Source organism: Phytobacter massiliensis JC163 (genome assembly GCF_000321045.1).
Lineage (GTDB): Bacteria > Pseudomonadota > Gammaproteobacteria > Enterobacterales > Enterobacteriaceae > Phytobacter_A > Phytobacter_A massiliensis.
In genome coordinates this window covers 126,484-177,870 of the sequence record NZ_HE578947.1, presented here as the reverse complement: position 1 = coordinate 177,870, position 51,387 = coordinate 126,484, and the positions used below count along the sequence as shown (strand labels likewise).

The 51,387-nt window shown below is 55.1% G+C and carries 47 protein-coding genes, 2 tRNA genes and 1 pseudogene; 26 read left to right on the top strand and 24 right to left on the bottom strand.

Translation table 11 applies throughout. The annotated features are described in order from the left end of the window. Positions 1–42: 42 nt before the first annotated feature. Positions 43–118 (bottom strand) — tRNA-Gly (locus ENTHG_RS14950). Between the two features lie 169 nt (positions 119–287). Continuing rightward, on the bottom strand, positions 288–833 hold the full coding sequence (orn, locus tag ENTHG_RS14945; protein ID WP_044181247.1) for an oligoribonuclease: 546 nt from the start codon (positions 831–833) through the stop codon (positions 288–290). Positions 834–940: 107 nt separating this feature from the next. Between orn and rsgA the strand changes: the two genes are divergently transcribed. The 3 genes and pseudogenes from rsgA (at position 941) to mscM (ending at position 6,416) form a co-directional block, all read left to right on the top strand. Then, complete coding sequence (gene rsgA / locus ENTHG_RS14940; RefSeq protein WP_044181245.1) at positions 941–1,996, top strand: small ribosomal subunit biogenesis GTPase RsgA; 1,056 nt, start codon at positions 941–943, stop codon at positions 1,994–1,996. Positions 1,997–2,094: 98 nt separating this feature from the next. Then, a pseudogene (asd, locus tag ENTHG_RS14935) lies at positions 2,095–3,064 on the top strand (archaetidylserine decarboxylase). Positions 3,065–3,083: 19 nt separating this feature from the next. After that, on the top strand, positions 3,084–6,416 hold the full coding sequence (gene mscM / locus ENTHG_RS14930) for a miniconductance mechanosensitive channel MscM (protein WP_044181243.1): 3,333 nt from the start codon (positions 3,084–3,086) through the stop codon (positions 6,414–6,416). 159 nt (positions 6,417–6,575) lie between these two features. Here the strand turns inward: mscM and epmA are convergent, their stop codons facing one another. After that, a complete protein-coding gene (gene epmA / locus ENTHG_RS14925) occupies positions 6,576–7,553 on the bottom strand; it encodes an elongation factor P--(R)-beta-lysine ligase (protein ID WP_044181241.1) in 978 nt (325 codons plus the stop codon). A gap of 242 nt (positions 7,554–7,795) precedes the next feature. Between epmA and frdA the strand changes: the two genes are divergently transcribed. From frdA to frdD, 4 genes are read left to right on the top strand one after another with little or no spacing between them, the layout of a single operon-like run. Beyond that, positions 7,796–9,586, top strand: a complete 1,791-nt coding sequence (gene frdA / locus ENTHG_RS14920) for a fumarate reductase (quinol) flavoprotein subunit (RefSeq protein WP_044181239.1) — start codon at positions 7,796–7,798, stop codon at positions 9,584–9,586. Next, positions 9,579–10,313 (top strand): succinate dehydrogenase/fumarate reductase iron-sulfur subunit, encoded by a 735-nt coding sequence (locus ENTHG_RS14915; protein ID WP_044181237.1) that lies wholly within the window; start codon positions 9,579–9,581, stop codon positions 10,311–10,313. The genes frdA and ENTHG_RS14915 overlap by 8 nt, the downstream gene beginning before the upstream one ends. 10 nt (positions 10,314–10,323) lie before the next feature. Then, positions 10,324–10,719, top strand: coding sequence for a fumarate reductase subunit FrdC (frdC, locus tag ENTHG_RS14910; RefSeq protein WP_044181235.1), 396 nt, complete (start codon positions 10,324–10,326; stop codon positions 10,717–10,719). Positions 10,720–10,729: 10 nt separating this feature from the next. Beyond that, the gene (frdD, locus tag ENTHG_RS14905; RefSeq protein WP_044181232.1) at positions 10,730–11,089 is read left to right on the top strand and encodes a fumarate reductase subunit FrdD; all 360 of its coding nucleotides are present in this window, start codon (positions 10,730–10,732) and stop codon (positions 11,087–11,089) included. Positions 11,090–11,121: 32 nt separating this feature from the next. On the opposite strand, the gene ENTHG_RS24795 is transcribed toward frdD, so the two are convergent. The 6 genes from ENTHG_RS24795 to ENTHG_RS14875 are packed head-to-tail and all read right to left on the bottom strand — an operon-like array spanning position 11,122 to position 16,875. Beyond that, positions 11,122–11,376, bottom strand: coding sequence for a DUF202 domain-containing protein (locus ENTHG_RS24795; RefSeq protein WP_044181230.1), 255 nt, complete (start codon positions 11,374–11,376; stop codon positions 11,122–11,124). Continuing rightward, the gene (locus ENTHG_RS14895) at positions 11,373–11,756 is read right to left on the bottom strand and encodes a YidH family protein (RefSeq protein ID WP_044181227.1); all 384 of its coding nucleotides are present in this window, start codon (positions 11,754–11,756) and stop codon (positions 11,373–11,375) included. Before ENTHG_RS14895 ends, ENTHG_RS24795 begins: the two co-directional genes overlap by 4 nt. Further along, positions 11,743–12,696, bottom strand: a complete 954-nt coding sequence (locus ENTHG_RS14890; RefSeq protein WP_237567492.1) for a MurR/RpiR family transcriptional regulator — start codon at positions 12,694–12,696, stop codon at positions 11,743–11,745. Before ENTHG_RS14890 ends, ENTHG_RS14895 begins: the two co-directional genes overlap by 14 nt. After that, positions 12,689–13,567 carry an aldose epimerase family protein gene (locus ENTHG_RS14885; protein WP_044181225.1) on the bottom strand — a complete coding sequence of 293 codons (879 nt, stop codon included), beginning with the start codon at positions 13,565–13,567 and terminating at the stop codon, positions 12,689–12,691. The genes ENTHG_RS14890 and ENTHG_RS14885 overlap by 8 nt, the downstream gene beginning before the upstream one ends. Continuing rightward, complete coding sequence (locus tag ENTHG_RS14880) at positions 13,568–15,328, bottom strand: sulfatase (RefSeq protein WP_044181222.1); 1,761 nt, start codon at positions 15,326–15,328, stop codon at positions 13,568–13,570. 14 nt (positions 15,329–15,342) lie between these two features. Next, on the bottom strand, positions 15,343–16,875 hold the full coding sequence (locus ENTHG_RS14875; protein ID WP_044181219.1) for a PTS transporter subunit EIIC: 1,533 nt from the start codon (positions 16,873–16,875) through the stop codon (positions 15,343–15,345). 254 nt (positions 16,876–17,129) lie between these two features. On the opposite strand from ENTHG_RS14875, the gene blc reads away from it, so the two are divergent. Continuing rightward, positions 17,130–17,684 carry an outer membrane lipoprotein Blc gene (gene blc, locus ENTHG_RS14870; RefSeq protein WP_044181216.1) on the top strand — a complete coding sequence of 185 codons (555 nt, stop codon included), beginning with the start codon at positions 17,130–17,132 and terminating at the stop codon, positions 17,682–17,684. On the opposite strand, the gene sugE is transcribed toward blc, so the two are convergent. Continuing rightward, positions 17,656–17,973 carry a quaternary ammonium compound efflux SMR transporter SugE gene (gene sugE, locus ENTHG_RS14865; RefSeq protein ID WP_044181212.1) on the bottom strand — a complete coding sequence of 106 codons (318 nt, stop codon included), beginning with the start codon at positions 17,971–17,973 and terminating at the stop codon, positions 17,656–17,658. The genes blc and sugE overlap by 29 nt on opposite strands. 264 nt (positions 17,974–18,237) lie before the next feature. On the opposite strand from sugE, the gene ENTHG_RS14860 reads away from it, so the two are divergent. Then, positions 18,238–18,840 carry a helix-turn-helix transcriptional regulator gene (locus tag ENTHG_RS14860; protein ID WP_044181208.1) on the top strand — a complete coding sequence of 201 codons (603 nt, stop codon included), beginning with the start codon at positions 18,238–18,240 and terminating at the stop codon, positions 18,838–18,840. A 28-nt stretch (positions 18,841–18,868) separates the two neighbouring features. On the opposite strand, the gene ecnB is transcribed toward ENTHG_RS14860, so the two are convergent. Together ecnB and efp are read right to left on the bottom strand one after the other, a co-directional pair. Continuing rightward, positions 18,869–19,015, bottom strand: a complete 147-nt coding sequence (gene ecnB, locus ENTHG_RS14855) for a lipoprotein toxin entericidin B (protein ID WP_044181205.1) — start codon at positions 19,013–19,015, stop codon at positions 18,869–18,871. 152 nt (positions 19,016–19,167) lie between these two features. Further along, positions 19,168–19,734, bottom strand: coding sequence for an elongation factor P (gene efp, locus ENTHG_RS14850; protein ID WP_044181203.1), 567 nt, complete (start codon positions 19,732–19,734; stop codon positions 19,168–19,170). A 40-nt stretch (positions 19,735–19,774) separates the two neighbouring features. On the opposite strand from efp, the gene epmB reads away from it, so the two are divergent. Both epmB and yjeJ read left to right on the top strand, forming a co-directional pair. Continuing rightward, a complete protein-coding gene (epmB, locus tag ENTHG_RS14845) occupies positions 19,775–20,803 on the top strand; it encodes an EF-P beta-lysylation protein EpmB (RefSeq protein WP_044181200.1) in 1,029 nt (342 codons plus the stop codon). Positions 20,804–20,931: 128 nt separating this feature from the next. After that, positions 20,932–21,795, top strand: coding sequence for a YjeJ family protein (gene yjeJ, locus ENTHG_RS14840; protein WP_044181198.1), 864 nt, complete (start codon positions 20,932–20,934; stop codon positions 21,793–21,795). Between the two features lie 43 nt (positions 21,796–21,838). On the opposite strand, the gene ENTHG_RS14835 is transcribed toward yjeJ, so the two are convergent. The 5 genes from ENTHG_RS14835 to tkt all read right to left on the bottom strand — a co-directional run bounded on the left by ENTHG_RS14835 (position 21,839) and on the right by tkt (position 26,791). Continuing rightward, positions 21,839–22,192, bottom strand: coding sequence for a DUF4156 domain-containing protein (locus ENTHG_RS14835; protein ID WP_044181195.1), 354 nt, complete (start codon positions 22,190–22,192; stop codon positions 21,839–21,841). A 380-nt stretch (positions 22,193–22,572) separates the two neighbouring features. After that, entirely contained in the window at positions 22,573–23,940 is a 1,368-nt protein-coding gene (gene ulaA, locus ENTHG_RS14830; protein ID WP_044181192.1) for a PTS ascorbate transporter subunit IIC, read from the bottom strand. Between the two features lie 40 nt (positions 23,941–23,980). Further along, the gene (locus ENTHG_RS14825; RefSeq protein ID WP_044181189.1) at positions 23,981–24,253 is read right to left on the bottom strand and encodes a PTS sugar transporter subunit IIB; all 273 of its coding nucleotides are present in this window, start codon (positions 24,251–24,253) and stop codon (positions 23,981–23,983) included. A 37-nt stretch (positions 24,254–24,290) separates the two neighbouring features. Further along, a complete protein-coding gene (locus tag ENTHG_RS14820) occupies positions 24,291–24,755 on the bottom strand; it encodes a PTS sugar transporter subunit IIA (RefSeq protein ID WP_044181186.1) in 465 nt (154 codons plus the stop codon). Between the two features lie 26 nt (positions 24,756–24,781). Then, a complete protein-coding gene (tkt, locus tag ENTHG_RS14815) occupies positions 24,782–26,791 on the bottom strand; it encodes a transketolase (protein WP_044182488.1) in 2,010 nt (669 codons plus the stop codon). A gap of 479 nt (positions 26,792–27,270) precedes the next feature. Between tkt and ENTHG_RS14810 the strand changes: the two genes are divergently transcribed. Continuing rightward, entirely contained in the window at positions 27,271–28,005 is a 735-nt protein-coding gene (locus tag ENTHG_RS14810) for a GntR family transcriptional regulator (RefSeq protein WP_044181183.1), read from the top strand. Between the two features lie 354 nt (positions 28,006–28,359). On the opposite strand, the gene groL is transcribed toward ENTHG_RS14810, so the two are convergent. Then, on the bottom strand, positions 28,360–30,006 hold the full coding sequence (gene groL, locus ENTHG_RS14805; RefSeq protein ID WP_044181180.1) for a chaperonin GroEL: 1,647 nt from the start codon (positions 30,004–30,006) through the stop codon (positions 28,360–28,362). 45 nt (positions 30,007–30,051) lie between these two features. Further along, on the bottom strand, positions 30,052–30,345 hold the full coding sequence (locus tag ENTHG_RS14800) for a co-chaperone GroES (RefSeq protein ID WP_013367964.1): 294 nt from the start codon (positions 30,343–30,345) through the stop codon (positions 30,052–30,054). A gap of 251 nt (positions 30,346–30,596) precedes the next feature. Here ENTHG_RS14800 and yjeH point away from each other — a divergent pair, with 251 nt between their 5' ends. Further along, on the top strand, positions 30,597–31,835 hold the full coding sequence (yjeH, locus tag ENTHG_RS14795) for an L-methionine/branched-chain amino acid transporter (RefSeq protein ID WP_044181175.1): 1,239 nt from the start codon (positions 30,597–30,599) through the stop codon (positions 31,833–31,835). A gap of 18 nt (positions 31,836–31,853) precedes the next feature. Here the strand turns inward: yjeH and ENTHG_RS14790 are convergent, their stop codons facing one another. Beyond that, positions 31,854–32,324: an FxsA family protein gene (locus tag ENTHG_RS14790; protein WP_044181172.1), complete on the bottom strand. Its 471-nt coding sequence runs from the start codon at positions 32,322–32,324 to the stop codon at positions 31,854–31,856. Between the two features lie 336 nt (positions 32,325–32,660). Between ENTHG_RS14790 and aspA the strand changes: the two genes are divergently transcribed. From aspA to ENTHG_RS14765, 5 genes are all read left to right on the top strand, one after another. Beyond that, positions 32,661–34,097: an aspartate ammonia-lyase gene (aspA, locus tag ENTHG_RS14785; protein ID WP_044181169.1), complete on the top strand. Its 1,437-nt coding sequence runs from the start codon at positions 32,661–32,663 to the stop codon at positions 34,095–34,097. A 96-nt stretch (positions 34,098–34,193) separates the two neighbouring features. Beyond that, positions 34,194–35,495 (top strand): anaerobic C4-dicarboxylate transporter, encoded by a 1,302-nt coding sequence (locus tag ENTHG_RS14780; RefSeq protein WP_044181166.1) that lies wholly within the window; start codon positions 34,194–34,196, stop codon positions 35,493–35,495. 82 nt (positions 35,496–35,577) lie between these two features. Then, positions 35,578–35,901, top strand: a complete 324-nt coding sequence (gene cutA, locus ENTHG_RS14775; protein WP_044181163.1) for a divalent cation tolerance protein CutA — start codon at positions 35,578–35,580, stop codon at positions 35,899–35,901. After that, positions 35,877–37,634, top strand: a complete 1,758-nt coding sequence (locus ENTHG_RS14770) for a protein-disulfide reductase DsbD (protein ID WP_044181160.1) — start codon at positions 35,877–35,879, stop codon at positions 37,632–37,634. The genes cutA and ENTHG_RS14770 overlap by 25 nt, the downstream gene beginning before the upstream one ends. Positions 37,635–37,682: 48 nt before the next feature. Continuing rightward, a complete protein-coding gene (locus ENTHG_RS14765; RefSeq protein ID WP_044182485.1) occupies positions 37,683–38,258 on the top strand; it encodes a transcriptional regulator in 576 nt (191 codons plus the stop codon). On the opposite strand, the gene ENTHG_RS14760 is transcribed toward ENTHG_RS14765, so the two are convergent. Next, positions 38,255–38,845: a LysE family translocator gene (locus tag ENTHG_RS14760; RefSeq protein WP_044181157.1), complete on the bottom strand. Its 591-nt coding sequence runs from the start codon at positions 38,843–38,845 to the stop codon at positions 38,255–38,257. The genes ENTHG_RS14765 and ENTHG_RS14760 overlap by 4 nt on opposite strands. 38 nt (positions 38,846–38,883) lie before the next feature. Continuing rightward, positions 38,884–39,729 (bottom strand): AraC family transcriptional regulator, encoded by an 846-nt coding sequence (locus tag ENTHG_RS14755; RefSeq protein WP_044181155.1) that lies wholly within the window; start codon positions 39,727–39,729, stop codon positions 38,884–38,886. A 168-nt stretch (positions 39,730–39,897) separates the two neighbouring features. On the opposite strand from ENTHG_RS14755, the gene ENTHG_RS14750 reads away from it, so the two are divergent. From ENTHG_RS14750 to ENTHG_RS14730, 5 genes are all read left to right on the top strand, one after another. After that, positions 39,898–39,973, top strand: a tRNA-Phe gene (locus ENTHG_RS14750). 299 nt (positions 39,974–40,272) lie between these two features. Beyond that, positions 40,273–40,848 carry a DarT ssDNA thymidine ADP-ribosyltransferase family protein gene (locus tag ENTHG_RS14745; RefSeq protein ID WP_044181152.1) on the top strand — a complete coding sequence of 192 codons (576 nt, stop codon included), beginning with the start codon at positions 40,273–40,275 and terminating at the stop codon, positions 40,846–40,848. A 2-nt stretch (positions 40,849–40,850) separates the two neighbouring features. After that, positions 40,851–41,507, top strand: coding sequence for a type II toxin-antitoxin system toxin DNA ADP-ribosyl transferase DarT (darT, locus tag ENTHG_RS14740; protein WP_044181149.1), 657 nt, complete (start codon positions 40,851–40,853; stop codon positions 41,505–41,507). Continuing rightward, positions 41,504–42,571 carry a type II toxin-antitoxin system antitoxin DNA ADP-ribosyl glycohydrolase DarG gene (darG, locus tag ENTHG_RS14735; protein WP_044181146.1) on the top strand — a complete coding sequence of 356 codons (1,068 nt, stop codon included), beginning with the start codon at positions 41,504–41,506 and terminating at the stop codon, positions 42,569–42,571. The genes darT and darG overlap by 4 nt, the downstream gene beginning before the upstream one ends. 151 nt (positions 42,572–42,722) lie before the next feature. Beyond that, positions 42,723–43,088: a 5-carboxymethyl-2-hydroxymuconate Delta-isomerase gene (locus ENTHG_RS14730; protein ID WP_044181142.1), complete on the top strand. Its 366-nt coding sequence runs from the start codon at positions 42,723–42,725 to the stop codon at positions 43,086–43,088. Here ENTHG_RS14730 and ENTHG_RS14725 read toward each other — a convergent pair. Further along, positions 43,082–43,726 carry an alpha/beta fold hydrolase family protein gene (locus ENTHG_RS14725; RefSeq protein WP_106403305.1) on the bottom strand — a complete coding sequence of 215 codons (645 nt, stop codon included), beginning with the start codon at positions 43,724–43,726 and terminating at the stop codon, positions 43,082–43,084. The two genes, ENTHG_RS14730 and ENTHG_RS14725, sit on opposite strands and share 7 nt — an antisense overlap. 388 nt (positions 43,727–44,114) lie before the next feature. On the opposite strand from ENTHG_RS14725, the gene ENTHG_RS14720 reads away from it, so the two are divergent. Continuing rightward, positions 44,115–47,012, top strand: coding sequence for an autotransporter family protein (locus ENTHG_RS14720; RefSeq protein WP_044181136.1), 2,898 nt, complete (start codon positions 44,115–44,117; stop codon positions 47,010–47,012). Positions 47,013–47,106: 94 nt separating this feature from the next. After that, positions 47,107–48,060 (top strand): nickel/cobalt transporter, encoded by a 954-nt coding sequence (locus ENTHG_RS14715; RefSeq protein ID WP_044181133.1) that lies wholly within the window; start codon positions 47,107–47,109, stop codon positions 48,058–48,060. Between the two features lie 36 nt (positions 48,061–48,096). Here ENTHG_RS14715 and proP read toward each other — a convergent pair whose 3' ends face one another. Beyond that, positions 48,097–49,599 (bottom strand): glycine betaine/L-proline transporter ProP, encoded by a 1,503-nt coding sequence (gene proP, locus ENTHG_RS14710; RefSeq protein ID WP_044181130.1) that lies wholly within the window; start codon positions 49,597–49,599, stop codon positions 48,097–48,099. 699 nt (positions 49,600–50,298) lie between these two features. On the opposite strand from proP, the gene kdgT reads away from it, so the two are divergent. Further along, positions 50,299–51,297, top strand: a complete 999-nt coding sequence (kdgT, locus tag ENTHG_RS14705; protein WP_044181127.1) for a 2-keto-3-deoxygluconate transporter — start codon at positions 50,299–50,301, stop codon at positions 51,295–51,297. The last annotated feature ends 90 nt before the right edge of the window (positions 51,298–51,387 follow it).

The following is a 51,387-nucleotide window of genomic DNA, read 5'->3' as shown; positions in this document are numbered from 1 at the left end:
GCGCAACATGAAACGTCCGATTAGGATGGTGCATTCAAATTTTGGAGCGGGAAACGAGACTCGAACTCGCGACCCCGACCTTGGCAAGGTCGTGCTCTACCAACTGAGCTATTCCCGCAAACATCAATTTTCTTGCTGTCGTGCTCACACATTTCTGTGTCGTCACGGGAGGCGCATTATACGAGAATTCCTTTTAGCTGCAACCCCCCGCAAAGCGAATTTTGCGTTTTTTTATCTGAATGATGGATTATTCAGCATGTTGCGCAATTTTACACCGAAAGCAGGCCCTAAAGCTGGATAAAATGCTCACGGTAGTAAGCAAGCTCCGCCACCGACTCGCGGATGTCATCCATGGCCTGGTGCGTGCCCTGCTTTTTAAAGCCGTCGAGGATTTCCGGCTTCCAGCGGCGCGCCAGCTCTTTCAGGGTGCTCACATCCAGATAACGATAGTGGAAATAAGCCTCCAGCTCCGGCATATATTTAAACAGAAAACGGCGATCCTGACCGATACTGTTGCCGCAAATTGGCGATTTGCCTGCCGGAACCCACTGTTTGAGGAATTCGAGGGTCGCCAGTTCCGCCGCGCGGTCGTCCATCTGGCTTGCTTTCACGCGCTCCACCAGCCCGCTGCCGGTATGCGTGCGCACGTTCCACTCGTCCATCAGCGCCAGCTGCGCGTCGGACTGATGCACGGCGATAGTCGGCCCCTCCGCCAGAATGTTGAGATGCGCATCGGTCACCAGCGTGGCGATCTCAATAATGCGATCGCGCTCGGGATCGAGCCCGGTCATCTCAAGATCGATCCAAATGAGGTTGTTTTCATCTGCACTCATGCTATTTTCCACCCTTCTCGCATAACCAGCCGTAGCAAGTTAACTAGTATTAATTAGTGTGTATCATAGAGGTTTTGCCCGACAGGGGCGACCAGGAGCCAGCACGATTGAGTAAAAATAAACTCTCCAAAGGGCAGCAGCGCCGCGTCAAAGCCAACCATCAGCGCCGCCTTACAACCACTGCGGAGAAAGTCGATTATGACGATAACCTCTTCGGCGAAACGGCGGAAGGCACCGTAATCAGCCGTTTCGGCATGCATGCCGACGTGGAGTCCGCCGATGGCGTGGTACACCGCTGCAACATTCGCCGCACTATTCGTTCGCTGGTGACCGGCGATCGCGTTGTCTGGCGGCCCGGTAAAGAGGCGGCAGAAGGTGTTGCGGTAAAAGGCATCGTCGAAGCGGTGCATGAGCGCACCTCGGTGCTGACGCGCCCGGACTTCTACGACGGGGTGAAACCCATCGCCGCCAATATTGATCAGATAGTGATTGTCTCGGCTATTTTGCCGGAGCTGTCGCTCAATATTATCGACCGCTATCTGGTGGCCTGCGAAGCGCTGCATGTCGAACCGCTTATCGTGCTGAATAAAATCGACCTGCTGGACGAAGAGAGCCTGACGTTCGTCAATGAACAGATGGATATCTACCGCGGTATCGGCTACCGGGTGCTGATGGTCTCCAGCCACACCCAGGACGGCCTGAAACCGCTGGAAGAGGCGCTGACCAACCGCATCAGCATCTTTGCCGGGCAGTCAGGGGTGGGGAAATCCAGCCTGCTGAACGCGCTGCTGGGCCTGCAGGAGCAGCAAATCCTCACGAACGACGTGTCGGATGTTTCTGGCCTCGGCCAGCACACCACCACCGCCGCGCGCCTTTATCACTTCCCCCACGGCGGCGATGTAATCGACTCGCCAGGCGTGCGCGAATTCGGCCTCTGGCACCTCGAACCGGAACAAATTACCCACGGCTTTGTCGAATTCCATGACTATCTCGGCCACTGTAAATACCGCGATTGCAAACATGCCAACGATCCTGGCTGCGCTATCCGCGAAGCGGTAAACAACGGTGAAATCGCGGAAAGCCGTTTCGAAAATTATCATCGGATTCTGGAAAGTATGGCGCAGGTAAAAACGCGTAAAAGCTTTTCTGAAAGCGATGACTGACAACTAAGCTAAGCGTCGTTAGAATCGTCCCCTTTTTGGTAAAGACCCGCCCCCTATGGGCGGATCAGGAACGACAAAACAATGGCCTGGAGGCTACCTTGTTAAACTCATTTAAACTTTCGCTTCAATACATTCTGCCGAAACTGTGGCTCACTCGCCTGGCGGGCTGGGGCGCAAGCAAACGCGCGGGTTGGCTGACAAAACTAGTCATCGATCTGTTCGTTAAGTATTACAAGGTCGATATGAAAGAGGCGCAGAAGCCGGATACCGCCAGCTACCGCACCTTCAATGACTTTTTTCGTGCGCGCGCTGCGTGACGATGTCCGCCCGCTCAATACCGACCCCAACGTGCTGGTCATGCCTGCCGACGGCGTCATCAGCCAGCTCGGGGCGATTGAACAGGACAAGATTCTGCAAGCCAAAGGCCACGACTACAGCCTGGAAGCGCTGCTGGCAGGCAACTACCTGATGGCGGAGCTGTTCCGCAACGGCACCTTTGTCACTACTTACCTCTCTCCGCGCGACTACCACCGGGTGCACATGCCGTGCAACGGTATCCTGCGCGAGATGATCTACGTGCCGGGCGATCTCTTCTCAGTTAACCACCTTACCGCGCAGAACGTGCCAAACCTGTTTGCCCGCAACGAGCGCGTTATCTGCCTGTTCGATACTGAATTTGGCCCGATGGCGCAGATTCTGGTTGGCGCGACCATTGTCGGCAGCATTGAAACCGTCTGGGCAGGCACCGTCACCCCGCCGCGCGAAGGCATCATTAAACGCTGGACGTGGCCCGCGGGCGAAAGCGACAACGCCGTCGCCCTGCTGAAAGGCCAGGAGATGGGGCGCTTCAAACTCGGCTCGACGGTCATTAACCTCTTCGCCCCTGGCAAAGTGGCGCTTGTGGAGCAGCTTCGCAGCCTGTCGGTGACCAAAATCGGCGAGCCGCTGGCGGTATCGACAGAAACGCTGGTGACCCCGGATGTGGAACCCACTCCACTACCGGCGGAAGAGATTGCCGCCGAACACGAAGCCAGCCCGCTGGTTGACGATAACAAAGACCTGACTTAATCCAAAAAGGACCGCTGTTGTGCGCCCGATTATCGTTTTTCTGATGGCCTGGTGCCTCAGCCTGGGGGCGTACGCAGCGACGGCCCCCGATGCCAAACAGGTAGCCCAGGAGCTGGAGCAGGCTAAAGGGGCGAAAGCCACCCCTGAGCAGGCCGAAACCGTAGAGGTATTGCAGGCGGCGCTGAACGCGCTGGAGGAGCGTAAAGGCTCACTCGAGCGCGCGCAGCAGTACCAGGAAATTATCGACAACTTCCCGAAACTCTCCCGCAACCTGCGCGCGCAGCTCGATAACCTGCGCGATGAACCGAAGCAGGTGCCCGCGGGCCTTAGCACCGACGCGCTCAATCAGGAGATTCTGCAGGTCAGCAGCCAGCTGCTGGAGAAGACCCGTGAAGCCCAGCAGGAGCAGGAGCGCGCCCGCGAAATCAACGACTCCCTCAGCCAGCTGCCGCAGCAGCAGACCGACGCCCGCCGCCAGCTCAATGAGGTCGAACGCCGCATTGGCGCGCAGACCACCAATACCCCCCTCGCTCAGGCCCAAAACCTGAGCGCGCAGGCCGAGTCGGCCAAACTGAAAGCGCAGGTAGACGAACTGGAACTGGCGCAGCTGTCGGCCAACAACCGCCAGGAGCTGTCGCGCATGCGTTCGGAGCTGGCGCAGAAGCAGTCGCAGCAGCTCGATGCGTACCTACAGGCATTGCGCAACCAGCTCAACAGCCAGCGCCAGCGTGAAGCGGAGCAGGCGCTGGAAAGCACTGAACTGCTGGCGGAAAACAGCGCCAACCTGCCCTCGGATATTGTCGAGCAGTTTAAGATCAACCGGGAGCTTTCCCAGGCGCTCAATCAGCAGGCCCAGCGCATGGATCTGGTGGCGTCCCAGCAGCGGCAGGCCACTAACCAGACGCTGCAGGTACGCCAGGCGCTGAACACCCTGCGCGAGCAGTCACAGTGGCTGGGCGCGTCGAATATGCTGGGCGAAGCGCTGCGGGCGCAGGTGGCGCGGCTGCCGGAAATGCCGAAACCTCAGCAGTTAGATACCGAGATGGCGCAGCTACGCGTGCACCGCATGCGCTATGAAGACCTGCTTAACAAGCAGCCGCAGGTGCGTCAGATTCGCCAGGCGGACGGGCAGCCGCTCACCGCCGAACAGAACCGCATTCTGGATGCCCAGCTGCGCACCCAGCGCGAACTGCTCTCTTCGCTCTTGCAGGGGGGCGATACGCTTATTCTTGAGCTGACCAAGCTCAAGGTCTCTAACAGCCAGTTGGAAGACGCGCTTAATGAGGTAAACGAAGCCACCCACCGTTACCTGTTCTGGACGGCGGACGTTAGCCCGATGACCCTTACCTGGCCGGTGGAGATCATTTCCGACCTGCGCCGTTTAATCTCTCTGGATACCTTCAGCCAGCTTGGTAAAGCGACCGCCATGATGCTGACCAGCAAAGAGACGCTGTTCCCGCTGTTTGGCGCGCTGGTGCTGGTAGGGTTTAGCCTTTACTCCCGCAAGCATTTTAACCGCTTCCTGGAGCGTTCAAGCGCCAAAGTCGGCAAGGTGACGCAGGACCATTTCTGGCTGACGCTACGTACCGTTTTCTGGTCAATTCTGGTGGCGCTGCCGCTACCGGTGCTGTGGGCGACGCTGGGCTACGGCTTACAGCAGGCATGGCCCTGGCCGCTGGCGGTCGCCATCGGCGACGGCGTGACCGCCACCGTGCCGCTGCTGTGGGTGGTGATGATTTGCGCCACCTTTGCGCGCCCGACCGGCCTGTTTATCGTCCACTTTGGCTGGCCGCGCAGCCGTGTGGCGCGGGGTATGCGCAACTACCTGATGAGCATCGGCTTTATTGTGCCGCTTATTATGGCGCTGATCATGTTTGATAATCTCAACGACCGGGAGTTTTCCGGCTCGCTGGGGCGGCTGTGCTTTATCCTGATTTGCGGCGCGCTGGCGATCGTGACGCTCAGTCTTAAACGCGCCGGAATTCCGCTTTATGTGGATAAATCGGGCAGCGGCGACAATATGGCTAACCGCCTGCTGTGGAACCTGCTGCTGAGCGCGCCGCTGGCGGCGATTCTGGCGGCGGCGGTGGGCTATCTCGCCACCTCGCAGGCGCTGCTGGCGCGGCTGGAAACCTCCGTCGCCATCTGGTTCCTGCTGCTGGTTATCTATCACATCATTCGCCGCTGGATGCTGATCCAGCGCCGCCGTCTGGCCTTCGATCGCGCCCGGCACCGCCGCGCGGAGATCCTTGCCCAGCGCGCGAAAGGCGAAGAAGATGCCCCGCACGCCACCAGTACGGAAGGCGTGGTTGAGATTGATGAAAAAGAGCTGGATCTCGACGCCATCAGCGTACAGTCGCTGCGGCTGGTGCGCTCGATTCTGATGCTCATCGCCCTGCTGTCGGTGATTGTGCTGTGGTCTGAGATACACTCCGCTTTCGGCTTCCTGGAGAATATTTCGCTGTGGGACGTCACCTCCACCGTTCAGGGCGTCGAGAGCCTGGAGCCGATCACCCTCGGCGCGGTGCTGATTGCCATCCTGGTGTTTATCATCACCACCCAGCTGGTGCGCAACTTCCCGGCCCTGCTTGAGCTGGCGCTGCTGCAGCATCTGGATCTCACCCCCGGCACCGGCTATGCCATTACCACCATCACCAAATATCTGCTGATGCTGTTTGGCGGGCTGGTGGGCTTCTCGATGATCGGCATTGAGTGGTCGAAGCTGCAATGGCTGGTCGCCGCGCTCGGCGTCGGGTTAGGGTTTGGCCTGCAGGAGATCTTCGCCAACTTTATCTCCGGTTTGATCATCCTGTTTGAAAAGCCGATCCGCATTGGCGACACGGTGACGATCCGCGATCTGACCGGCAGCATCACTAAGATCAATACCCGCGCCACCACTATCAGCGACTGGGATCGCAAAGAGATCATCGTGCCGAACAAGGCGTTTATTACCGAGCAGTTTATTAACTGGTCGCTGTCGGATTCGGTCACGCGCGTGGTGCTAACGGTGCCCGCGCCTGCGGATGCTAACAGTGAAGAGGTAACGCAGCTTCTCTACACCGCTGCCGAACGCTGTACGCTGGTGATCGACAACCCGCCGCCGGAAGTTTTCCTGGTCGATCTGCAACAGGGGATCCAGCTTTTCGAGCTGCGTATTTACGCTGCGGAAATGGGGCACCGTATGCCGCTGCGCCACGAGATCCACCAGCTGATTCTGGCGGGCTTCCGCGAACACGGTATTGACCTGCCCTTCCCGCCGTTCCAGATGCGCCTGGAAAGCCTGGACGGCAAGCGAACCGCACGCACGCTTACCTCAGCAGGTAAAAACAGCCGCCCGGCGGGAAGTATGTGATATTCCCCGGGCTACGCAGGCCGTAGCCCGGATAAGGCATAGCCGCATCCGGTAAAATCCCGGGCGCGCTGACGCTTACCCGGGCTACAAATCGTGCAGTGATGGGGGTTTTGTAGCCCGGATAAGGCGTAGCCGCATCCGGGATGAGAGAGGCAAGAATCAGGCGCGATCGACGGTAAACGCCATCACTTCCGCCAGGCTCTCCGCCCCGAGAGCCAGCATTACCAAGCGGTCCACCCCCAGCGCCACGCCGGAGCAGTCCGGCATACCCGCTTTCAACGCTTCCAGCAGATTGTTATCCACCGGCTGCTGCACCAGCCCGCGGGCGGCGCGTTTGCGGTTATCCTGCTCAAAGCGCTGCTGCTGTTCACGGGCGTCGGTCAGCTCATGGAAGCCGTTCGCCAGTTCGATGCCTTTGAAATAGACCTCAAAACGTTCGGCCACCCGATGGTCTTCGGTACTGATCTGCGCCAGCGCCGCCTGGCTTGCCGGGAAGTGGTAGACAAACGCCGGGCGCTCTTTGCCGATATGCGGCTCCACGCCCATGGTAAACAACAGCTGCAGCAGCGTGTCGCGATCTTCTTCCGTATCGGCGATATTGCTCAGGTCGAGCTTCGCCGCCGCTTCACGCAGCTGCGTCTTGTCCGCCGACAGCGGGTCCACTTCCAGATAACGCTGGAAAGCCTGCTGGTAGGAGAGTGATTCCGCCGCCTGGCACTCCAGCACCTGCTGCAGCAGATCGTCCACTTCGTTCATCAGGCGGTACATGTCGTAATGCGGGCGATACCACTCCAGCATGGTGAACTCAGGGTTGTGATGCCGCCCCATCTCCTCATTGCGAAAACTGCGGCAGAGCTGATAAACCGGGCCGCAACCCGCCGCCAGCAGGCGTTTCATATGATATTCCGGGCTGGTCATCAGATAGAGATTAATGCCCTGAGAGTGCCCTGGCCCCACGAAACGCGTCTCAAACGGGAACAGATGAATATCCGTTACCGTTGCCTGGCTCATGCAGGGCGTCTCCACCTCCAGCACGCCGCGATCGGCGAAGAAGCGCCGAATTTCCGCCATAATAGCCGCGCGTTTTAATAAGTTAGGGATGGATGCGCTCGGCTGCCAGGTTGCCGTCTCGCTCATTGTGCTCTCTCCGAATTCAAACAAGGGCACGAAGTCTACCCGCATCGGTCAGGAGAGACAAATTTTGTGCAACGGCCAGGAAGTCAGCGCGGTGAAACACGACGAAGATCGGTAAAAAAATCGAACACATCAAATTTCCCTCTTTACCCTGCGGTTATACTGCATCCCCATAAAGGCGTCGTGAACGTTTTCGCCACTGGCCTCTTCGCCGCATGACGAATAACCCTATCTGGAGGAATAACGTGCAGACCTTTCAAGCCGATCTTGCCGTCATTGGCGCGGGTGGCGCTGGGCTTCGCGCTGCCATAGCCGCCGCTCAAGCGAATCCTGCCGCTAAAATTGCCCTCATTTCAAAAGTTTACCCTATGCGTAGCCACACCGTGGCGGCAGAGGGCGGTTCTGCTGCCGTTGCGCAGGATCATGACAGCTTTGAGTACCATTTCCACGATACGGTAGCCGGGGGAGACTGGCTCTGCGAGCAGGATGTGGTCGACTATTTTGTCCGCCACTGCCCAACCGAGATGACCCAGCTTGAGCTGTGGGGTTGCCCCTGGAGCCGTCGCCCTGACGGCTCGGTCAACGTGCGTCGTTTCGGCGGCATGAAGATCGAACGCACCTGGTTTGCCGCCGATAAAACCGGCTTCCACATGCTGCACACCCTCTTTCAGACTTCGCTGCAGTTCCCGCAAATCCAGCGTTTCGACGAACATTTCGTCCTCGATATTCTGGTGGATGACGGCCAGGCGCGCGGGCTGGTGGCGATGAACATGATGGAAGGCACGCTGGTGCAAATTCGCGCCAACGCAGTGATTATGGCGACCGGCGGCGCGGGCCGCGTCTACCGCTATAACACCAACGGCGGCATCGTCACCGGCGACGGGATGGGCATGGCGCTGGCCCACGGCGTGCCGCTGCGCGATATGGAATTTGTCCAGTATCATCCCACCGGCCTGCCGGGCTCCGGCATTCTGATGACGGAAGGGTGCCGCGGCGAAGGCGGTATCCTGGTGAATAAAAACGGCTACCGCTATCTGCAGGATTACGGCATGGGGCCGGAGACGCCGCTGGGCGAGCCGAAAAACAAATATATGGAGCTGGGGCCGCGCGACCGGGTCTCCCAGGCCTTCTGGCACGAGTGGCGTAAAGGCAACACCATCTCCACGCCGCGCGGGGATGTTGTTCACCTCGACATGCGCCATCTGGGGGAGAAAAAAATCCTCGAACGCCTGCCCTTTATTTGCGAGCTGGCGAAAGCCTATGTCGGCGTCGATCCGGTCAAAGAGCCGATTCCAGTACGCCCCACCGCCCACTACACCATGGGCGGCATTGAAACCAATAGCCACTGTGAAACCCGTATCCACGGCCTGTTCGCCGTCGGCGAATGTTCCTCCGTCGGCCTGCACGGGGCCAACCGGCTTGGCTCGAACTCGCTGGCGGAACTGGTGGTCTTTGGTCGGCTGGCAGGGGAACAGGCGATGGCGCGCGCCGCCTCGGCGAGTGCCGCCAACGATGCGGCGCTCGATGCGCAGGCTCACGATATCGCCCAGCGTCTGGCCAGCCTCGTCAACCAGCAGGGCAACGAGAGCTGGGCGAAAATTCGTGACGAAATGGGTGAGTCGATGGAAGAGGGCTGCGGCATTTACCGTACCCCGGAACTGATGCAGAAAACGGTGGATAAGCTGGCTGAGCTGCAGGAGCGGTTTAAGCGGGTGCGGATCACCGACACCTCCAGCGTCTTCAACACCGATATTCTCTACACCCTGGAACTGGGGCACGGCCTGAACGTGGCCGAATGTATGGCCCACTCCGCGCTGGCGCGTAAAGAGTCACGCGGCGCGCACCAGCGGCTGGATGAAGGCTCTACCGAGCGCGACGACGTTAATTTCCTCAAGCATACGCTCGCCTGGCGCGACGCCGACGGCACCACGCGTCTTGAATACAGCGATGTGAATATCACCACCCTGCCGCCCGCAAAACGCGTCTATGGCGCAGAGGCGGATGCCGCCGACAGAAAGGAGCCGACCCATGGCTGAGATGCAAACCCTGAACGTTGAGGTGGTGCGCTACAACCCGGAAACGGACGCCGAGCCGCACAGCGTTTTCTATGATGTTCCCTGGGACGAGCAAACGTCGCTGCTGGACGCGCTGGGCTATATCAAAGATAACCTGGCGGCCGACCTCAGCTATCGCTGGTCATGCCGGATGGCGATTTGCGGCTCCTGCGGGATGATGGTCAACGGCGTGCCGAAGCTGGCCTGTAAGGTCTTTCTGCGCGACTACCCGAAAGGGGTAAAAGTGGAGGCGCTGGCCAACTTCCCCATTGAGCGCGATCTGGTGGTGGACATGACCCACTTTATCGAAAGCCTGGAGGCGATTAAGCCGTACATCATCGGCAACTCGCGCACGCCGCAGCAGGGGCCGAACAGCCAGACGCCCGCGCAGATGGCGAAGTACCATCAGTTCTCCGGCTGCATTAACTGCGGTCTCTGTTACGCCGCCTGCCCGCAATTCGGCCTCAACCCGGAATTTATCGGCCCGGCAGCGATTACCCTGGCGCATCGCTACAACCTCGATAGCCGCGACCACGGTCAGAAAGAACGCATGGCGCAGTTGAACGGTCAGAATGGCGTCTGGAGCTGCACCTTTGTCGGCTACTGCTCGGAGGTCTGCCCGAAACATGTCGATCCGGCCGCGGCTATTCAGCTGGGCAAGGTCGAGAGTTCGAAAGACTTTTTAATCGCCACGCTGAAACCTCGCTAAGGAGCGCATGATGACGACTAAACGTAAACCCTATGTCCGGCCCATGCCGTCGACCTGGTGGAAAACGCTGCCGTTTTACCGCTTCTATATGCTGCGCGAAGGAACGGCGATAGCGGCGGTCTGGTTCTCTGTCGAGCTGATTTACGGCCTGTTCGCCCTGAAACATGGCCCGGAGTCCTGGGCCGGGTTTGTCAGCTTTCTGCAAAACCCGATCGTGGTGATCCTCAACCTGATTGCGCTGGCGGCGGCACTGCTGCACAGCAAAACCTGGTTTGAACTGGCGCCCAAAGCGACCATCATCATTGTCAAAGATGAGAAACTCAGCCCCGGGCCGATTATCAAAGGGCTGTGGGCCGTTACGGCGCTGGCAACGCTGGTTATCCTGTTTGTAGCACTGTTCTGGTAAGGAGAAACCGATGATCAATCCAAAACCAAAACGTTCCGATGAGCCTGTTTTCTGGGGGCTGTTCGGCGCGGGGGGAATGTGGAGCGCGATTGTCGCCCCGGTGATGGTGCTGTTGGTGGGCATCCTGCTGCCGCTGGGACTCTACCCCGGCGAGGCGCTCGGCTATGAGCGGGTGCTGGCCTTTGCCCAAAGCCTTATTGGCCGCGCGTTTATCTTTCTGATGATTGTGCTGCCGCTGTGGTGCGGCATGCACCGTCTGCACCATATGATGCACGACATCAAGGTGCATATACCGAACGGTAAATGGGTCTTTTACGGTCTGGCGGCCATTCTCAGCGTCGTGACGCTGGTCGGCGTCGCCTTTATCTGACCGCTTCTGCCCGTCGGCTCCCGGCGGGCGTTTTACATCAGCCGCAGGAAATGGACCGCAAGGCATACTCCCGTCAGCACCAGCGGGATGGCGACCGCACGTTTACGCTGCGCCACCACTGCCGCAGTCGCTATCAACACCAGCAAAAAGGCCGCGCCATAGCCAGCGTTTTGTTGATAGATCCATCCCCGCAGACACAGGCAACCAACGATGGCCGCCGAAAAGGCGGTCCGGTTCCAGGCGAGCTGCGTTCTTTCCGGCTGTAAACCGGGATCGCGCTCCGTCATGGCTGACCCTGCCAGAGCAACGCCGCCAGCAGCACGGCGATGACGATCACCAGTCCGGCAATCAACAGTAAAAAACGGGTATAGGGGAGAGCGCTATCGAGCCGCATCGCCAGCTCGTTGCCCCGCCAGCGATACCAGGCGACCGCCGCCAGCGTTGAGCCGGACACCACCAGCAGCAGCGCCAGCGTCAGGCGTAAGGAGGGTGAGCTAAGCTGCGGAGAGAATTGATCGATACCGACAGCCCCCGCCAGCAGCGCCAGCGCGGTGCGTATCCAGGCCAGAAAGGTGCGTTCATTGGCCAGCGTAAAGCGGTAATCCGGTTTTTTGCCTGCCAGCCACCACTTTTCACGCAGGCGGGGAGAAGAATTATGAAGACTCACGTTTTATCCGTTCCTTAATCAATAGCTCTTTGATGGATAGCCCCGGCGACGCGCTCTCTTTAAAGTTGTGGCGAGTTATCTCAGTACAAAGAAATTCAATCATAAACAATTGCGATACGCGGGTGGCGATAGAGTCGCCCTGCAAGGGGCCAGCCGCGCCGCAGGTCAGCAGGAAGTTATCCGCCATTTCGGCCAGCGGCGACTGGGTGTTATGGGTAATGGCCAGCCGCCCCGCCCCGGCTTTTTGCGCCAGCCGGAACGCGTTGACCACTTCCGGCGTCTCCCCTGAATGGGAAAAGGCCACCACCAGATCGTTGCTTTTCAGGTTTGCCAGCTTGAGCGTCATGGTGAAACGATCGGTATAGGCCTCGGACTCAATACCGATACGGTTCATCTTGTCGCGCGCCTCCATGGCGGCCAGCCCCGATGCGCCAAAGCCGACAAACATCACCCTTGGAGCCTGGATAAACTGCTCAACAATGTTTTTCACTTTTTGCATGTCGAGCAGATCGATAGTCTCTTTAACGGTGGTATCAAGCGTCAGGGCGATTTTATGCGCGACATCATTACGCGTATCGCCCATAAAAATATCCGGCGAAGAGGGCAGCGTAAGGTCGCTCTCCTCCAGCAGCTCGCGCTTAAGCTGCGCTTTCAGGCTCAGCAGGCCGCCGTAGCCGATTTTTTTGCAAAAGCGCACGATGGTGGCTTCACTGACGCTGATCTGCGAGGCGATCTTCTTCACCGGCAGCTGCACAACCTGTGCCGGATGGTGCAGGATAAACTCCGCGACCTTGCGGTCGGTCTCCGCCAGACCGGCCATAATATTGGCGATATAGACGCGCACCTTCTCTTTGTTAACGCTCATGGCTGACTCTCCCGGCTCATCCCTTTTCACGGACTGCACGCTGTGTAAAAGCTCATTGCCGGGTATTTTAGCCATCAATCTCCTCCGCGTCTTGCGCGAGAATAACGCTAACTGCTTGTTGATAAAGCTCGCCGGGGGCCAGCCAGCGCATGCCACGTTTAAAGGCGACCTCACCGTCAAAGTCGGGGTCGTCCGTGGTGCTGGTGAGCGGTTCAATGCACAATAAATCCGCGCCCGGAACGCCCCACAGCGCCAGCCATTCAGTATCGGGCGAATGTAAACGCAGGGCGACGCGCCCGGTCGGCGACCGCACGTTCACCTCAACCCCGCCCGGCGTGGCGAAATAGACCGCGCCCGCGGCAAACGCGTTGTTATCAAGGGGAAAGACCGTGCTTTGCGCAGGCAAAGGCGGTAGCCTCAGCGTGCGCTCTTCGGTCGGAAACGGCCCGTCTACCGGGGCGGAAAAACGGACCTGCCAGCCGGGTTCGCTGGCGACAGGCAGCGCGAAACCGGGATGCCAGCCCAGCGCGAACGGCAGCCTGCGCGCATCCAGGTTTTCTACCTGCCAGCTTACCTCCAGCCCGCGCTCTGCCAGCGTCCAGCATAGCGTAACCCGCCAGCGAAACGGCCAAATCTGGCGCGTGTCGTCGCTATCCTCGCAGGCCAGCCGCAGCGACACGCTGCTCTGCTCCACAAGGTGAAAGCGCTGGTGGCGTAAAAAGCCATGAGCGGGCAGCGACCAGAACGCGCCCTGGTGGCGCAGGCCGTTGTGCACCAGCCGCCCAACCACCGGGAAAAGCTGCGTCGCGCTGCTGTTCCACACGCCCGCCTGCGGCTGCCAGAGCCGGTTTGAACGGCGGGTTTTATCCCACCATTCACACAGCTCCGCCCCCTGCGCCGCCACACGAACCCGCCAGCGGCTGTTTTCCAGCGTCCAGCCGTCCATTTAATCCACCCGCAACAGCAGACGCGCCTGGTAGGCAAGCGCCCGCTGACGATCGCCGGTGAAGTGGCGTTCCACAAGCTGCAAAATATCGCTTCCCTGTAGCGGCGCGTCGGCTGCGCACGCCGCCAACAACGTCGGGAGGTCAATGCCTGCCTGTTCAGCCGCCTTGCTGATAAACATCAGCGCTTCGTAAACGCCGCGGTCGGCGCAGCGCCAGGGCGTATTCGCCAGCGCGTCATCCTGCTGCCAGCGTTCGGCGTAAGCCTGCTCACGCTCAGGGGTAAGCGCCTCCAGGCCGAAACGTACATACAGCTCCGGCGGCGCGTCGTGTTCACGCAGTAAAGGAAGCATCGCCTGCGCCATCGCAAAGGCTTTTGGCGGGGCGTCGAGCGGCTGCGCCTGCTGCGGATCGTTTTTGACGTTGAAGAGCTTATCGCCAAAACGCCACGGATTGAGGTAGCCGAAGCTCGCCGGTATCTGCATCACCTGCGCCCCCTGGGTGAAATCAAAGCCCGGATGAATACGGATGTCGGTGAGTTCGCTCACTTTAAACGGGCTGTCGATGCGGGTGGGCATCAGGGTGTATTCAAACAGGTTCTCTTTGCCTTTCTCTCGCGGGCAACGCATATAGACGGATTCGCCGTCGGTGATATTCAGATGCCCGCCAAAGTAGCCGAACAGGCCGTAATCACGCACCGGCGTGTCGTTTTCCACCGCAGGCAGCAGCGGACGCCCGGTCATCGAAGCGGGGCGCTCCACGTTAAAGTAGTCGAGCAGCGTTGCCGGAATATCGATAGTCTGCGCCAGCGCCTCGCGCTGCTCGCCTGGTTTCAGGCAGCGCGGATCGCGAATAAAGAACGGCGTTCTGGCGATTTCGTTATAGACCGGCATGATGTTTTTGCCCCACCACTGGTGCTCCCCTAACAGGAAACCGTGGTCGGTACAGACGATGAACAGCGTATCTTCCCACAGGCCGAGGGCTTTCATTTTGTCCATCACCTGGCCCAGGTAGTCGTCACACATGGTCATCAGCGCCTGGTAAAATTTCCGCGCTTTGCCATCGTCCTTGCCGCCCGGGCTGTCGCAGTAATAGGGCACCCAGCCGTCGAACTCATCGGGCGTGCAGCCATATTGCGCCAGGTACTTCTCCGGGACAAAGAACGGCTCGTGGGGGTCGAAACACTCAATCTGCAAAAACCAGTTATCCTGGCGGCAGTTGGTCTGCATAAACTCCATCCCGGCGCTGATGGTGCGATGGGTGAAGTGCTCTTGCTGGGTCGGCATCGCCGCGCGGTTGATCAGATCCTGGGTCATGCGCCCGGCGCGACGACGACGCGTTTCCTCATCCTCCATACCCTGCCAGCGAATCTGCGGCTTCTCTACCTGCCCTATCCAGCAGTCCCCTTCCTGACCACGGATAAAATCGAAGGTGGAGTAGCGGGTGTGATAGGTGGCGCCGCCGTCGCGCCAGTAGTGTTTATGGTCCGTCACCATATGGGTGTGGACGCCGTTTTGCCGCAGCGCCTGCATGGCGGAAAAATCAAACGGCTCCAGCGGCCCCCAGCTACGGTGCAGGAAGTTATACCGCCCGGTGTGCAGTTCACGACGCGCTGGCATGCAGGGCATGCTGCCGACATAGAAGTTATTAAACTGCACCGACTCCTGCGCCAGGCGGGTAAAATTGGGCGTAATCGCGTCGCCGCCGTAGGGGGCAAGGTGGTTACGCGTCAGCGTATCGAACATCAACATAACTGCTTTCATAATGCTATCTCTGCTCAGGCACCGATAAATTCTTCAACTTCGTTCTTGATAATGGTGACGTGTGGGCCGTAGACCACCTGCACGCCCTGCCCGCGTATAAACGCGCCGCGGCTGCCCAGTGATTTAAACGCGTCCACCTGTACCAGCGCCGGATCGTTGACCGTGATGCGCAGGCGGGTCGCACAGCAATCCACATCCACAATGTTTGCCCGGCCGCCAAGCGCTTCAACAATCTGCGCCGGGCGCGCGCTGCCCTGCACGGTCTCTTCGCTCTGCGTTTCATCTTCGCGCCCCGGCGTTTTCAGCTGACGCCACCGGATCAGGAAGCGGAAAGAGAAGTAGTAGAGACAGAACATCACCGCGCCGAGAGGCAGCATCAGCATCCAGTTGGTTTTGGCATTGCCCTGCAGCACGCCGAACAGCAGGAAATCAATCAGCCCGCCCGAGAAGGTCTGCCCGACGGTGATCTCCAGGATATGGGTCAGCATGAACGCCACGCCCGTCAGCACGATATGCACGCCGTACAGCAGCGGGGCGCAGAACATGAAGGCAAACTCCAGCGGTTCGGTAATCCCCGTGACGAAAGCGGTGAGCGCAGCGGAGAGCATCAGGCTGGCGACTTTTTTGCGGTTTTCCGGCTTCGCGGAGTGGTAAATCGCCAGCGCCGCGCCCGGCAGGCCAAACATAAAGTCGGCAAAGCGTCCGGCCATAAAGCGCGACACGCCGATGTAATACTGCTGCACGCTGGGGTCAGCGAGCTGGGCGAAGAAGATCTTCTGCGTCCCCTGGACTACGTGGCCGTTAACGGTCATCTCGCCGCCGACGCTGGTCAGCCAGAAAGGAAGGTAAAACAGATGGTGCAGACCAAGCGGGATCAGGCATTTCAGGATCATGCCGTAGAACAGCGTGCCGATATAGCCGGTCTTCTCCACCAGCCCGCCGAGGTGGGTAATGCCGGCCTGAATCGGCGGCCAGACCCAGAACAGCGCCACGCCCAGGAAAATAGCGAAAAACGAAGTGACGATCGGAACGAACCGCGAGCCGCTAAAAAAGGCCAGCAGATCGGGCAGCTCGGTCTTGTTGTAGCGATTATGCACCCAGGCAGTGAGCAGCCCGCTGATAATGCCGCCCATTACCCCTGTTTGCAGGGTAACAATGCCTAACACGTTCGCCTGGCCCGCGGCGGCAAGGTTATCAACCGCCAGCTTGCCGGTGAGCATCAGCATGGCGTTAATCGCCTTGTTCATCACCACAAAGCAGAGTACCGACGCCAGCCCGGCGGTGCCCTTGTCGCTGCGCGCCAGGCCAACGGCGATGCCGACGGCGAATAGCAGCGAAAGGTTATCGAACACCACGCTGCCGCACAGCTTCATTAAAGTGAAAATGGCCTGTAAAACCTGATTATCGAGTACGGGGTACGTGGCGATAGTCACCGGGTTGGAGAAGACGCCGCCAATGCCCAGCAGAAGCCCGGCCGCCGGTAGAACGGCGATTGGCAGCATAAACGACTTACCCAGATTCTGTGCGCCTGCAAAGAGTTTGCTCATAAGAGTGCCCTGATGTTGACGTTTGAATTTTAAATTTCATTATTTATACTAATTAGTGAAATTATTATTTCCTGGGCTTTTGTACCCTGTCAATCCAGCATGGTTCGAAAGGGTGACTCGGGTCACTTTTTATTGTGATGGCGATAACACATCCTTGCGAAACTGGCCCGATAAGGGGCAAAGCGTGGCGCGAAGCACACGCGTTTTTTCCGGCGGATTCTACACTTAGCAAAAAATCCCGGAAGGAAGATGCCATGCGTTCGCTGCTCATCATCGTGACTGTTGCCGCTGCGTTTTTGGTTACCGCCTGTAGTTCTCCCACTCCCCCGCCTGGCGTAACGGTGGTGGAGAATTTCAATACGCAACGCTATCTGGGCCGCTGGTATGAGATTGCCCGTATGGACCACCGTTTCGAGCGCGGCCTGGATCATGTGACGACCACCTATACGCTTCGCCAGGATGGCGGCCTGAATGTGGTCAATAAGGGCTATAACCCGGCCCGCGGCATGTGGCAGACGCGGCAAGGCGACGCCATGTTTACCGGCAGCCCTCAGCGCGCCGCGCTGAAAATCTCCTTTATTGGCCCGAACGACGGCAGCTATAACATCATCGCGCTGGATAACGCGTATCGCTACGCGCTGGTGTGCGGGCCGGATCGCGGTTATCTGTGGATTTTGTCCCGCACCCCTGAGCTGCCAGAGGGGGTAAAAAAACAGCTCCTCGACACCGCGGCCCGCCAGGGCTTTGCTGTGGAGAAGCTGATTTGGGTGAATCAGTCGTTTAATGGGCGCTTAGCTTCAGCCCAATAATCCCGGCGACAATCAAGCCAAGGCTCAGCAAACGTGCCGGGCTGGCGGATTCGCCGAGCAGCAGGATGCCCGCAATCGCGGCCCCCACCGCGCCGATGCCGGTCCAGACGGCGTAAGCCGTGCCGACCGGCAGGCTTTTCATCGCCCATGAGAGCAGCGCCATGCTAAGTACCATCGCCGCGATGGTCGCCACGCTGGGTACGAGGCGGGTAAAACCGTGGGTATATTTCAGGCCTACCGCCCAGACCACTTCCAGAAGACCGGCGATAAAGAGAACTATCCAGGACATTTTTGGCTCCAGTGTGGGGCCGTCCCCAATGAGATTGACCCTGCCGGGTCGTCCCGACAGGCTGGTGAAGAGGGGTAAATTTTGGCCTGATAACAAAACGAATGCAATTTTTTCACCGTTGCGTCAGGTTTAGTGACTTAAAGCAAGAAATAGCCCCAGATCGCAATGCAGTTCAGGCATTTATTCGCCTGATGGACGCCCTATGATGAAGCGCTTGCCCCGAAAAGTAAGCCGTGCGCCTTCCCTCTTATTGCGAAGAAAAATATGTATAAAATTCTCCTGGTTGACCGTTGTTATTTCACCCGCACGGGGCTTGAAAGCTGGCTCAACCAAACCGATTTTTTTCCCGCCGCCTTTCTGGTGACAGCCCTGAATAACTTGATGCTGGCGAAAGAGCATATCATCCAGTGGCAGCCGGATCTGATCGTCGCCGATCTCTTCGGCTTTAAGCATGATCTTCACCATATTGAGCAGTTTTCTTCGCTGCTTGCCGCCTGCGGCAAAGAGAACCGGCTTATTCTTTTACAGTCGGGCGAGGATGCGGCGCTTGCCGACTATTGCGCGCAGTATCCGCTGCAGGCCAGCCTGCTGAAAACCGCGCCGCTGGAGACGCTGGCAAGGGTGATTGATGCCGCAGTGCTGGAAAGACCGGCGCGCGAAATGCCGCAAATCGCCGCCCCGCTGCTGACGCGTCAGGAAGAGAAGGTGCTGTCGCTGTGGATGGAAGGGCGCAGTAACCAGTCGATTGCCAGTAAAATGTGTATCAACGGCAAGACGGTTTACACCTACAAGCGCAATATCAGGATGAAGCTGGGAATGGACAACCGCTTTACGCCGTTCCTTTCACTGCCGGAAAGCGTAAATTAACGGTACGGCCTGAGCCGTACCGTAGAGATTACTGCTGCGCTCGGGTCGCGGCGCCAGAGATCGCGCTGCCGCCATCGGAGATGTCTTCGCCTACGCCACGCGTGGTGTTACAGGCGGTCAATACCGAAGAAAGGACCAGTACAGAAAAGATCGCAGCAATTGTCTTCTTAATCATAACGTCTTCCTTTTGTAGTCAATATTTTTTGTCACGAGCAACTTAAGCATAGCCTGAATCAAAAAATATGAAGGGGAAGGAGTGATTTTTAAGAAGATTTGACATTCAGCAGCGCGAAAACCGCCGCGCTGCTGAAAAGAGGGTGACGTGAATTATTTCACGCGGGATACGTATTCGCCGGAGCGGGTATCCACTTTGATAACTTCGCCAATCTGTACGAACAGCGGAACTTTAACCACAGCGCCGGTGCTCAGGGTAGCCGGCTTGCCGCCAGTACCTGCGGTATCGCCTTTCAGACCCGGATCGGTTTCAACGATTTCCAGCTCAACAAAGTTCGGCGGCGTAACAGAGATAGGCTGGCCGTTCCACAGGGTCACGATGCATTCAGCCTGGTCCAGCAGCCATTTTTCGCTGTCGCCGATAGCTTTTGCGTCAGCAGAAAGCTGTTCGAAGGTTTCGTTGTTCATGAAGTGCCAGAACTCACCGTCGTTGTACAGGTAAGTCAGGTTCATATCGACAACATCTGCGCCTTCGGCAGAGTCGGTAGACTTGAAGGTTTTCTCAACGCGGGTGCCGGTCAGCAGGCGACGCAGTTTAACGCGCGCAAATGCCTGGCCTTTGCCTGGTTTAACGAATTCGCTGGATTCGACCGCGTAAGGTTCGCCGTCCAACATGATTTTAAGACCAGCACGAAAATCGTTGCTATAGTACGTTGCCATAAGGCCCTCTGAAATTGTTAACTGGTAGCTAAGCCACAAAATGGCGCATATTGTAACCCTAAATACCCCATCCAGAGAAGATTGGTTATTGCAACTTGCCGATGTAATAACCGATCCCGATGAACTTCTGCGTGTTTTACACCTTGATAACGACGAAAACTTAATCGCCGGACGGGAAGCGAAACGCCTGTTTGCGCTGCGCGTCCCCCGCGCTTTCGTCGCAAGAATGCGTAAAGGCGATCCGCACGATCCGCTGCTGCGCCAGGTGTTAACTTCGCACGATGAATTTATTGCGGCGCCCGGTTTCAGCACCGATCCGCTCGATGAACAGCATAGCGTGGTGCCGGGACTGCTGCATAAGTACCGTAATCGCGCGCTGCTGCTGGTCAAGGGCGGCTGTGCGGTAAACTGCCGTTACTGCTTCCGTCGCCACTTCCCTTATGCCGATAATCAGGGCAACAAGCGAAACTGGCAGACGGCGCTGGACTATATTGCCGCGCATCCTGAGCTGGACGAGATAATCTTTTCCGGCGGCGATCCGCTGATGGCGAAAGACCACGAACTCGCCTGGCTCGTCGGTCAGCTCGAAGCGATTCCGCATATTAAACGGCTGCGTATTCACAGCCGCCTGCCCATTGTTATCCCGGCTCGGGTCACCGATGCGCTGACGGCTCTGTTCGCCCGCTCCAGCCTGCAAATTTTGCTGGTCAACCATATCAACCACGCCCGTGAAATCGACGATGCGTTCCGCGACGCTATGCAGCGGCTACGCCAGGCGGGCGTCACGCTGCTTAACCAGAGCGTGCTGCTGCGCGGCGTGAATGACAATGCCCAGACGCTGGCCGATCTCAGCAATGCCCTGTTTGACGCGGCCGTCATGCCCTATTACCTGCACGTGCTGGATAAGGTGCAGGGGGCGGCGCATTTTATGGTGAGTGATGAGGAGGCGCGGGCGATTATGCGTGAATTGCTGACGCTGATTTCCGGTTATATGGTGCCGAAGCTGGCGCGCGAAATTGGCGGTGAGCCCAGTAAAACGCCGCTGGATTTACAACTCCGCCAGAATTGAGCCACATCAAATATTGCCTGCAAATATGTTCCCTGCTTATCCAGGGAACACCTTTTTATTTTTTTGTTATGATGGTGCCCTGTATTACTGAACGTTTATAAAAAACAAACATGGTTAAGGAGAACCAGATGGCATTGGCTATTTCAGGTGTTAACACCGGAATCATTCGTCACGAAAATAATTTCGCCGCCCTGGCGCTGAAAATCAAACATCCTAAAAATAAGCAATCACTGCTTTTTTTTCCGCTTGTTCCCTTGAAAGACTTTCTGCTGGCGCTTGAGCACCGGCTTGCGCTACAGGGCCGCTCCGCGGGCGAGGCCAAAGAGCAGCAGCGCAAGGCTATTGAAGCCGCATCTAAAAAGATGCACAAACACATTCCGCCGTTCGAAGAGAGCGAGATGCAACCGGCGGACGTAGGGCTGCGCGTCGATAAGGTTACGCTGCTGGAAAATAAAGGCACCGACCTTATTTTCGCTTTTCAGCAGCATAATGGCAGTACGGTAGAGGTCGCGGTTAACGAACATCAAATTGAATTATTAGTGACCGCAATGATTCATGCGATAAATAATGCTGGCCTGCGCGATATTGCGCTTAGTCTCTCTTCTCTGCTCGATTTCCTGCCGTTATTTGATGTCGAATTCAAAGAGGGCGGTAATATTGAGTACGATAGCTACCAGCAAGAGGTGTGGAAGCAGACGCTGTTTTCTCAGCATCAGGCGCTGGTGTATTGCTATACCGACGAAAACGGCGAGAAGCAGTACAGCGGTACGGTGATTAAAACCCGCAACCCTGCCAACAGTGAAGAAATGGCCTCGATTTCCCGCCGTGTGCTGGATTACAGCCATCGTCTGAATAAGCTGAAAGGCAAACCGTGCCAGGTGTCCGTAAGAACGCTGGCGTCCGGTGTGCGGGGCGCGCTTACGCTTGAGCAATCCATGCGCGGCTTGCACCTTGTGCAGCAGCATATGCAGCAGGAGAGCGCCAAACAGTAAGCGGCATGCCCCTGGCGCAGGCCGGGGGCACCGATCGCTTACATCAGTTCGGGCATTTGAAGACCTGGCCGGTCATTTCACTTGCCGTCGGTACGAAGCTGGAGATAAAGCCTTGGGTTGGGCTGCTAACGTTATAAAGCACGTTACCGCCCATTTGCGCCGCCTGGTTACGCAAAGCGTTGGCCGCGCCGCGCAGGGAGCCGCCCTCTTCACCATGCTGCCCGGATAGCCAGTTGCTCTGCTTACCGGTCGCTGTGCCAAGATACTGGCAATCCGCGCCTGGCTTATCTTCTACAAAGCGAACGCTCTGCCCACCGGCGGATAATTCGTTACCGGTGCTGCAACCGGCCAGCAATAAGGCTGCGCCAACAATCCCTGCTAAATATTTCACGTGCATGTAATTCCCCATTATCAATGAGCTGGACACATTCGTCCGTGTGTAAACCTTATACTAAAAAGATGAACAAAAGAAAAACCCCCGGCCATTTCTGCCCGGGGGTTTTTCGTGCGTAGTTTTGAATTGAGATCTACTCAGCACTCTTGGGCTGCACCGGCTGGTTAGATGTACAGTACATTTTTCATACAAACTACGACTTCAAATGGAATGGTTTGATAAAACCGCCACCACTTCATCGTTAAAATGTCTCATCTTTTTGTACATCAGTAAGCTAGCCCGATTATGGTAGGTACAGGGGCTCTTAGAATGACTAGACCGGCCATACATCCGTGGATGAAGTTCCCCTGTACCATAACTTTTTAAAAGTGCTTAATGACGAATTATTCATCCTCAACTAACACTGGCTTTTTCGCTACGAAGTTATAGATAACCAACAGTGCAAAGATACCCGTCATAACAACAGTAATGATACCCGGAGTCATATAGCGAGCCATATTTCCGAGAACAATACCTGCCACACCAAAATCGGTGTCAGAAAATGTTGTATTGGTTAATCCCAGAGCACCTAACACAGGGATCAACGCAACTGGCAAGAAAGTAATTAATAAGCCATGAGCAAAAGCACCGATCATTGCTCCTCGCTTACCCCCCGTAGCATTACCGAAAACGCCAGCAGTAGCGCCACAGAAAAAGTGAGGGACAACCCCAGGAAGAATGAGCACCCATTTGAGTTGTCCCAGGATAAATAGACCAACTAACCCGCCAATAAAACTGGAAATAAAACCAACAAGTACCGCATTTGGCGCATAGGGGAAGACTATAGGGCAATCAAGTGCAGGTCTTGCATTTGGTACCAATTTTTCTGAAAAACCTGTAAACGCAGGTACTATTTCTGCCAGAATTAAGCGTACACCTTGTAAAATAATGAATACGCCAGCAGCAAAGGTAATAGCCTGAATAAATGAATAAACCAGATAATTCTGACCACTACTAAAATGACTTTCTACATACTCTTTGCCTGCGGAAATAGACAAGACTAAATAGATTACCATCATTGTTAAAGAAATTGAGATCGTGCTGTCACGAAGGAAACTCAAATTCTTAGGCATGTTCATTTCTTCGGTAGATTTTGAACCCTTGCCAACAAGTGAGCCTATCCATCCAGACAACACATACCCGACAGTTCCCGTATGAGCCAGCGCTACCTGATCATTTCCCACGATTTTACGCATGTAAGGCTGCGCAATCGCCGGAAATAATGCCATTAACATTCCCAGGGTAAGTGAACCTGTATAAATAAGCTGTAACCCTTCGAAGCCAGCAACAGAAAGGATAATTGCAACCATACAAGCCATGTAAAAGGTCACATGCCCCGAAAGATAGATATATTTCAGGCGAGTAAATCTGGCAACGACGATATTGGCAACCATACCAAAAGCCATGATAAGCGTAGTCGGCGCCCCATATTTAGCCAGTGCTATGGATACCATCGCTTCATTATTAGGGATGATCCCCTGAACATCAAAAGCCTGCTTAAAAATATCGCCCAGCGGTGTTAACGAAGCGACTAGCACTGATGCCCCGCCGGATAATACTAAAAAGCCCAGGATAGTTTTAATGGTCCCCTTAATGACATCAGGAAACGATTTTTTTTGCGCGATAAGCCCAAACAGGGCCACCAACCCCACAAGAATTGATGGCACCTTCATAACATCGACAACAAACTGTAAAAGGTTTTGAAGAATCATAATAACCTCTAAAGCATAGTAATTTCATACCGATGCCAAACTATTGCTGATTAAAAAATTCTTTTATTTTTTCTTCAACTTCATTGAGGTCAATAAGATTGTTTATAACAATTACTTTTGACTCTGGAAGATTCGCGCTATATGCAATATCTTTCCCCATTACAAAAACATCTGCAAGATCGGGAGTTACCGATCCCAAATCAGAATGTTCAACTTCTGCCGTAATGTTTAATTTTTTGAGGACTTTTTTGATATTCATTTCCATCATGAAACTGCTACCAAGCCCTGCACCGCACACCGCCATGATTTTCATATTTTACCTCATACTATTCTGATTAAAGTTTGTTAACTTACTGAGCAACCGCACTAGTGCCAATTAGAATATCTTGCATTTCTTGAGCACTAGCCGCTTTATAAATTTTAGCCATCTCTTCATCTTCAGAAAGGACTTCTGCTAACTGCGAAATCATCTCTATATGGCTATTACTATCGGGAGCAGAGAACATAAAAATTATGTCCACTGGATCATTTTCTTCTGAACCAAATGTTACCGCCTCACCGATTTTTAATACGGACAACCCCAAAGAGAGAGCGCCTTGTTCTGGCCGGGCATGGGGCATCGCGATCCGAGGCGCAATCACAAAATAGGGACCTACTTCTTCTTTTTGTTTGATAATTGCTTCAACATAATTATGTGAAATAGCACCTTCAGCTAAAAGAGGGCGTGCCGCGAAGCAAATGGCCTCTTTCCAGTCAGATACTGATTCAACGTATTGTACTTTGTGACTATTAAGCCAGCGTGATAAAACGGCCATGTATATCCCTTAAAAACACATAAATATTAATGTAACGGTGTTTGCTGAACCAACATGCGAGCAACACTGGTGACATTCTCTTCAGTAAAACCAAAATGTTGGAACAGGACATTTGCGGGCGCTGATTCACCAAAGGATTTCATTCCTATTACTTTGCCATCAAGGCCAACATAGCGCTCCCAGAACCCTTCAATACTGGCTTCAACAGCAAGACGAGCGCGTACATTCTTAGGAAGCACTGACTCTTTATATAAATCATCCTGTTTGTCAAAGCGCTCCGTACAAGGAATGGAAACGACACGGATTTGATACCCCTCCTGAGTCAGAGTGGTTGCTGCTGAAACGACAAGTTCAATTTCAGAGCCAGCAGAAATAAGTATTAAATCGGGTTGGCTGTCGCAGTCGACCAGAACATAGCCGCCACGAGAAATATTCGCTAACTGCGTTGTGTTGCGAGGCTGCTGCTTTAGAGGCTGTCTGGTAAGGATAAGGGCTGCGGGTCCATCCTTACGCTCAATAGCCTGCTGCCAGGCAACGGCAACTTCAACCTGATCGCAACCGCGCCAGGTTTCCATATTTGGCGTGAGTCGCAGCGAGGCTAACTGTTCAACGGGCTGATGTGTAGGTCCATCTTCACCCAGTCCAATAGTGTCATGGGTATAAACGAAAATGGAGCGAATTTTCATCAACGCGGCCATTCGAACTGCGTTACACGCATATTCCATAAACATCAGGAATGTGCCGCCATATGGAATGAATCCTCCATGTAACGCCAGACCATTCATAATGGCGGACATGCCGAATTCGCGCACGCCATAAGAGATATAATTACCTTCTGGATGTGAATCGCTAAAATCGACAGAACCGTTATGCCGCGTCAGATTTGACGGTGATAAATCTGCCGACCCGCCCATCAATTCCGGTAACATATCGCCATAACAATTGAGCCAATTTTGACTCACTTGTCGTGTGGCAAGGTTTGCCGGATTAGCCTGCAATTTTTGAATGTAAGCATTAATCTCTTCTGACCATTGCTTCGGCAATTCTCCGCTCATGCGACGAAGAAATTCGCGCGCCAGCTGCGGCCATTCTTGTTCATAAGCGGAAAATAATACATTCCACTCGTGCTCAATTTTCCGCCCATTTTCAGTTGCATCCCAGGCTTTATAAATATGCTCAGGGATTTCAAAAGGCGCATAAGGCCAGCCAAGATTTTCACGTACTAACGCGACCTCGGCAGTCCCCAAAGCTGAGCCATGACAGTCATGACTATTTGCTTTATTAGGTGAGCCAAAGCCAATAATAGTTTTGCAGCATAACAAACTTGGCTTATCGGTCACTGATTTAGCTTGCAGAACAGCAGCATCCACCGCGCTGGGATCGTGGCCATCCACATTCTCAATAACATGCCAGCCATAAGCCCGGAAACGTTCCGCTGTGTTTTCTGCGAACCACCCATCGACATGCCCATCAATGGAGATACCATTGTCATCCCAAACGGCAATGAGCTTTCCTAACTGTAATGTCCCAGCTAAACCGCATGCTTCGTGGGAAATACCTTCCATTAAACAACCATCGCCCATGAACAACCAGGTGTAGTGATCAACGATTTCAAAACCGGGTTTATTGAACTGGGCCGCTAATGCTTTTTCCGCAATAGCCATACCCACGGCATTAGCAACGCCCTGCCCAAGCGGACCTGTTGTCGTTTCTACACCAGGGGTATATCCGTATTCAGGGTGACCAGGCGTACGCGAATGAAGCTGACGAAATGCCTGGATATCATCGATGGTGATATCGTAACCAGTAAGATGCAGGAGCGAATATAACAGCATTGAGCCATGCCCATTAGATTGCACATAGCGATCACGATTAGCCCATTGAGGGTTTTTCGGGTTATGCCGCATATGGCGACGCCACACGACTTCTGCAATATCTGCCATACCCATCGGGGCCCCGGGATGACCTGAATTCGCTTTTTGAATCGCATCAATACTTAGAAATCTGATGGCGTTAGCTAACTCTCTGTTTTCCATGCTCAGCGTTCTCTTTTTTTCCTGTTCATAAAGTTGGCATAAGAAAAAGATACCGTTATAGCGCAGATAAATATGTACAGACATATCACTGTGTAAAAAGTAACTTTTGCTTTACTCCTTTGTACCAGGCTGGGTGGCAAAGCGTCAAACGTTCATTCCCATGAACAGACTCTTGACGACATTTCTTTATAAAACAGTAAGTTAAAAAAATATCCTGATTTATCTAACATTCGCGCTTCTCTCAAAAGAAGTATAGACATGTTCAATTTGTCTAGTCATCTTGATGATGCACATAGACGTGTACAGATACAATATGCAAAAATGGATTTTGGTGAGATAACGGGCTCGTGAATTCAAATTTGTTAACTTGATCACAATCCGGAGTAAACAGTCTGGTAGGAAGAAATCAAAGTCAGGCATACATGTCCCACCAAAGCGCGTTGTGTGCCAAACTTTGCATTTATCAGGAAATTACGTTGATGGTCGATAGCATTACAGAGAAACAAAAAGAGGTTGTCGATTACATCCTCCAAAAAATAAAGAATGATGGGCTTCTTCCCGGCGACAAACTGGATACAGAGATTGCTATCGCTAAAAATATCGGTATTACGCGCGCGACGGTGCGGGAAGCTACAAGGATATTGATTGAACAGCAGAGAATTTATCGCGTTAAAGGGTCAGGTCTTTTTGTAGGCTCAATCGGTAAAAGCAATCATTCAGGTCGTTTTCATGCTCTTTCACCATTTGATTTTCAAGCGCAAAAAAATGGTCATAAAGGCATCAGGAAAGTCATTAATGTAAGCATTATGAAAGTGCCTTCTGCTGAAATGGCGCAAGCACTACGTATTAAGAATAGCGATCAAGTCTATAAAATACTTCGTCTCATGTGTTTTGATGATATTCCGGTAGCACTTGAACATATTCACTTACCTGTCAGCATGTTTACTAGCATGGAATTCAGCCAACTTGAAACGTCTAAATATACGTATATAGAGACATTAACCGGGAAAAAAGTACAGCGTAGGGATCAAAATCTTGCGTCGATAAACCTGTCAGATCCGTACATCGCTAACCTTCTGAACTTAAAAGAAAATGATGCTGTGATGGAGATAAACGAAACGGTCTACCTCGATGACGGGACGCCCTGCGAAGTAAATATTGCAATTATCAATACACGACTTTTTCCGCTAAGGCAGAACACGGAACGCTCATAGTTCTAATCTACTGGATGGGGAATTTAAGCAACGTTATTACATAAAACCTGTACTAATCATCAGCAGGTATTATTTATTGCATGGTATTGCACTGAGAAATTCATTCTGCATTGCGGAATATATAATCGAATACGAATTATTTGAGTAGCGAAATGACGTCAGCAAGCTTTTTCCGCCAGGAGAGCGTCTCGGTATTTATTTCAAATGAACGGTAGTAGGTAGAGAAGCAATACGAGCGTGATTAAGTAGCATACAAGAGCGGGGACTAGCCCCGCTCTTAATACAGACGTTAGCTGAATTTAAATGAAAAATCACTTTCATTCAGCTTCGCAGAGTAATTCGACTTGCGTCAAATTACATCATGCCGCCCATACCACCCATGCCACCCATACCACCAGCAGCACCTAAGTCAGGCGCGTCGCTTTTCGGCAGGTCGGTCACCATGCATTCGGTGGTGATCATCAGGCCAGCAACAGATGCCGCGTACTGCAGCGCGGAACGGGTTACCTTGGTCGGATCCAGGATACCCATGTCGATCATGTTGCCGTACTCTTCGGTCGCCGCGTTGTAACCGTAGTTACCGTCGCCCGCTTTAACGGTGTTCGCCACAACAGACGGCTCTTCACCGCAGTTCAGCACGATCTGACGCAGCGGAGCTTCCATTGCGCGCAGCGCAACTTTGATACCCACGTTCTGGTCTTCGTTCTGGCCTTTCAGCTCAGCGATTTTGCTCGCAACGCGAATCAGCGCCACGCCGCCACCGGCAACCACGCCTTCTTCCACCGCAGCACGGGTCGCGTGCAGGGCGTCTTCAACGCGTGCTTTTTTCTCTTTCATTTCAACTTCGGTCGCAGCACCCACTTTGATAACCGCAACGCCGCCTGCCAGTTTCGCTACGCGCTCCTGCAGTTTTTCACGGTCGTAATCGGAAGTGGCTTCTTCGATCTGCTGACGAATCTGACCAACACGGCCCTGAATTGCCGCTTCGTCGCCCACGCCATCGATGATGGTGGTGGTGTCTTTGTTGATCACAACGCGTTTTGCCTGGCCCAGGTCTTCCAGGGTGGCTTTTTCCAGCTCCATACCGATCTCTTCGGAGATAACGGTACCGCCGGTCAGGATTGCGATATCCTGCAGCATCGCTTTACGACGGTCGCCAAAGCCCGGCGCTTTCACCGCAGCCACTTTCACGATACCGCGCATGGTGTTAACCACCAGGGTCGCCAGCGCTTCGCCTTCAACGTCTTCGGCAATGATAACCAGCGGTTTGCCAGCTTTAGCAACAGCTTCCAGAACCGGCAGCATTTCGCGGATGTTGGAGATTTTCTTATCAGCCAGCAGGATGAACGGGCTTTCCAGTTCTACTGCGCCAGTTTCCGGCTTGTTAATGAAGTAAGGGGACAGGTAACCGCGGTCGAACTGCATACCTTCAACCACGTCCAGTTCGTCCTGCAGACCGGTACCGTCTTCAACGGTGATCACGCCTTCTTTACCGACTTTGTCCATCGCTTCAGCGATCAGTTTACCTACGGTTTCGTCGGAGTTAGCGGAGATAGTACCTACCTGCGCGATAGCTTTGGAGTCAGAGCACGGTACGGACAGCGCTTTCAGCTCTTCAACAGCGGCCAGCACGGCTTTGTCGATGCCGCGCTTGAGGTCCATCGGGTTCATGCCCGCAGCAACGGCTTTCAGACCTTCGGTGATGATAGCCTGCGCCAGTACGGTCGCGGTGGTGGTGCCGTCGCCCGCTGCGTCGTTCGCTTTAGAGGCCACTTCTTTCACCATCTGCGCGCCCATGTTTTCGAACTTGTCTTCCAGCTCGATTTCACGCGCTACGGAAACGCCGTCTTTGGTGATGTTCGGCGCGCCGAAGGATTTGTCCAGCACTACGTTGCGGCCTTTCGGGCCCAGGGTCACTTTAACTGCGTCTGCCAGTACGTTTACGCCGCGCAGCATTTTCACACGAGCGTCGTTACCGAATTTTACGTCTTTAGCTGCCATTTTAATCTTTCCCTTAAATTCGTATGTTTCAGTGTCGTTCGCGGATTACGCTTCAACAATTGCCAGAATGTCGCTTTCGGACATGATCAGCACTTCTTCGTTGTCGATTTTTTCGGACTTCACGCCGTAGCCATCGTTGAAAATAACGATGTCGCCAACTTTAACGTCCAGCGGCTGCACGGTCCCATTTTCCAGGATGCGGCCTTTACCGACTGCGATGATTTCGCCACGTGTTGACTTACCTGCCGCAGAACCGGTCAGAACGATGCCACCAGCAGATTTAGATTCAACTTCTTTACGTTTGACGATCACACGATCATGTAGCGGACGAATACTCATTGATAGCTCTCCTTTGAGAAAGTCTTTATCAGTTATGGGTTACGCCGGTCCGTAAAGGTTCTCCGGCTGGTGACCAGAGAGATGGGGATGGCAATTTCCCCCTTCAAGGGGGAAATCAAAAAAAATCGCACCAAAGGCGCAAAAAGAAAAATCCCCCTGGAAAACGCAGCGCCAGGTCAAGAGCCATAAGCAAAAACGATTGTGGTAGCATGACGTCTCATTAAGCGTGAATGACAAGCGAGAAAGCGGGCATGAGTGGATTAAAGCAGGAGCTGGGGCTGGCACAGGGAATTGGCCTGCTGGCGACATCGTTACTGGGCACTGGCGTGTTTGCCGTCCCGGCGCTGGCGGCGCTGGCGGCGGGTGACGACAGCCTGTGGGCGTGGCCGCTGCTGATTGTGCTGGTCTTTCCGATAGCCATCGTCTTTGCGGTGCTTGGCCGACAGTTTCCCAGCGCGGGGGGCGTCGCCTACTTTGTCGGCATGGCCTTTGGCCCTCGCCTGGAGCGGGTCACCGGCTGGCTGTTTCTTTCGGTGATTCCCGTGGGGCTGCCCGCCGCGCTGCATATCGCCGCCGGGTTCTGGCAGGGCATGTTTGGCTGGCAGGGCGCGCAGCTGCTTTTAGCGGAGCTGGCGACGCTGGCGCTAATCTGGCTGGTGGGTACGCGCGGCGCGGGTTCAAGCGCCAATTTGCAGAGCATCATTGCCGGGCTGATTGTCGCGCTGATCGTCGCCATCTGGTGGCGCGGCGGATTAACGCTGACGACTATCCCCTTCCCTGCGCCCGCCGATGTTTCGCTTTCGGCGATGAGCGCCTCGCTGGCGGTCATGTTCTGGTGCTTTGTCGGCCTTGAGGCCTTCGCCCATCTGGCCTCTGAATTTAAGCAACCGGAGCGCGATTTTCCGCGGGCGCTGATGATTGGCCTGCTGCTGGCCGGCTCCGTCTACTGGGCCTGTACGGTGGTGGTACTCCACTTCCCCCTCTGGCATGACGACGGCGCGGCCGCCTCGCTGCCGCTTATTGTCGTGGCGTTGTTTGGCAAACAGGCGCAGTGGATAGCCTGCATCATCGGCTACCTGGCCTGCTTCGCCAGCCTGAATATCTATATTCAGAGCTTCGCCCGGCTGGTCTGGTCGCAGGCGCAGTACAGGCCGCAAAGCCCGCTGGCGCGTCTCTCCGCGAAGCGTATCCCTCTCAATGCCCTCAATGCCGTGCTGGCCTGCTGCGTTATCTGTACGCTGGGTATTTACGCATTCTCGATAAATCTTGATACGCTCATCATTTACGCCAACGGGATTTTTATTCTGATTTATCTGCTGTGCATGCTGGCAGGATGCCGTTTGCTGAAAGGGCGTTACAAAGCGCTGGCGTGGATCGGCAGCGTGCTGTGCCTGCTGCTGCTGGCGATCCCCGGCTGGAAAAGCCTGTACGCGATTGTGATGCTGGCGGGGCTGTGGCTGCTGCTGCCGCAGCGGCGGGCAGTGGCGTAAAGGCCGCTGCCCTGGTGATTACAGATCGTCTTTGTGATCGAGCCGGTCACGGCCATCTTCTTTGCGCTGGTACTCACCCTCGAAGGTGTTGCCCGCGCCTGGCCCCGCGCTGAATCCACCTCCCGGCATACGGGAAAAACGCAGGTGCGGCATCAGCTTTAAGGTCAGATGTTTTTGCACCGGCGGCAAGAGCAGCAGCAGGCCGAGGAAATCGGTAAAGAAACCCGGCAAGAGCAGCAGCAGGCCGGAAATAATCAGCGATACGCTTTTGATCATCTCCGCCGCCGGGCTCTCACCCGCGGCCATTTTCTGCTGCATCATTATCAGGTTTTTAAAACCCTGGTTGCGTACCAGCGACATGCCAATAACGGACGTGAAAATCACCAGAATCAGCGTCAGCAGCACGCCAAAGACATGCGCCACCTGGATGAAAATCGAAATCTCAATGTAAACATATAAAAAAACTGCAATTAGCGGTATCCAGCGCACTGGTATCTCCTTGTCTGAACGGACGCGCCCGGCACCCGTCGATGAATTTTTGCGATTCGCATAGCTAATGAGATGGTGGCGGCGGCCGGAAAATTCAAATTTTCTGATAATTATTTTTCTGATGCATGTTAAGCGGTGATTCATTTCACAGATTGATGATTCTGCTGCTGCCGCGACAATAATAAGTGATCCAGATTACGGCATTTCGCTATTATCAGAATATGATCGCGTCCATCCAGCGGAATCAGGGGATAATCGTCGGTCAGAAATCACACATATCCACATATATACTGTGTGTTTGGTGCATTCATTGGTAGCTTGAAAGAGAAGGTTCACATGTTAAACAACATTCGTATCGAAGAAGATTTGTTGGGCACCAGGGAAGTTCCGGCTGATGCCTACTACGGCGTGCATACTCTGAGAGCGATTGAAAACTTTTACATCAGTAACAGCAAAATCAGCGATATCCCGGAATTTGTCCGCGGCATGGTGATGGTGAAGAAAGCGGCGGCGCTGGCGAACAAAGAGCTGCACACCATTCCGAAGAGTATTGCTAACGCTATCGTTGCGGCATGTGACGAAGTCCTGAATAACGGCAAATGCATGGATCAGTTCCCGGTCGACGTCTATCAGGGCGGCGCGGGCACGTCGGTCAATATGAATACCAACGAAGTGCTGGCCAACATTGGTCTGGAGCTGATGGGCCACCAGAAAGGGGAATATCAGTACCTTAACCCCAACGATCATGTGAACAAATGCCAGTCCACTAACGATGCCTACCCTACCGGTTTTCGCATCGCGGTTTACACCTCTATTCTCAAGCTTAACGACGCCATCAGCCAGCTGGGCGACGGCTTTGAGCGCAAAGCCGGCGAGTTCCGCGACGTGCTGAAGATGGGCCGCACCCAGCTACAGGATGCGGTGCCGATGACCCTCGGCCAGGAGTTCCACGCTTTCAACGTGCTGCTCAATGAAGAGACCAAAAACCTGCTGCGCACTTCCGAGCTGCTGCTGGAAGTGAACCTCGGCGCGACGGCGATCGGCACGCGTCTGAACACGCCGGACGGCTACCAGCAGCTGGCGGTGCAAAAGCTGGCGGAGGTAAGCAACCTGCCGGTGGTGCCGGCGGAAGATTTGATCGAGGCGACCTCGGACTGCGGCGCCTACGTGATGGTACACAGCGCCCTTAAGCGACTGGCCGTCAAGCTCTCTAAAATCTGTAACGACCTGCGCCTGCTCTCATCTGGCCCGCGCGCCGGCCTGAATGAAATTAACCTGCCGGAACTGCAGGCAGGCTCCTCCATCATGCCCGCAAAGGTCAACCCGGTGGTGCCGGAGGTGGTAAACCAGGTCTGCTTCAAGGTTATTGGCAATGACACCACGGTGACCATGGCCTCCGAAGCGGGTCAGCTGCAGCTTAACGTGATGGAGCCGGTCATCGGCCAGGCGATGTTTGAGTCTATCCATATCCTGACCAACGCCTGCTACAACCTGCTGGAAAAATGCGTGAACGGCATTACCGCGAACAAAGCCGTTTGCGAGGGCTATGTCTATAATTCTATTGGTATCGTCACCTACCTTAACCCCTTTATCGGCCACCATAACGGCGACATCGTCGGCAAAATCTGCGCCGAAACGGGTAAAAGCGTACGGGAAGTGGTGCTTGAGCGCGGCCTGCTCACAGAAGCGGAGCTGGATGACATTTTCTCCGCGCAGAACCTGATGCACCCGGCCTACAAGGCAAAACGTTATACCGATGAAAGCGAACAATAGCGCTGGCGGCTGAGAGCAGAAAGGCGCGTCAACCGACGTGCCTTTTTTTTGGCCTTCGCGCGGAAATTCACTCTCACGACCCAAAGGAAGGCAATTATGTTTGCTGCAGAACTTGTTCTTGTCTTGCTGGCTATCTATCTCGGCGCAAGGCTCGGGGGCATCGGTATTGGTTTTGCCGGTGGCCTTGGGGTACTGGCGCTTACCCTCTTTTTCCAGATTAAACCCGGCGCGATCCCATTCGACGTTATCGAAATTATCATGGCGGTCATTGCGGCCATCGCCGCCATGCAGGTGGCGGGCGGGATGGATTATCTGGTGAGCCTGGCGGAGCGTCTGCTACGCCGCCACCCGAAATACATTACCTTCCTTGCGCCGCTGGTGACCTGGTTTATGACGGTGCTTGCGGGCACCGGGCATACGGCCTTTTCCACGCTGCCGGTGATTACCGAAGTGGCGAAGGAACAGGGTATTCGCCCTTCACGACCGCTCTCTATTGCCGTGGTGGCCTCGCAAATCGCCATCACCGCCTCGCCCATCTCCGCCGCCGTGGTCTTCTTTGCCGGCATCCTGGAGCCGCTGGGGGTGAGTTACCTGACGCTGCTGGCCATCTGCATTCCGGTGACGCTGATTGCCGTCATGCTCACCGCCATTGTTTGTAACTTCCTGGGCGCGGAGTTAAAAGACGATCCTGTTTATCAGGAGCGGCTGGCGAAGGGGGAGGTGAAGCTGCGGGGAAATCAAGTATTTACCCTCAAACCTCACGCTAAACGCTCCGTGCTGCTGTTTCTCATCGGCATTATCGCCGTCATGCTCTACGCCACCGCCATCAGCCCGAACGTGGGGCTTGTCGCTGACCCGGTTTTGCCGCGTAACGAAGCGATCGTGGTCTTTATGCTGACTGTCGCCACGCTCATCTGCCTGAGCTGTAAAATCGATACTGGCGAAATCCTCAACGCCAGCACGTTTAAATCGGGGATGAGCGCCTGTATCTGCGTGCTCGGCGTCGCCTGGCTGGGGGATACCTTTGTCAAAAACCATATCAAAGACATCGAGACCGTGGCCGGTAACCTGCTGCAAAGCTACCCGTGGCTGCTGGCGGTGGTGCTCTTTTTTGCCTCTACCCTGCTCTATTCTCAGGCGGCCACCACCAAAGCGCTGATGCCCGCCGCGCTGATGCTGGGAGTCAGCCCGCTGACCGCCGTCGCCTCTTTTGCTGCGGTTTCGGCGCTGTTTGTTCTGCCTACCTACCCGACGCTGCTGGCGGCGGTAGAGATGGACGACACCGGCTCGACGCGCATTGGTAAATATGTTTTTAACCATGCGTTTCTTATACCTGGTGTGATTGCCATTTCACTGTGCGTGCTGCTGGGCTTTGTGTTCGGCGGCTTACTGATGTAAAAGTGCTTAAAAATGGGCCGCGCTGCGGCCCGATAGGATCGCGCGTGGTATAGTCGCTTTTTTCGCGACGAAGAGGTAAACGATGAACACGCCCGATGCTGTTGTTGTACTCTGCACCGCCCCGGATGAAGCCACCGCCCAGGAGCTGGCGGCCAAAGTGCTTTCCGACAGGCTCGCCGCCTGCGTCACCCTCCTTCCCGGCGCAACCTCGATGTATTACTGGGAAGGCAAGCTGGAGCAGGAGTATGAAGTACAGCTGCTGCTGAAAAGCGATGTCGCGCACCTGGAAGATCTCTTCGCCTGCATTAAATCGCATCACCCTTACCAGACCCCAGAACTGCTCGCTTTGCCGGTTACACACGGAGATTTTGATTACCTCTCATGGCTCAACGCATCTTTACGCTGATACTGCTGCTGTGCAGTGCGCCCGCTTTCGCTGGTTTATTTGACGCTCCTGGCCGCTCAGACTTTGTTCCGGCGGACCGGGCGTTTATGTTCGATTTTCAACAAAATCAGCACGACCTTACCCTCAGCTGGCAGGTGAAAGAGGGCTACTACCTCTACCGCCAGCAGGTAAAGCTCTCTGCGCAGCAGGCTACGTTCTCGCCTCCGCAGCTGCCCGCCGGGACAGAACATGAAGATGAATTTTACGGTAAAAGCGAGATTTACCGGCAGCGGTTAAACCTGCCGGTGAATATTGAGCAAGCGGCCAAAGGGGCGACGCTGACGGTCACGTACCAGGGCTGCGCGGACGCGGGTTTTTGTTATCCCCCGGAGACGAAGGTCATTCCGCTTAGCGAGGTGCGCCCGCTTGCCCAGCCTGTTCCCGCCGGGGAGAGGGGCGACACCACACCTGATACATCTGCCCAGTCTGTTCCCCCTCTCCCCTCCGGGGAGAGGGCCGGGGTGAGGGGCGACAGCGCCCCAGATCTGCCCTTCTCCGCCCTTTGGGCGCTGCTTATTGGCATCGGCGTCGCCTTTACCCCCTGCGTATTGCCCATGTACCCGCTGATCTCCGGCATCGTGCTGGGCGGCAAACAGCGGCTCTCCACGGGCCGCACGCTGCTGCTGGCATTCCTCTATGTACAAGGCATGGCGCTGACCTACACCGCGCTCGGCCTGGTGGTGGCCGCCGCCGGGCTGCAGTTCCAGGCCGCGCTCCAGCACCCGTATGTGCTGATCGGTTTATCGGTGGTCTTTATCCTGCTCGCGCTGTCGATGTTCGGCCTCTTCACGCTGCAGCTGCCCTCTTCCCTGCAAACCCGCCTGACACTGCTGAGTAACCGCCAGCAGGGCGGCTCGGCGGGCGGCGTCTTTGCGATGGGGGCGATTGCCGGGCTTATCTGCTCCCCCTGCACCACCGCCCCGCTCAGCGCCATTCTGCTCTATATCGCCCAGAGCGGTAACCTGTGGCTGGGCGGCGGTACGCTCTACCTGTATGCGCTGGGCATGGGGCTACCGTTGATGCTGGTGACGGTATTCGGTAACCGGCTGCTGCCGAAAAGCGGGCCGTGGATGGCGCAGGTTAAAACGGCCTTCGGCTTTGTTATCCTGGCGCTGCCGGTGTTCCTGCTGGAGCGCGTGCTGGGCGAAAGCTGGGGGCTGCGCCTGTGGTCGCTGCTCGGCGTCGCCTTTTTCAGCTGGGCCTTTATTGAGAGCCTGGCAGCGAAACGCCCCGTTATGCGGATAGCGCAAATCGTCTTGCTGGGCGCGGCGCTGGTCTGCGCCCGCCCGTTGCAGGACTGGGCGTTTGGCCAGCCCGCGGCGCAAAGCCAGGCGCATCTCTCCTTCACAAGCGTTAAGACGGTAGAAGATCTTAACCAGGCGCTGGCGCAGGCGAAGGGCCGCCCGGTGATGCTGGATCTCTATGCCGACTGGTGCGTCGCCTGCAAAGAGTTTGAGAAGTACACCTTTAGCGACAAACAGGTACAGGCGGCGCTGCAAAATAGCGTCTTATTACAGGCGGACGTCACCGCCAACGACGCGCAGGATAAGGCCCTGCTGCGCCACTTACAGGTTCTTGGCTTGCCCACCATTCTCTTTTTCGACGCACAAGGGCATGAACTGCCCGCGCAGCGCGTTACCGGCTTTATGGATGCGCCCGCTTTCGCCGCGCATTTGCGCAATCGCGCGCCGTAAACAACACTTGGATGGGGAAGCAGGCCTATGATAACGGAGGAGTCCACCGTGCAACGCGAAGATGTTTTAAGTCAGACACTTCAACTGTTTGAATTGAGAGGGATTGCGGAGACAACCCCGGAGATGGTCGCCGAGCGTCTTGATTATCCGCTGACGGAGTTTCTGCGTTTCTGGCCTGATAAAGAAGCGCTGCTGTATGACGCCCTGCGCTATCTCAGCCAGCAGGTAGACATCTGGCGCAGGCAGCTATTGCTTAATGATGAGCTGACAAAAGAGCAGAAACTGCTGGCGCGGTACGGCGCGCTGAGCGAGTGCGTCAGCAATAATCGCTATCCGGGCTGTCTGTTTATAGCCGCCTGCACCTTCTACCCGGACCCGGATCATCCGGTGCACCAGCTGGCGGATCAGCAAAAACAGGCGGCGTTTGAATTTACCCATGAGCTGCTGACCCAGCTTGAAGTGGATGACCCGACAATGGTCGCCCGGCAAATGGAACTGGTGCTGGAAGGCTGCCTGAGCCGCATGATGGTCAACCGCAGCCAGGCGGACGTCGACACCGCCCAGCGTCTTGCCGCCGACATTCTGCGTTTCGCCTGCTGCCGTCAGGGCGGCGCGCTGACCTAAGCCAGCATACCCGCCCACGCCGAAACCAGCAGGCAGAGCGCCATCAGCCGCTGAAAACGCACCATCGCCACGGTGGTGCGGAACAGCTGGTTTACCGCCCTTCCCAGCACAGCCCAGCAGAACAGACACGCCACTGAAATCAGCAAAAACCACAGCGCCATCAGCGCCACATCTTTGAGCACATGCGCCCCCGTGGGGGCAAACAGGCTGACCACCGCCAGCGCCATCATCCATGTTTTAGGGTTGATAACTTGCAGCAGCGCCGCCGCCCGCGCGGTAAAGCGGCGATGCGATTTTCCGGACAGATTAGCCGCCGGAGCGGTAAACAGCTGCCAGCTCATCCAGCTTAGCCACAGCACGCCCGCCCAGCTCATCAGTTGGCGCACCAGCGGATACTGACGCAGCAGTTCACCAGCTCCCGCTCCCGAGACCAGCACAATCATACTCGCGGCCATGCAGCCGCTGATTAGCGCGGGCAGCGTGGCCCTGACGCCATAATGCTGGCTATTAGTAAGGACGAGAATGTTGGTTGGCCCTGGCGTAATCGAGGCGACAAAGGCGAACAATAAGAAGGGCATGATGGTCACAGGTGAACTCCTTTTGTTATGGAGTTCTGACTGTGCCGTTATTTCCTGCCAGCGTCTGGAAGGTTTGTGCACAACCGCCGATAGTGGGCGGGTGTGATTCGGTAAGCCCGCTGGAACCAGCGCCCCAGGTGGCTCTGATCGGCGAATCCTAACAGGGAGGCAACCTGGACCGGCTGTTCCCCGGCGGCCAGCAGCTGGCGCGCTTTTGCCAGCCGCAGTTGAATAAGCCAGGCGTGCGGCGCCATATGAAACTCGCGTTTGAACGCGCGGGTCAGGGTAAAGCGGTCAGTACCCGTCTCGCGCGCCAGATCGGAAAGCCCGACGTTTTCTTCCATATGCGCGTACAGATAGTCCCGCGCGCGGTGGGCAATAGCGGAGCTCTGGATTTGTGATGGCAGGCGCTTACGCCACTGGCAATGGGCGGTCAGCTGCGTCAGCAGATTATCCATGCTGCTTTGCTGCACAATGCGCATTTCCTCGCTGTGAAGCGCGCCGAACGTCTCGCCAATCGCCCGCACCAGCTGCGGTTCGCGCGTTAGCGTCTGCTGAAAATGCAGGGAATAGCTGTCCGGAGTGGCGTCATAAAGGCCATGTAGCGTGCCGGTCAGCCACTTCTCGTCCAGATAAAAGGTCAGGTAGGTAAAGCCCCCCGCCACCGGCGCATCACCATCGTGAATTTCCCCCGGCTCCAGTAAAAAGGCATCCCCTGGCTGACTGTGGTGACGCTCGCGCCGACAGTGAAACTGCTGCGTACCGGCAAGGGTAATCCCTACCAGATAGCTGTCGTGCCAGTGGGGATCGAAGGCATGGCCTTCAAAATGTGCCTTAATGGTCTCGATACCGGTATCGGAATGCTGTCGCAGCTCAAGCCAGTCATTTACCATGCTCTCCTCCTCTCGCTGTCAGCATTGCCTGGTTAAGTCGGTTTGTCTGGAAGATTTGTGCAAACCCTACGCGCAAACTTACAGATTGCCGCAATCTTAATCAGTTGAACAGTTTTTCCGGAAATTAGGTTGACGACTATGCCTGATTACGGTTTAATGCGCCCCGTTGCCCGGATAGCTCAGTCGGTAGAGCAGGGGATTGAAAATCCCCGTGTCCTTGGTTCGATTCCGAGTCCGGGCACCACTATTCTAAAGAACCCGCCCAAAAGGCGGGTTTTTGCTTTTGGAGAACCGGACTCTCCATCGAACTACGTTCGATTATTCGCCGCAAGCGGCTCACCCCTGCGAAACTTTTTACGCTGTACTTTCATGTAACACCCCTCATTCAAAAAGAAATCGCTACAGTCCCTCTGCTTATTGGCCTGGTCAGAAAAATATATCCCTTTAAACAACACGCCAGGTCAAGACCCGTCAGCCTTAATCAGGTGATGATGCGGTAATTGTTAACGGAATTAATTCGACTCACAGAAGGAAACTGTAGCCATGGCTGATATCCGCACACAGCATTTTCTTTATCATTTAACGGACATTAACAATCTGAATGGCATTTTTTCTGGGGGGCTAAAATCGCGTAGTCTTTTGCATGGTTTTTCTGATGTTGCCGATCCTAAAATCATAGCTTCCCGCCACGATTTAAAGCTGGAAGAGTATGTCCCTTTCCATTTTTTTGCCAGAAACCCGTTTGATGGTAGAGTTCATCTCGACAATCCTGATAAAAAATTCGTTTTGATTGCAGTTCGTCGCAGCCATGCCCAGGCCAATAACTGGCGAATTATACCCAGGCATCCTCTATCTGGCGTAGTTACCACGTTGCTCGATTATGAAACAGGCATGAACGCCATTGACTGGATAACCATGAACCTTCGAGAGTACGATAACGACGAATGTAGACGCATATGCATGGCAGAATGCTTATCTCCAGAGACTGTACCTGCCAGAGATTTTTTCAGCATTTACGTGCCTGATGCAGCGACCGAAAATATTGTTAACACGCTAAAACAAAGGTATGGGTTCACGATGCATGTTAACAACAATCCACATATGTTCCCTGGAGCCTGAGCGTGGCCTACGATTACAGTTCCAGCCTTAACCCGGAAAAGGCTCTCATCTGGCGTATTGTCCACCGGGACAACATCCCGTGGATACTGGATAATGGACTGCATTGCGGCAACAGCGCTATACAGGCAACAAACTGGATCAATATTGGCAACCCAGAACTTATCGGCAAGCGGGCCGGGCATCCTGTACCTGTCGGAGCGGGCGGGACACTACATGATTATGTGCCATTTTACTTCACTCCCTTCTCGCCAATGCTGATGAATATCCACAGCGGGCGCGGCGGCATTAAACAACGCCCTAATGAAGAAATTGTTTTTATTGTCAGCAGCTTGCGAAGTGTAGCGGCGCAAAACCTTCCCTTCGCATTCACTGACAGCCACGCCTATTATAATTTGGCTAATTATTATACCGACCTGGGCAGTCTTAACCAGATAGACTGGTCCATCCTGCAGGCGCGTGATTTCCGTCGCGATCAAGACGATCTGGCAAAGTTCGAGCGCTATCAAGCCGAAGCGTTAATCTGGAAGCATTGTCCAATAACGCTGATAGATGGGATGATTTGTTATAGTAACGATGTCAAAATACAATTAGATAACTGGCTATCGCAACGCAATCTTTCAATGCCTGTCCACGCACGGGCCGGGTGGTACTTCTCATGATCACATTCACACAAGGCAACTTACTGGACGCGCCCGTAGAAGCACTGGTGAATACAGTTAATACCGTTGGTGTCATGGGTAAAGGTATTGCACTGATGTTCAAAGAGCGCTTCCCCGAGAACATGAAAGCGTACGCCCTCGCCTGCAAACAAAAGCAGGTGATAACTGGCAAAATGTTCATTACCGAGACCGGCGAACTTATGGGGCCACGCTGGATTATTAACTTTCCGACCAAACAACACTGGCGGGCTGACTCCCGCCTGGAGTGGATTGAAGAAGGTTTACAGGATTTGCGGCGCTTTTTGATCGAAGAAAAAGTACAGTCTGTTGCCATTCCCCCGCTTGGCGCAGGCAATGGTGGTCTGAGCTGGCCAGACGTTCGGGCACGCATTGAATCAGCCCTGGGCGATCTTTATGACACTGAGGTTGTAGTTTACGAACCTACCGAAAAATACCACAACGTTGCCAAGAGTACTGGCGTAAAAAAGCTCACCCCCGCCAGAGCGATGATCGCTGAACTGGTGCGCCGTTACTGGGTTCTCGGTATGGAGTGCAGTCTGCTGGAAATACAGAAACTGGCATGGCTTTTACAAAGGGCCATAGAGCAACATCAACAAGAAGACGTATTGAAGCTGCGGTTTGAGGCTCATTATTATGGCCCGTTCGCTCCTAATCTGAACCATTTGCTTAATGCACTTGATGGCACCTATCTTAAGGCCGAAAAACGTATCCCGGACAGCCAACCTTTGGACGTCATCTGGTTTAACGATCTGGAAAAAGAACATGTCAACCTCTGGCTAAACAACGAGGCCAAACAATGGCTACCAGCGCTTGAACAGGTCAGTCAATTGATCGACGGATTTGAGTCTCCGTTTGGCCTGGAATTGCTGGCAACCGTAGATTGGTTACTTACTCGAGGCGAGTGCCAGCCCACCCTGAACTCGGTAAAAGAGGGGCTACGCCATTGGCCTGCAGGAGAACGTTGGGCCAACCGCAAAATAAAGCTTTTTGACGATAAGAATCTACAATCAGCGATAAACCGCGTAATGGAATTCCATTGCTAATGGTTAGCCGTCTATTTTTTCTCTCCCTATAGTGCAGGAGCCAGGCTGTGCAAAACCGCTTCAGATGCGGTTCTTCTACTCGCTCTCCTGCCCTTGCCTCACCCGCCTCCCTTCGGTATATATAATTCCTTCTTTCTAAGGGAATAACCTCATGCCTAATATTCATATCTCCTACACCGACAACCTTCCTGCTCAGGATCAGCTCGAAGCGTTTGCAACCGCGCTACACACCCTTATCACCCCGGTGATTAAGACCGAAGTCGGTAACTTTAAAACCTTTATTACGCCGGTAGCCCGCTACGTCAGCGGCGATGGACAGGCTAAAAAAGCCTTTCTGCAGATCGATTTTCGTATGCTGCCGGGGCGCAGCGAAGAGGTAAAAAAAGAGACGGCGAATATCATCCTGGCGCAGGCTGCGCACTACTTTAGCGTCGAAAACGGTATCGAAACGCGGATCATCGTTGAAGTGGGCGAGGTCGACCAGCCTAACTACTACAAAACCAGCATCAATCAGTGACAGTCCGGCGGCGACGTCAGCAATGCAGGCCAGCGCGCCGCCCAGTCTGAGCCGTGATCCATTCCCGGCACCTCAATGACCTGTACGCACCGACTGTCAGCCGCCTGCTGATAACGCTTCGCTACTGACGCAGGCACTGTTGTATCCTGCGCCCCCGTGAAATGCACCTGCGGCAGCGCGGCAAGCTGCGGCGCAACGTCAATTGCGCTGAGCGCCTGCGGCATGGGTGAGACCCGGTGCAGCGCATTCACATAGGCTACGTCCAGGTTACCCGCAACCGTGCGCAGCGAACGCACATCACCGCGCCGGGCCGCCAGCAGCGCCGCGATATTCCCCCCGCCTGAATAGCCGACCAGCTCCAGCTGAACGCCGGGATGACGCTGCACAAACTGCGTCAGGGCGTCATTCATGACATCAACCGCCTGAGAAGAAAAGCGCCGATCGGTCCACCAGTGCAGGTTACATCCGGCGGGCAGCGGCGAGGCAGCAAACTGACAGGGGCGCGCCAGATAGAGCACGTTCGCTGCCGGGTCGGCCATCGCCAGCTTCAGGGCTACCGGGTTACGGGGCGTCGGGTCGGCTGACGGTGTGGTGCGGTTGATCCATGCAAAGCCATCACCCTCTATGTAAACCCGCAAAATATTTACTGGCGCTAAAATTTTACTTAAGGCGCGTAGCACAAGTGTGTTGATTTGTAAATTTTCACTGGTCATACCAGATGAGGCGATCTGCTTTTCCATCTCTGAGCGGCGACTATTTACAGCACAACTTGCTAATAAAAAACTTATAACAATCAACAAAGCGACACGTTTGTTAACATTTTTAGTGGTCATTTTACCCTCGCTTTGGAGATGACATCACGTCAAAAACCCCGTGTTTAGCGGCTTTAGCAACACTTAAACAGGGTGTAGCACGGATTGTGTTTTTTTCAAGCAAATGTATATTCTGTGACTGGATAGAAATCAGATAAATCTGAACTCCATTTTGCCTGCACCAGGAACGACTTGATTAACGCAACGGTACATTATGAATAAAATACGCCTCGGCCAGCATGGTTCTTTGCTGGTAGCATTCACCTCTGCGCAAGGATTGCTGGCAACATACGCTTACGCCGCGCCCGACAGCGAAATAATTAATAGCGCTGTTAGCACCGGTCGTGAAATATATTCTGACTTTAATACGTTAACCATTACGCCCCAGGGTTCATTAACCGGCACCGGCTATGCCGCGCTGAATATCAGCGGGGGCTATCTGGCTTCACTGCAAAATGCCGGAGCGATCTCCGCCAATAACGGCTACGCCGTTTACAGTTCCGGTACGCTTGGTTCGCTCGATAATAGCGGGACCATTGCCAATAATAGCGCCACCGGAGCGCTTTATCTTGACTATGGCAGCCAGACTGAAAGCATCACCAATAGCGGGCTGATTGGCGATACGAACAGTAATAACTATGGCTATGCTATTTATAACTATGGCTATATTAATAGCCTGAAAAATAAGGAGAATGGCTCCATAATCGGCGCTATTGCTCTGTATAATAACGGCTATATCAACCAGCTTGAAAACGCGGGTTTGATTGCCAATAACAATAATGGCTACTCTTCTGACGGGGCTATTTTTAACGATGGCACCATCGACACACTGGTCAACACCGGGACCATTAACTCCAGCTATACCAGCGGTATTGTAGGCGGCAGCGTGGCGCTGCGTAACTACGGTACGATTGGCACGCTAATTAACAGCGGTACGATTAGCAGTAATTATTTCGCTATTTTAAGTGATAGTCCGTCCTGGGATGCCATTGGCACGATCATAAATAGCGGGCTAATTAAAGGACCGCAGGCCATCTATTTTTATAGCCAAAATGGCAATAATGATTCGCTGGATATTAATAACAGCGGGACAATTGCCGGGAATATTTATAACTACAGCGTCTCTCCAACCGTGATCGCTGGCGGTAAGGATAAGCAGGGCGTGCTGACCGGTTATAAGGATACCAGCGGCTATATCTTTACCAATGGCGGCAGCGTCACCTTTAGCAGTGGTTCACTGTTACTTAACGACCACCTCTATACCGCTGGCGGTAATGTTATTAACGATGCCGCACAGATACAGGTGAATAACCCGCTGATTATCAACGGCAACTATCACCAGAACGCCGCCGCTGCGCTGATCGCAGGCGTGAGTGACGCTGCGACGGCGACGGGTGACGTGCGCGCCGATGCCGGATGTGGACGCCTGACGGTTAACGGCGCGGCGACTATTGATGAAGGCTCCCGTATCTCCCTTGCCCGCACCGGCAATACCTATGCCTTCGCGCCGGGTCAGCGTTATGTGGTGATCAACGCCAACAGCGCCGATACCCACTATAACGCCGATAAGCTGGTCTACAGCGCGGCTGGCTTCAACGGCGCGGTAAAAGGCGCGGAATATGATGACGGCACGCGTAACGCGCTGGTCCTGTCGCTGGTAGAGGCGCCTGTCGCCGTCGAACCGACGCCAGCCCCGGAACCCGTTCCCGAACCTACGCCTGCGCCGGAGCCTGCACCTGCTCCGCAACCTGCGCCAGAGCCTGCCCCAGCCCCTGCTACGGAGCCGCAAACGCCTGAGCGCGTAACGCCAGCGCCGAAGGAAGCAACGCCAGTTATCGTTGAGCCGGCCGTGCCTGCGCCCGTTGAGACCGTCGCCACGCCCCCTGTCGCCACCGCGCCGGCGGTAGCCGTTGCGCCTTTGCCCGTCGCAGCGCAGCCCGCTCCGGCACAGCCCGTTGCGGCACAGCCGCCAGTCCGCGCGCTGGCCACCCAGCCGGACGCCAGCGCAGCGCTGGGCGGCTTAGCCAACTACTCCGGCATTTCGCCGCAGCTGCTGGAGCTGTACAACGCCTCACTGGCGATCGATGGCAAAGCAGAGGCAAATCGCGTGGGCGAGCGGCTTTCAGCCAGCCAGAACATTAACGCCGCTACCGCCAGCACGCAGGCGGTCACTCAGGCGATGTCGGTGGTAAGCAACCACATCAACACGGCGCGCAATCCGCAAACCGCGGGCATGAGCGGCGTATCGACCGGGGATGCTTACGATAGCTGGAGCGTCTGGGGCCAGCCGTTCGGCGGTTTTGCCCATCAGGACAGCAGCGAAGAAGTAAGCGGCTACAAAGCGAAATTCGGCGGCCTGCTGCTTGGCGCGGATCGCGCACTGGGCGATAACTGGCGCGCAGGCGCGGCCCTCAACTACAGCAACACCTCGGTGCGCGGGCAGGATAACCTGAGCGGCAACCGCTCTACCGCCAATAACTATGGCGTCATTGGTTATGCGGGCTATACGGGTAATCCGTGGTATATGAACCTCTCGGCGGGGCTGAACCGACAGAACTATACCTCCACGCGTGAGGCGGAGTTCACCGGTTTCTCCGGCAAGGCGCACGGCAAGTTCAACGGTCAGTCGGTTACGCTGCAAAGTGAGTTCGGCTATCCGTTCACCTTACCGGCAGACGTGGTGTTAACGCCGATGGCGACGTTCACTTACGGCTATCAGCATGTGGATAGCTACAAAGAGTCCGGCGGCAACGGCATGGCGCTGAACGTTGGCAGTTCGCACGCGCAGTCGGTGACCAGCGATATCGGCGTCCGGCTGGAGAAGACCGTCGCCACCCGCCTCGGCAACGTAACGCCGTTTGCTCAGGTGTCGTGGATCCATCAGTACGATGACCGCCAGATGAGCAGCACGGCGGTCTACGGCGCGGACACCGTTGGAGAGACGCAGTTTGTCACCAAAGGGGCCGCGCCAGTGAAAGACATGGCCGGAATTGCGCTCGGCACCACCCTGTTTAATAACCAGGATCTGAGTCTCGACGCCCGCTACGATCTGCAGGCCGGTGAGCGCTATCAGGCGCATACTTTTAGCCTGCGGCTGCGCAAAACATTCTGATACGATAATGGAGCCTGCGGGCTCCTTTTTTTATCTGCACGCGATGAAGCGAGCGCCTATACTGCGCTCATGTCTTCCCCACCCCGGCCCCTCTATGACGACGCAAATTCTTGCCCGCCGCTGGCGGCTTTCCGGCGCGATAGCGTTAGTTGTTTTATTCTTTGCCGCCGCACTCATTCTGCACGCCCACTGGAGCGCCTTTCTGGCATGGTGCCTGGCGACCCAGATCACCCTGCACCGTTATCTGGTGATGTACCTGTTGCAACTGAATAACCATCAGTATACCGGCGGGCTATGGCTGCTTATCGGCGCGTTCTTTTACGGCGTCCTGCACGCGGTGGGGCCGGGGCACGGCAAGTTTATCGTCACGACTTATCTGAGCACCAACAAAGAGAGCCAGACCGCCGCACGGCTTATTCCCTTCCTCGGTAGCCTGATGCAGGGCGTGAGCGCCATCCTGTTTGTCTTTATTCTGGCGGTGGGGTTTAACCTGGCCGCGGGCGATCTCAGCGAGAGCCGCTGGTATGTCGAAAAAGCCAGCGCGCTGCTGATTGCCGGTTTCGGCGGCTGGCTGATATTGCGCGGCATGCAGTCGTTACGGCCACGAAGGGTTACGTTCACCTTCAGGCCGCTGGCGAACGACCACGGCCCCGACTGCGGCTGCGGCCATCACGGCGTGGGTGCCGGGGCGCACGGAGACTGGAAAACGCGCGCGGGGGTTATCCTGGCTATCGGCGCGCGCCCCTGCAGCGGCGCTATCATGATTCTGCTCTTTTCTAACGCGTTAGGTATCGTCAGCTGGGGAATGGCGGCGGTGATGACCATGGCGCTGGGTACGGCGCTCTCCATTATGGGGCTGTCGCTGGCGGTACGTTATGCCCGTAACAGCACGGCGGCGCTGTTTGGCGAACGCGGGGGTAACCTGCCCTGGCTGGTGCCTGCGCTGAAAATTGCCGGTGGGCTGATGCTTATCTTCTTTGCGCTGGTGCTGTTTCTGACGGTCATTCCGGTCAGCGCCAACGGCGACTATATTGCGGCAGGCTGCTGATAAAAAAATGCCCGGTTATTAACCGGGCATTCTCTCTTACTCATTAATGCGGGGATGCTGATCGACGAGGCGGGAGCGCCGCTTCTGCAACTCTTCAATCTCGGCATCAATCTCTTCGATTTTCTGCTCAATATTGTCGTGATGCTCGCGCAGGATCTCTTTCGCTTCCTGCAGGTCAGACGCGGCAGGCGTCGCCCCTTTCAGCGGACGGTTTGCCGTCTCCTTCATGGTAATACCGGTCAACAGGCCCACCACCGCAACCACCATCAGATAATAAGCCGGCATCATCAGGTTTTGCGTACTCTCCACCAGCCAGGCAGCCAGCGTCGGGGTCAGACCGGCAATCAGCACGGAAATATTGAACGCGCTCGCCAGCGCACTGTAACGGATGTGCGTCGGGAACATTGCCGGCAGGGTGGAGGCCATCACGCCGATAAAGCAGTTGAGGATCACCGCCAGCATCAGCAGACCGGCAAAGATAAGCCCCGTCACATTACTGTTGATCAATACAAACGCGGGGATAGCCAGCACAAACAGCGCCACGCTGCCAAACAGGATAAACGGACGACGGCCAAAACGGTCGCTTAGCAGCCCCATCACCGGCTGGACAAACAGCATACCCACCATGATGGCGATGATAATTAACACGCCGTGGTCTTCGGAGTAGTTGAGGTTATGGGACAGATAACTCGGCATGTAGGTGAGCAGCATGTAGTAGGTCACGTTGGTGGCGATAACCATCCCAATACAGACCAGCAGGCTGCGCCAGTGTTTGGTCGCAATCTCTTTGAAGGAGACTTTCGGGCCATCCTGTAACCCTTCACGGTCACCCTGCTCCAGCTTATCCACATGCTGCTGAAACGCCGGGGTCTCCTCCAGCGCGTGGCGCAGGTAAAGGCCGATAATCCCCAGCGGCAGGGCCAGGAAGAACGGGAGACGCCAGCCCCAGTCGAGGAAGTTCACCTCGCCGACCACGGTAGAGATAAGCACCACGATACCCGCGCCCAACACGAACCCGGCGATAGAGCCGAAGTCCAGCCAGCTGCCTAAGAAGCCGCGTCGCCGGTCCGGGGAGTATTCGGCAACGAAAATAGACGCGCCGGTATATTCGCCGCCGACCGAGAAACCCTGCGCCATTTTACACAGCAACAGCAGAATCGGCGCCCAGATGCCAATAGAGGCATACGACGGGATCAGGCCAATACAGAATGTACTGACGGACATAATCACAATGGTGATGGAGAGAATCTTCTGTCGCCCGTATTTATCCCCGAGCATGCCAAAGAAAAGGCCGCCAAGCGGACGGATAAGAAAGGGAACCGAGAAAGTCGCCAGCGCGGCAACCATCTGTACGCTGGGATTGGCGTCCGGGAAAAAGACTTTACCGAGCGCGTAAGCCACAAAACCATATACCCCAAAATCAAACCATTCCATCGCGTTGCCGAGCGACGCGGCGGTAATGGCTTTACGTAATTTGCCGTCGTCGATAATGGTGACATCGCGCAACGTAATAGGTTTTACTTTTTTCCTTTTTAACATGATGTCCTCTTTAGACTTGCGCCCTGAACCGCACAACGGCTATCCACAATATAATTGTGCGTTTTAAGCCAATACTTAAGGCTTGTTTTCCAAGCGTAGCAGGTTTACTTACACCAGCTGGTTACAGCCTGTACAACCGAACCTGTTGACGCCTGGCACGGGCTATATTTCACCGCTCTTTACCCTAACAGGGTTTAAAAAGGTGATCAACTTCACAAAAAAAGCCTCACTGTGACAGCTAACGCATTTTTAAATTTCAGATAAGTTCTTTCTTAAAACTGCGTTTTACTTAACGGGAAATGCCGGTCAAAAAATAGAGACTAAAAAGAAAACGCAACTGCCGCCAGGGCATTTATTACGGGCGTGACTATTATCCTGCAAGGTATATTTCCGCCATTTCTATTTACAAGTAATTCACACTTTTTTTATTTATAACGGCTTGAAAAATCTTTACATGAAATATGTGATGAAGATAACTAAAACACTGTTTTATTTTCATTGAATCATTATTCCGATGATCGCATCATATTCCCAGCAGTCACACAGTAAGGAGAGCGCCAGCCGCGCCCGCAGACTGTCAGCCGCGCTGACAGCAGGGGAGAAGATGAATGGAAACCAGGAAGGTTTAACTCTTTGAATAACCCATGTTTATTTTTGATTTAGTCAATCATTCCATATGATGAGACGTGAGGATTCATAATGAAAATCAAGGCCACCATTGAACGCATCCCCGGCGGGATGATGCTGATTCCGCTACTGTTAGGGGCAGTTTTAAATACGCTGGCGCCTGATACCGGAGCCTATTTCGGTTCATTCACTAAAGGGATGATTAGCGGCACAGTTCCGATTTTGGCTGTATGGTTCTTCTGTATCGGCGCTTCTATTGATTTACGCGCAACCGGTACAGTTTTGCGTAAATCAGGCACGCTGGTCATCACGAAAATCGCCGTTGCCTGGATTGTGGCGATGATCGCCGCCGCCTTTATCCCGGAAACGGGTATTCAGGCAGGTTTCTTTGCGGGCCTCTCGGTGCTGGCTATCGTCTCGGCGATGGATATGACGAACGGCGGTCTTTATGCCAGCCTGATGAACCAGTACGGTACGAAAGAAGAGTCCGGCGCGTTTGTGCTGATGTCGCTGGAATCTGGCCCGCTGATGACCATGGTGATCCTCGGTTCCGCAGGCCTGGCCTCTTTTGAACCACACCACTTTATTGGCGCCGTACTGCCGTTCCTGATCGGTTTCGCGCTGGGCAACCTCGACCACGATCTGCGCGCCTTCTTTAGCAAAGCGACGCCGGTGCTGATTCCGTTCTTCGGCTTCGCGCTGGGTAACACCATTAACCTGAGAGTGATCCTCGACACCGGCCTGCTGGGCATCGTGCTGGGCGTTGCGGTTATCATCATCACCGGTATTCCGCTGATTCTGGCTGATAAACTGATTGGCGGCGGTAACGGTACGGCGGGTGTGGCCGCCTCTTCCGCAGCGGGCGCTGCGGTGGCAAACCCGGTGATTATCGCGCAGATTAACCCGGCGTTTGAGCCGGTGGCGGCCTCCGCCACGGCGCTGGTCGCGGCAAGCGTAATAGTGACGGCGATTCTGGTGCCGATCATCACCGCCCTGTATGCCAGACGCTTCGGCAATGTGCCGGTAGCACAGAAGGCGGAAGAAACCCCAGCCGAGTCGCTACATCACTAATCAGCCCTCCCGGATGCGCTTCGCTTATCCGGGCTACTCTCCCAGCGCATCCAGCCCTCCCGGATGCGCTTCGCTTATCCGGGCTACTCT

Coding starts and splice junctions, on each gene's coding strand:
- orn (WP_044181247.1), bottom strand. CDS start 833: ATGAGTGCAGATGAAAACAACCTCATTTGGATCGATCTTGAGATGACC.
- epmA (WP_044181241.1), bottom strand. CDS start 7,553: ATGAGCGAGACGGCAACCTGGCAGCCGAGCGCATCCATCCCTAACTTA.
- ENTHG_RS14915 (WP_044181237.1), top strand. CDS start 9,579: ATGGCTGAGATGCAAACCCTGAACGTTGAGGTGGTGCGCTACAACCCG.
- frdC (WP_044181235.1), top strand. CDS start 10,324: ATGACGACTAAACGTAAACCCTATGTCCGGCCCATGCCGTCGACCTGG.
- frdD (WP_044181232.1), top strand. CDS start 10,730: ATGATCAATCCAAAACCAAAACGTTCCGATGAGCCTGTTTTCTGGGGG.
- ENTHG_RS24795 (WP_044181230.1), bottom strand. CDS start 11,376: ATGACGGAGCGCGATCCCGGTTTACAGCCGGAAAGAACGCAGCTCGCC.
- ENTHG_RS14890 (WP_237567492.1), bottom strand. CDS start 12,696: ATGGCTAAAATACCCGGCAATGAGCTTTTACACAGCGTGCAGTCCGTG.
- ENTHG_RS14885 (WP_044181225.1), bottom strand. CDS start 13,567: ATGGACGGCTGGACGCTGGAAAACAGCCGCTGGCGGGTTCGTGTGGCG.
- ENTHG_RS14880 (WP_044181222.1), bottom strand. CDS start 15,328: ATGAAAGCAGTTATGTTGATGTTCGATACGCTGACGCGTAACCACCTT.
- ENTHG_RS14875 (WP_044181219.1), bottom strand. CDS start 16,875: ATGAGCAAACTCTTTGCAGGCGCACAGAATCTGGGTAAGTCGTTTATG.
- blc (WP_044181216.1), top strand. CDS start 17,130: ATGCGTTCGCTGCTCATCATCGTGACTGTTGCCGCTGCGTTTTTGGTT.
- sugE (WP_044181212.1), bottom strand. CDS start 17,973: ATGTCCTGGATAGTTCTCTTTATCGCCGGTCTTCTGGAAGTGGTCTGG.
- ENTHG_RS14860 (WP_044181208.1), top strand. CDS start 18,238: ATGTATAAAATTCTCCTGGTTGACCGTTGTTATTTCACCCGCACGGGG.
- ecnB (WP_044181205.1), bottom strand. CDS start 19,015: ATGATTAAGAAGACAATTGCTGCGATCTTTTCTGTACTGGTCCTTTCT.
- efp (WP_044181203.1), bottom strand. CDS start 19,734: ATGGCAACGTACTATAGCAACGATTTTCGTGCTGGTCTTAAAATCATG.
- epmB (WP_044181200.1), top strand. CDS start 19,775: ATGGCGCATATTGTAACCCTAAATACCCCATCCAGAGAAGATTGGTTA.
- yjeJ (WP_044181198.1), top strand. CDS start 20,932: ATGGCATTGGCTATTTCAGGTGTTAACACCGGAATCATTCGTCACGAA.
- ENTHG_RS14835 (WP_044181195.1), bottom strand. CDS start 22,192: ATGCACGTGAAATATTTAGCAGGGATTGTTGGCGCAGCCTTATTGCTG.
- ulaA (WP_044181192.1), bottom strand. CDS start 23,940: ATGATTCTTCAAAACCTTTTACAGTTTGTTGTCGATGTTATGAAGGTG.
- ENTHG_RS14825 (WP_044181189.1), bottom strand. CDS start 24,253: ATGAAAATCATGGCGGTGTGCGGTGCAGGGCTTGGTAGCAGTTTCATG.
- ENTHG_RS14820 (WP_044181186.1), bottom strand. CDS start 24,755: ATGGCCGTTTTATCACGCTGGCTTAATAGTCACAAAGTACAATACGTT.
- tkt (WP_044182488.1), bottom strand. CDS start 26,791: ATGGAAAACAGAGAGTTAGCTAACGCCATCAGATTTCTAAGTATTGAT.
- ENTHG_RS14810 (WP_044181183.1), top strand. CDS start 27,271: ATGGTCGATAGCATTACAGAGAAACAAAAAGAGGTTGTCGATTACATC.
- groL (WP_044181180.1), bottom strand. CDS start 30,006: ATGGCAGCTAAAGACGTAAAATTCGGTAACGACGCTCGTGTGAAAATG.
- ENTHG_RS14800 (WP_013367964.1), bottom strand. CDS start 30,345: ATGAGTATTCGTCCGCTACATGATCGTGTGATCGTCAAACGTAAAGAA.
- yjeH (WP_044181175.1), top strand. CDS start 30,597: ATGAGTGGATTAAAGCAGGAGCTGGGGCTGGCACAGGGAATTGGCCTG.
- aspA (WP_044181169.1), top strand. CDS start 32,661: ATGTTAAACAACATTCGTATCGAAGAAGATTTGTTGGGCACCAGGGAA.
- ENTHG_RS14780 (WP_044181166.1), top strand. CDS start 34,194: ATGTTTGCTGCAGAACTTGTTCTTGTCTTGCTGGCTATCTATCTCGGC.
- cutA (WP_044181163.1), top strand. CDS start 35,578: ATGAACACGCCCGATGCTGTTGTTGTACTCTGCACCGCCCCGGATGAA.
- ENTHG_RS14770 (WP_044181160.1), top strand. CDS start 35,877: ATGGCTCAACGCATCTTTACGCTGATACTGCTGCTGTGCAGTGCGCCC.
- ENTHG_RS14755 (WP_044181155.1), bottom strand. CDS start 39,729: ATGGTAAATGACTGGCTTGAGCTGCGACAGCATTCCGATACCGGTATC.
- ENTHG_RS14745 (WP_044181152.1), top strand. CDS start 40,273: ATGGCTGATATCCGCACACAGCATTTTCTTTATCATTTAACGGACATT.
- darG (WP_044181146.1), top strand. CDS start 41,504: ATGATCACATTCACACAAGGCAACTTACTGGACGCGCCCGTAGAAGCA.
- ENTHG_RS14730 (WP_044181142.1), top strand. CDS start 42,723: ATGCCTAATATTCATATCTCCTACACCGACAACCTTCCTGCTCAGGAT.
- ENTHG_RS14720 (WP_044181136.1), top strand. CDS start 44,115: ATGAATAAAATACGCCTCGGCCAGCATGGTTCTTTGCTGGTAGCATTC.
- ENTHG_RS14715 (WP_044181133.1), top strand. CDS start 47,107: ATGACGACGCAAATTCTTGCCCGCCGCTGGCGGCTTTCCGGCGCGATA.
- proP (WP_044181130.1), bottom strand. CDS start 49,599: ATGTTAAAAAGGAAAAAAGTAAAACCTATTACGTTGCGCGATGTCACC.
- kdgT (WP_044181127.1), top strand. CDS start 50,299: ATGAAAATCAAGGCCACCATTGAACGCATCCCCGGCGGGATGATGCTG.